Origin of the sequence: Amycolatopsis sp. WGS_07, assembly GCF_045278895.1 — a bacterium.
Lineage (GTDB): Bacteria > Actinomycetota > Actinomycetes > Mycobacteriales > Pseudonocardiaceae > Amycolatopsis.
On sequence record NZ_CP136053.1, the window covers coordinates 9272973 to 9330643 of the forward strand.

51 protein-coding genes, 1 pseudogene and 1 riboswitch (2 of these 53 cut by a window edge) are annotated in these 57671 nt (G+C 71.2%); of the genes and pseudogenes, 9 read left to right on the forward strand and 43 right to left on the reverse strand.

Annotation, left to right across the window (positions count from 1 at the left end):
• Both RPX00_RS43595 and RPX00_RS43600 read left to right on the forward strand, forming a co-directional pair.
• A protein-coding gene (locus RPX00_RS43595) for an HAD family hydrolase (RefSeq protein ID WP_406634698.1) crosses the window boundary here: on the forward strand, positions 1 to 254 show its 3' portion. It extends 478 nt beyond the left edge of the window; the window shows 254 of its 732 coding nt (coding positions 479–732); its start codon lies beyond the left edge, outside the window; its stop codon occupies positions 252 to 254.
• Complete coding sequence (locus tag RPX00_RS43600; RefSeq protein WP_406634700.1) at positions 251 to 2602, forward strand: glycoside hydrolase family 65 protein; 2352 nt, start codon at positions 251 to 253, stop codon at positions 2600 to 2602. The genes RPX00_RS43595 and RPX00_RS43600 overlap by 4 nt, the downstream gene beginning before the upstream one ends.
• A 167-nt stretch (positions 2603 to 2769) precedes the next feature.
• On the opposite strand, the gene RPX00_RS43605 is transcribed toward RPX00_RS43600, so the two are convergent.
• The 5 genes from RPX00_RS43605 to RPX00_RS43625 all read right to left on the reverse strand — a co-directional run bounded on the left by RPX00_RS43605 (position 2770) and on the right by RPX00_RS43625 (position 9776).
• Entirely contained in the window at positions 2770 to 2973 is a 204-nt protein-coding gene (locus tag RPX00_RS43605; RefSeq protein ID WP_406634702.1) for a hypothetical protein, read from the reverse strand.
• A gap of 41 nt (positions 2974 to 3014) precedes the next feature.
• A complete protein-coding gene (locus tag RPX00_RS43610) occupies positions 3015 to 3977 on the reverse strand; it encodes a Ppx/GppA phosphatase family protein (RefSeq protein WP_406634704.1) in 963 nt (320 codons plus the stop codon).
• A 160-nt stretch (positions 3978 to 4137) separates the two neighbouring features.
• Positions 4138 to 5178, reverse strand: a complete 1041-nt coding sequence (locus RPX00_RS43615) for an LLM class F420-dependent oxidoreductase (protein WP_406634706.1) — start codon at positions 5176 to 5178, stop codon at positions 4138 to 4140.
• A gap of 84 nt (positions 5179 to 5262) precedes the next feature.
• Positions 5263 to 6465 carry a fumarylacetoacetase gene (fahA, locus tag RPX00_RS43620; RefSeq protein ID WP_406634708.1) on the reverse strand — a complete coding sequence of 401 codons (1203 nt, stop codon included), beginning with the start codon at positions 6463 to 6465 and terminating at the stop codon, positions 5263 to 5265.
• The gene (locus tag RPX00_RS43625; RefSeq protein ID WP_406634710.1) at positions 6462 to 9776 is read right to left on the reverse strand and encodes a DUF885 domain-containing protein; all 3315 of its coding nucleotides are present in this window, start codon (positions 9774 to 9776) and stop codon (positions 6462 to 6464) included. Before RPX00_RS43625 ends, fahA begins: the two co-directional genes overlap by 4 nt.
• 616 nt (positions 9777 to 10392) lie before the next feature.
• On the opposite strand from RPX00_RS43625, the gene RPX00_RS43630 reads away from it, so the two are divergent.
• Entirely contained in the window at positions 10393 to 11832 is a 1440-nt protein-coding gene (locus RPX00_RS43630; protein WP_406634712.1) for an AsnC family protein, read from the forward strand.
• Here the strand turns inward: RPX00_RS43630 and RPX00_RS43635 are convergent.
• The 9 genes from RPX00_RS43635 to RPX00_RS43675 form a co-directional block, all read right to left on the reverse strand.
• Positions 11829 to 12755 (reverse strand): RluA family pseudouridine synthase, encoded by a 927-nt coding sequence (locus tag RPX00_RS43635; protein WP_406634714.1) that lies wholly within the window; start codon positions 12753 to 12755, stop codon positions 11829 to 11831. The genes RPX00_RS43630 and RPX00_RS43635 overlap by 4 nt on opposite strands.
• On the reverse strand, positions 12752 to 13342 hold the full coding sequence (gene lspA, locus RPX00_RS43640; protein ID WP_406634716.1) for a signal peptidase II: 591 nt from the start codon (positions 13340 to 13342) through the stop codon (positions 12752 to 12754). The genes RPX00_RS43635 and lspA overlap by 4 nt, the downstream gene beginning before the upstream one ends.
• 176 nt (positions 13343 to 13518) lie before the next feature.
• A complete protein-coding gene (locus tag RPX00_RS43645; protein WP_406634718.1) occupies positions 13519 to 14838 on the reverse strand; it encodes an aminotransferase class V-fold PLP-dependent enzyme in 1320 nt (439 codons plus the stop codon).
• Positions 14839 to 14878: 40 nt separating this feature from the next.
• Positions 14879 to 14993, reverse strand: a riboswitch (SAM riboswitch).
• A gap of 96 nt (positions 14994 to 15089) precedes the next feature.
• Positions 15090 to 16568 carry a potassium/proton antiporter gene (locus tag RPX00_RS43650; RefSeq protein WP_406634720.1) on the reverse strand — a complete coding sequence of 493 codons (1479 nt, stop codon included), beginning with the start codon at positions 16566 to 16568 and terminating at the stop codon, positions 15090 to 15092.
• A gap of 99 nt (positions 16569 to 16667) precedes the next feature.
• Positions 16668 to 17363, reverse strand: a complete 696-nt coding sequence (locus tag RPX00_RS43655; RefSeq protein WP_406634722.1) for an ArsR/SmtB family transcription factor — start codon at positions 17361 to 17363, stop codon at positions 16668 to 16670.
• 41 nt (positions 17364 to 17404) lie between these two features.
• Positions 17405 to 19012, reverse strand: coding sequence for a penicillin-binding transpeptidase domain-containing protein (locus RPX00_RS43660; RefSeq protein WP_406634723.1), 1608 nt, complete (start codon positions 19010 to 19012; stop codon positions 17405 to 17407).
• Positions 19013 to 19211: 199 nt separating this feature from the next.
• Positions 19212 to 22373, reverse strand: coding sequence for an isoleucine--tRNA ligase (gene ileS, locus RPX00_RS43665; RefSeq protein WP_406634725.1), 3162 nt, complete (start codon positions 22371 to 22373; stop codon positions 19212 to 19214).
• 230 nt (positions 22374 to 22603) lie between these two features.
• Positions 22604 to 23740 (reverse strand): MFS transporter, encoded by a 1137-nt coding sequence (locus tag RPX00_RS43670; protein WP_406634727.1) that lies wholly within the window; start codon positions 23738 to 23740, stop codon positions 22604 to 22606.
• Positions 23734 to 23952, reverse strand: coding sequence for a hypothetical protein (locus RPX00_RS43675; RefSeq protein WP_406634729.1), 219 nt, complete (start codon positions 23950 to 23952; stop codon positions 23734 to 23736). Before RPX00_RS43675 ends, RPX00_RS43670 begins: the two co-directional genes overlap by 7 nt.
• A gap of 64 nt (positions 23953 to 24016) precedes the next feature.
• Between RPX00_RS43675 and RPX00_RS43680 the strand changes: the two genes are divergently transcribed.
• Positions 24017 to 24805, forward strand: a complete 789-nt coding sequence (locus RPX00_RS43680) for an ArsR/SmtB family transcription factor (RefSeq protein ID WP_406634731.1) — start codon at positions 24017 to 24019, stop codon at positions 24803 to 24805.
• Here the strand turns inward: RPX00_RS43680 and RPX00_RS43685 are convergent.
• From RPX00_RS43685 to RPX00_RS43735, 11 genes are all read right to left on the reverse strand, one after another.
• Positions 24750 to 25337: a hypothetical protein gene (locus RPX00_RS43685; RefSeq protein ID WP_406634733.1), complete on the reverse strand. Its 588-nt coding sequence runs from the start codon at positions 25335 to 25337 to the stop codon at positions 24750 to 24752. The two genes, RPX00_RS43680 and RPX00_RS43685, sit on opposite strands and share 56 nt — an antisense overlap.
• 151 nt (positions 25338 to 25488) lie before the next feature.
• A complete protein-coding gene (locus RPX00_RS43690; RefSeq protein ID WP_116205401.1) occupies positions 25489 to 26340 on the reverse strand; it encodes a DivIVA domain-containing protein in 852 nt (283 codons plus the stop codon).
• Positions 26341 to 26393: 53 nt separating this feature from the next.
• Complete coding sequence (locus RPX00_RS43695) at positions 26394 to 26666, reverse strand: YggT family protein (RefSeq protein ID WP_037367937.1); 273 nt, start codon at positions 26664 to 26666, stop codon at positions 26394 to 26396.
• 115 nt (positions 26667 to 26781) lie between these two features.
• Entirely contained in the window at positions 26782 to 27354 is a 573-nt protein-coding gene (locus tag RPX00_RS43700; protein WP_406634735.1) for a cell division protein SepF, read from the reverse strand.
• Positions 27355 to 27434: 80 nt separating this feature from the next.
• Positions 27435 to 28178: a YggS family pyridoxal phosphate-dependent enzyme gene (locus RPX00_RS43705; protein ID WP_406634737.1), complete on the reverse strand. Its 744-nt coding sequence runs from the start codon at positions 28176 to 28178 to the stop codon at positions 27435 to 27437.
• Positions 28175 to 28888 (reverse strand): peptidoglycan editing factor PgeF, encoded by a 714-nt coding sequence (pgeF, locus tag RPX00_RS43710; protein WP_406634739.1) that lies wholly within the window; start codon positions 28886 to 28888, stop codon positions 28175 to 28177. The genes RPX00_RS43705 and pgeF overlap by 4 nt, the downstream gene beginning before the upstream one ends.
• A 310-nt stretch (positions 28889 to 29198) precedes the next feature.
• Positions 29199 to 30515 carry a cell division protein FtsZ gene (ftsZ, locus tag RPX00_RS43715; protein ID WP_406634741.1) on the reverse strand — a complete coding sequence of 439 codons (1317 nt, stop codon included), beginning with the start codon at positions 30513 to 30515 and terminating at the stop codon, positions 29199 to 29201.
• 228 nt (positions 30516 to 30743) lie between these two features.
• A complete protein-coding gene (locus tag RPX00_RS43720; protein ID WP_406634743.1) occupies positions 30744 to 31505 on the reverse strand; it encodes an anti-sigma factor domain-containing protein in 762 nt (253 codons plus the stop codon).
• Positions 31502 to 32095 carry an ECF RNA polymerase sigma factor SigK gene (gene sigK / locus RPX00_RS43725; RefSeq protein ID WP_378299222.1) on the reverse strand — a complete coding sequence of 198 codons (594 nt, stop codon included), beginning with the start codon at positions 32093 to 32095 and terminating at the stop codon, positions 31502 to 31504. The genes RPX00_RS43720 and sigK overlap by 4 nt, the downstream gene beginning before the upstream one ends.
• The gene (locus tag RPX00_RS43730; RefSeq protein ID WP_406643289.1) at positions 32088 to 32813 is read right to left on the reverse strand and encodes a DUF1365 domain-containing protein; all 726 of its coding nucleotides are present in this window, start codon (positions 32811 to 32813) and stop codon (positions 32088 to 32090) included. The genes sigK and RPX00_RS43730 overlap by 8 nt, the downstream gene beginning before the upstream one ends.
• On the reverse strand, positions 32807 to 34078 hold the full coding sequence (locus tag RPX00_RS43735) for an NAD(P)/FAD-dependent oxidoreductase (RefSeq protein ID WP_406634745.1): 1272 nt from the start codon (positions 34076 to 34078) through the stop codon (positions 32807 to 32809). Before RPX00_RS43735 ends, RPX00_RS43730 begins: the two co-directional genes overlap by 7 nt.
• A gap of 72 nt (positions 34079 to 34150) precedes the next feature.
• Between RPX00_RS43735 and RPX00_RS43740 the strand changes: the two genes are divergently transcribed.
• Together RPX00_RS43740 and RPX00_RS43745 are read left to right on the forward strand one after the other, a co-directional pair.
• Positions 34151 to 35389, forward strand: a complete 1239-nt coding sequence (locus RPX00_RS43740) for a class I SAM-dependent methyltransferase (RefSeq protein WP_406634746.1) — start codon at positions 34151 to 34153, stop codon at positions 35387 to 35389.
• The gene (locus RPX00_RS43745) at positions 35386 to 36165 is read left to right on the forward strand and encodes a DUF1295 domain-containing protein (RefSeq protein ID WP_406634748.1); all 780 of its coding nucleotides are present in this window, start codon (positions 35386 to 35388) and stop codon (positions 36163 to 36165) included. Before RPX00_RS43740 ends, RPX00_RS43745 begins: the two co-directional genes overlap by 4 nt.
• On the opposite strand, the gene RPX00_RS43750 is transcribed toward RPX00_RS43745, so the two are convergent.
• Both RPX00_RS43750 and RPX00_RS43755 read right to left on the reverse strand, forming a co-directional pair.
• Complete coding sequence (locus tag RPX00_RS43750) at positions 36152 to 36595, reverse strand: DUF664 domain-containing protein (protein WP_406634749.1); 444 nt, start codon at positions 36593 to 36595, stop codon at positions 36152 to 36154. The genes RPX00_RS43745 and RPX00_RS43750 overlap by 14 nt on opposite strands.
• Entirely contained in the window at positions 36592 to 37101 is a 510-nt protein-coding gene (locus tag RPX00_RS43755) for a DinB family protein (RefSeq protein WP_406634752.1), read from the reverse strand. Before RPX00_RS43755 ends, RPX00_RS43750 begins: the two co-directional genes overlap by 4 nt.
• A gap of 113 nt (positions 37102 to 37214) precedes the next feature.
• Between RPX00_RS43755 and RPX00_RS43760 the strand changes: the two genes are divergently transcribed.
• Positions 37215 to 37649 carry an OsmC family peroxiredoxin gene (locus RPX00_RS43760; protein WP_406634753.1) on the forward strand — a complete coding sequence of 145 codons (435 nt, stop codon included), beginning with the start codon at positions 37215 to 37217 and terminating at the stop codon, positions 37647 to 37649.
• A 245-nt stretch (positions 37650 to 37894) separates the two neighbouring features.
• On the opposite strand, the gene RPX00_RS43765 is transcribed toward RPX00_RS43760, so the two are convergent.
• The 10 genes and pseudogenes from RPX00_RS43765 to RPX00_RS43810 all read right to left on the reverse strand — a co-directional run bounded on the left by RPX00_RS43765 (position 37895) and on the right by RPX00_RS43810 (position 51595).
• Positions 37895 to 38728, reverse strand: a complete 834-nt coding sequence (locus RPX00_RS43765; RefSeq protein ID WP_406634755.1) for an NAD(P)H-binding protein — start codon at positions 38726 to 38728, stop codon at positions 37895 to 37897.
• Between the two features lie 110 nt (positions 38729 to 38838).
• A complete protein-coding gene (locus tag RPX00_RS43770) occupies positions 38839 to 39702 on the reverse strand; it encodes a cell division protein FtsQ/DivIB (protein ID WP_406634757.1) in 864 nt (287 codons plus the stop codon).
• Entirely contained in the window at positions 39699 to 41117 is a 1419-nt protein-coding gene (gene murC, locus RPX00_RS43775) for a UDP-N-acetylmuramate--L-alanine ligase (protein WP_406634759.1), read from the reverse strand. Before murC ends, RPX00_RS43770 begins: the two co-directional genes overlap by 4 nt.
• On the reverse strand, positions 41110 to 42234 hold the full coding sequence (gene murG, locus RPX00_RS43780) for an undecaprenyldiphospho-muramoylpentapeptide beta-N-acetylglucosaminyltransferase (protein WP_406634761.1): 1125 nt from the start codon (positions 42232 to 42234) through the stop codon (positions 41110 to 41112). The genes murC and murG overlap by 8 nt, the downstream gene beginning before the upstream one ends.
• Positions 42231 to 43667, reverse strand: a complete 1437-nt coding sequence (gene ftsW, locus RPX00_RS43785; protein ID WP_406634763.1) for a putative lipid II flippase FtsW — start codon at positions 43665 to 43667, stop codon at positions 42231 to 42233. Before ftsW ends, murG begins: the two co-directional genes overlap by 4 nt.
• A pseudogene (gene murD / locus RPX00_RS43790) lies at positions 43654 to 45061 on the reverse strand (UDP-N-acetylmuramoyl-L-alanine--D-glutamate ligase). Before murD ends, ftsW begins: the two are co-directional and overlap by 14 nt.
• Positions 45062 to 45118: 57 nt before the next feature.
• Positions 45119 to 46201 (reverse strand): phospho-N-acetylmuramoyl-pentapeptide-transferase, encoded by a 1083-nt coding sequence (gene mraY, locus RPX00_RS43795; RefSeq protein ID WP_406634765.1) that lies wholly within the window; start codon positions 46199 to 46201, stop codon positions 45119 to 45121.
• Positions 46198 to 47703, reverse strand: a complete 1506-nt coding sequence (gene murF, locus RPX00_RS43800) for a UDP-N-acetylmuramoyl-tripeptide--D-alanyl-D-alanine ligase (protein WP_406634767.1) — start codon at positions 47701 to 47703, stop codon at positions 46198 to 46200. Before murF ends, mraY begins: the two co-directional genes overlap by 4 nt.
• On the reverse strand, positions 47700 to 49259 hold the full coding sequence (locus RPX00_RS43805; protein ID WP_406643291.1) for a UDP-N-acetylmuramoyl-L-alanyl-D-glutamate--2,6-diaminopimelate ligase: 1560 nt from the start codon (positions 49257 to 49259) through the stop codon (positions 47700 to 47702). The genes murF and RPX00_RS43805 overlap by 4 nt, the downstream gene beginning before the upstream one ends.
• 419 nt (positions 49260 to 49678) lie before the next feature.
• A complete protein-coding gene (locus RPX00_RS43810; protein ID WP_406634769.1) occupies positions 49679 to 51595 on the reverse strand; it encodes a peptidoglycan D,D-transpeptidase FtsI family protein in 1917 nt (638 codons plus the stop codon).
• A 50-nt stretch (positions 51596 to 51645) separates the two neighbouring features.
• Between RPX00_RS43810 and RPX00_RS43815 the strand changes: the two genes are divergently transcribed.
• On the forward strand, positions 51646 to 52353 hold the full coding sequence (locus RPX00_RS43815) for a hypothetical protein (protein WP_406634771.1): 708 nt from the start codon (positions 51646 to 51648) through the stop codon (positions 52351 to 52353).
• On the opposite strand, the gene rsmH is transcribed toward RPX00_RS43815, so the two are convergent.
• The 6 genes from rsmH to RPX00_RS43845 all read right to left on the reverse strand — a co-directional run bounded on the left by rsmH (position 52250) and on the right by RPX00_RS43845 (position 56602).
• A complete protein-coding gene (gene rsmH / locus RPX00_RS43820; protein WP_406634773.1) occupies positions 52250 to 53206 on the reverse strand; it encodes a 16S rRNA (cytosine(1402)-N(4))-methyltransferase RsmH in 957 nt (318 codons plus the stop codon). The genes RPX00_RS43815 and rsmH overlap by 104 nt on opposite strands.
• A 193-nt stretch (positions 53207 to 53399) precedes the next feature.
• On the reverse strand, positions 53400 to 53831 hold the full coding sequence (mraZ, locus tag RPX00_RS43825) for a division/cell wall cluster transcriptional repressor MraZ (RefSeq protein ID WP_009080393.1): 432 nt from the start codon (positions 53829 to 53831) through the stop codon (positions 53400 to 53402).
• Positions 53832 to 54399: 568 nt separating this feature from the next.
• Complete coding sequence (locus RPX00_RS43830) at positions 54400 to 55098, reverse strand: ESX secretion-associated protein EspG (protein WP_406634775.1); 699 nt, start codon at positions 55096 to 55098, stop codon at positions 54400 to 54402.
• Complete coding sequence (locus RPX00_RS43835; protein WP_406634777.1) at positions 55095 to 55676, reverse strand: PE-PGRS family protein; 582 nt, start codon at positions 55674 to 55676, stop codon at positions 55095 to 55097. The genes RPX00_RS43830 and RPX00_RS43835 overlap by 4 nt, the downstream gene beginning before the upstream one ends.
• A gap of 22 nt (positions 55677 to 55698) precedes the next feature.
• A complete protein-coding gene (locus RPX00_RS43840) occupies positions 55699 to 56244 on the reverse strand; it encodes a DUF3558 domain-containing protein (RefSeq protein WP_406634779.1) in 546 nt (181 codons plus the stop codon).
• Positions 56237 to 56602, reverse strand: a complete 366-nt coding sequence (locus tag RPX00_RS43845) for a hypothetical protein (protein WP_406634781.1) — start codon at positions 56600 to 56602, stop codon at positions 56237 to 56239. Before RPX00_RS43845 ends, RPX00_RS43840 begins: the two co-directional genes overlap by 8 nt.
• 263 nt (positions 56603 to 56865) lie before the next feature.
• Here RPX00_RS43845 and RPX00_RS43850 point away from each other — a divergent pair, with 263 nt between their 5' ends.
• Positions 56866 to 57671: the 5' portion of an AAA family ATPase gene (locus RPX00_RS43850; protein WP_378299266.1), read on the forward strand. The gene runs 259 nt beyond the window's last position; only the first 806 of its 1065 coding nucleotides appear in the window; it begins with the start codon at positions 56866 to 56868; its stop codon lies off the right edge, out of view.

Genomic DNA, 57671 nt, shown 5'->3' on the forward strand with positions numbered 1-57671 from the left:
GCCTCGTCATCCGCCGCGACCACCTCAAAGGCAAACCGGCTCCGGATTCCTTCCTCGCCGGGGCCAAGGCGATCGGGGTGGACCCGAAGCAGGCAGCGGTGTTCGAGGACGCACAATCCGGTGTCCAAGCAGGCAAAGCGGGCGGTTTCGGGTACGTCGTGGGCGTGAACCGGGAGGACCAGGCCGCCGCCCTGCGCGCGCACGGCGCCGACGTCGTGGTGGACGACCTCGCCGAACTGCTGGAGGACAAGTGACGGAATCCGGTTACGAATGCTCGCCGTGGGAGCTGCGCTGGCGCGGCCTCGACGTGGATGCGTTGCAGCGCACCGAATCCGCCTTCGCGGTGTCGAACGGGCACATCGGGCTGCGCGGCACCCTCGAGGAGGGCGAACCGCGCGGGCTGCCCGGCACCTACCTCAACGGGTTCTACGAGCAGCACGAACTTCCTTACGCCGAAGGCGGTTACGGCTACCCGGAGGAGGGCCAGACCGTCGTCAACGTGACCGACGGCAAGATCATCCGGCTGCTGGTCGAGGACGAGCCGCTCGACATGCGCTACGGCATCGCGACCGCGCACGACCGCGTGCTCGACTTCCGCCGGGGCACGCTGCGCCGCGTCACCGAATGGTCCTCCCCCACCGGACGGCGCGTGCGGGTGACCACCGAACGGCTGGTTTCCTTCACCCAGCGGGCGGTCGCCGCGATCCGCTACGAGGTCGAACCGCTCGACGAGGACCTGCAGCTCGTCGTCCAGTCCGACCTGCTGGCCAACGAACCGGTCGAGTCGGACACGCACGACCCGCGCGTCGCCGCCGCCCTCGACGCGCCGCTGGTCGGCGAGTTCTGCCACGCCGCGGGCTACCAGGCCGTGCTGGTGCACCAGACCCGGATGTCCGGGCTGCGGGTCGCCGCCGCGATGGACCACAAAATCGAGGTGGACGACGGCCTGCGCACCCGCATCCACGCCGAGGAAGACCTCGCCCGGCTCACCGCCGCGGTCGACGTGCCCAAGGGCGGACGGCTGCGGGTCACCAAATTCCTCGCCTACGGCTGGTCCGCGCAACGGTCCGCGCCGGCGCTGCGCGCGCAGGTCGAAGCCGCGCTCGCGGGCGCCCGGCAGACCGGCTGGAAGGGCCTGGCCGCCGAGCAACGCCAGTTCCTCGACGATTTCTGGGCCACCTCGGACATCGAAATCGACGGCGACCCGGAACTCCAGCAGGCCGTCCGGTTCGCGCTCTTCCACCTGCTGCAGGCCGGCGCCCGCGGCGAAACCCGTGCGATCGCCGGAAAAGGCCTCACCGGGCCGGGCTACGACGGACACGCGTTCTGGGACAGCGAAACCTTCGTACTGCCCGTGCTCACGTACACGATGCCGGACGCCGCCCGCGACGCGCTCGGCTGGCGACACTCCACAATAGACAAAGCGAAGGAACGCGCGACCCAGCTCGGCTTGCGCGGCGCGGCTTTCCCGTGGCGGTCCATCAACGGAGCCGAATGTTCCGCATACTGGCCGGCTGGTACCGCGGCATTCCACGTGAGCGCGGACATCGCCGACGCCGTCGTGCGGTACGTGAACGCCACTCAGGACACGCAGTTCGAACGCACCTGCGGCGCGGAACTGCTGCTGGAAACCGCGCGGCTGTGGGCGTCGCTCGGGCATTTCGACCACCACGGGCACTTCCGCATCGACGGCGTCACCGGGCCCGACGAGTACTCCGCGGTGGCGGACAACAACATCTACACGAACCTGATGGCGCGCAAGAACTTGCTCGCCGCGGCTGACGTGTGCAAGCGGCATCCGGACATCGCCGAACAGTTCGAAGTGGACACCGCCGAGATCGATTCCTGGCATGCCGCCGCGGACGCGATGGCGCTGCCGTACGACCAGGAACTCGGCGTGCACCCGCAGTCGGAAGGCTTCCTGCAGCACGACGAGTGGGATTTCGAAGCCACCGACGAGGATTTCTACCCGCTGCTGCTGAACTACCCGTACTTCGACCTGTACCGCAAGCAGGTCGTGAAGCAGGCCGACCTCGTGCTGGCGCTGCACCTCTGCGGCGATTCGTTCAGCCCCGAGGAGAAGGCCCGCAACTTCGCCTACTACGAAGCACGGACCGTCCGCGACTCCTCGCTGTCCGCGGGCACGCAAGCGGTCATCGCGGCGGAGGTCGGGCACCTGCAGCTGGCCTACGACTATCTCGCCGAGGCCGCGCTGACCGACCTGCACGACGTGCACAACAACGTCCGCAACGGCCTGCACATGGCCTCGCTGGCCGGTGCCTGGCAGGCCACTGTGGCCGGTTTTGGCGGGCTCCGCGACTACGGCGGCCAGCTGTCGTTCGCCCCGCGCCTGCCGGACGAACTCGGCGGCCTCACCTTCCGCCTCGCCTTCCGCGAGACGCGGTTCCAGGTGTCGATCCGCCACGGCGCGGCGACGTATCAGGTGCTCAACGGGCCGCCGCTGGACCTGATCCACCACGGCGAGCGGTTCACCGTGACCGAGGAGCCGGTGGAGCTGCCGATCCCGAAGCTCGACCCGGGCCCGGCGCCGACCCAGCCGCTCGGCCGGGCTCCGGTGCGGCGGGACGCTTCGAAGAGGTGAGCCTCGTGGGTGCTGGCGCCGGTTCTAACCGGCATCGGCACTCACGACGTGCCCACCGCGCCGCCCCGCCACAGCCCGCGTATCTCGCACCGGTGCGCGTACCTGCGCTGGCATGCGTCGGGGCCGGTCTCGTGAGTGCTGCTGCCGGTTCTAACCGGCATCGCCGCTCACGAGGGCGTTTCGTCCGTGCCCGGCACCGGGGGCACCTCGTCCGTCCGCGGCGGGCTCAGGTCGGGGCCTGGCGCGTTCGCCACCTCGCCGGGCAGCTCGTCCGGTTCGGGCAGCTCGCGTTTCGGGCGCGCGGGGAACGGCGATTCCTCGTCGTCGTCCTCGGACCGGTCGCGGGGAAGGAACTCGCTGCGCGGGGTCATGACTCCGGGATACCCGGTTTACCGCCCCCGCACCAGGGAGTTCACGCGGCCGGACGCGATCGTTGCTTGCCGGTGGCGTCCGTGAGCTGGTCCAGCAGGGTCAGCAGCAGCCCGTCGCGGGTCGACCACGGGCAGATCGTCAGCTTGCCGCCGGCGACCGTCAGCAGCGCTTCCGCGACCACCGCGCCGCCGAGCGCCTGCTGGGCCCGTTGCCGCGAAATCCCCGGCAGCTGCGCCCGTCGCGCGAACGGCATCGCCGACAACCGCGGAATCCACGCGCGCACGTCGTCCAGGTGCAGTTCGCGGGCCTTGCCCGGCCGGTCGCCCGCCAGCCGCGCCAGCTGCCGCAGCACCTTCGAGCAGCCGACCACGCGGTGTTCGGCCAGTTCGGCCTGCACGTCGCCCAGCGCGGCGGAGACTTCCTCCAGCACGTGGTCACGCAGCGCACGCACTTGCTTGCTGCGCACCGGCGGTTCCGCGGGCAGCCAGTCGCGCGTGACCGACCGGGCGCCCAGCGGAAGCGACCGCGCGAACGTAGCCTGCTCGCCCGCTCCGGCGGACAGCTCGACCGTGCCGCCGCCGATGTCGAGCGCCAGCAGCGGACCGCCGGACGCGCCGTACCAGCGGCGCGCGCCGACGTAGGTCAGTTCCGCCTCCCGGCGGCCGGAAAGGAAGCGCAGTTCGACGCCGGTTTCCCTGGCGATTTCACGCACCGCTTCCCGGGAATTGACCGCGTCTCGAATCGACGACGTGGCCAGCGGAAACACGTCCTTGACGCCGTGTTCCCGAGCGAATTCCATCCCGCAGGAAACGGCCTTCGCGATGGCCGCGATCCCGCGTTCGCTGAGCCGTCCGTCGCCGTCGAGTTCGCGGTCGAGCCGCAGCCGGGTCTGGTGCGTCAATGCCGGGTCGAGCGGAGATCCGCCGGGTTCGAGCACGACGAGCCGGGCACTGAACGAACCCACGTCCAGCACCGCGGCGGCGGATCCTTCGATTCTGCGCACAGCCCGGCATACCTCGCTTTCGCCCCGCCCCGGATTCCCCGTTGGACCCGTTCCTACTCCCGACTTCGCGCCCCGCGCGGGGAGTTTGACGGCATTTCGACGGCGGCATCGACCCGAAGTGCGATTTCTTCACACTCCAGTGGCCCGCATCATACCGGACCTACCCGAGCAGCTCCTTCAGCTTGGCCACGGCGGCCACTCGCGCCTCGCGTCCGGGCTGCAGCGGGTTGACCGCCAGGGTCGTCGCCCCGGCCTCCTCGAACGCCGCCAGGCGCTCCTTTACGTACCCGGCCGGACCGACCAGCGAGGTGGCCCGCAGCAGCTCCAGCGGGACCGCCGCGGCGGCTTCTTCCTTCTTGCCGTCGAGGTACAGGTCCTGGATCTGCTTCGCTTCCGCCTCGTAGCCGTAGTTGCACGCGAGCGTGTTGTAGAAGTTCTTGCCGCGCGCGCCCATCCCGCCGATGTACAGCGCGAACACCGGGCGCACCCAGTCCAGCAGGTGGTCGACGTCGTCGCCGATGGCCAGCGGCGGCGCGGCGAACACGTCCAGTTCGCCCAGCTCCGGGTCGCGTTTGGCCTTGCCCTCGGCCAGCGAGGCTCCCCAGACGTCGGCGGCCTTCTCCGGGTGGAAGAAGATCGGCTGCCAGCCCTCGGCGACCTCGGCGGCGAGCGCGACGTTCTTCGGCCCGAGCGCGGCGAGCACGACCGGGATCCGCTCGCGCACCGGGTGGTTGATCAGCTTGAGCGGCTTGCCGAGCCCGGTGCCCTGGTCGGCCGGCAGCGGGATCGTGTAGTGCTTGCCGTCGTGCACCACCCGCTCGCGCTTCCACACCTGGCGGCAGATCTCGATGATCTCGCGCGTGCGGCCGATCGGCGCGTCGTACTTCACGCCGTGGAACCCCTCGATGACCTGCGGCCCGGACGCGCCGAGGCCGAGGGTGAAGCGGCCGTCGGACACGAAGTCCAGCCCGGCCGCGGTCATCGCGGTGAGGCTCGGGGTGCGGGTGTAGATCTGGAAGATGCCCGACATCAGGCCGACGCGCTCGGTCTTCGCGGCGAGGTAGCCGAGCTGGCTCACCGCGTCGAAGCTGTAGGCCTCGGGGACGAACACGATGTCGAGCCCGACCCGTTCCAGCTCCACGATGTCCGCGACGCTTTCGGCGAACCCGCCCGAGTAGCTGACGCCGGTGCCGATCCTCATCGATCCCTCATTCCCGTGCCGGTCGACTGTGACTAAGCGTTTGCTCATTATGCGGCCGCCCGGGTGCCGACGCTACGGCGTGGGTCACACCACAGCGGGCGCCACCGTCCCGCGCACCTCGCCGAACCCGAGCCGGGCACCGCCGGGACCAGGCGCGGAGGCGCTGATGACGACCTCGTCGCCATCCTCCAGGAACGCCCTGGTCCCGTCGAGCCCGAGCGCGAGCGGCTCGCGCCCGCCCCAGCTCAGCTCCAGCAGCGAACCGCGCTGGTCCTTCGCCGGGCCGGTGACCGTGCCGGACGCGTACAGGTCGCCGGTGCGCAGGCTCGCGCCGTTGACCGTGAGGTGCGCGAGCTGCTGCGCGCCCGTCCAGTACTGGGTGGCGAACGGCGGGCTGGACACGAGGTGCCCGTTGATCCGGATCTCCAGCGTCAGGTCAAGGCCCCACAGCTCGGCTGCGCGCAGGTACTCGAACGGCTCCGGGTCCTGCGCGGGCTGCGGCACCCGGGCGTGGTCCAGCGCGGCGAGCGGGACCAGCCACGGCGACATCGACGTGGCGAACGACTTGCCGAGGAACGGCCCGAGCGGCTGCGATTCCCAGCCCTGCAGGTCACGGGCCGACCAGTCGTTGACCAGGCAGACGCCGAAGACGTGCCGGGGGAACTCGTCGATCGGCACCGGTGCGCCCAGCTCCGACCCCACGCCGACGACGAAGCCGACCTCCGTCTCGAAGTCGAGCCGTTTGGCCGCGCCGAACGACGGTTCCGCGGCGCGGCGCGGTTTCCGCTGCCCCGCCGGACGAACCACCGGAGTGCCGGACACGACGACCGTGCCCGCCCGGCCGTGGTAGCCGATCGGCAGGTGTTTCCAGTTCGCCGGCACCAGATCGTCCCCGCCGGTGAAGATCCGGCTGGCGTTGATCGCGTGCTGCTCGCTGGAGTAGAAGTCGACGTAATCGGCGACCTCCACCGGCAGATGGCTCGTGATGTCCTTGCGGGGAACCAGATGCGGCCGGATCCGGTCGGCGTGGCGCGGTTCGGTGAGCCATTCGCGGACCCGCGCCCGCACGTCGGCCCAGGTGTCCGGGCCGGCGGCGAGCAGCGGGTTCAGCACGCCCGCGGCGAGCAGGCGGCCGAAGGACTCCCCCTCGGCCGCCGCGCTCAGGTCGAGCACCTGCTCCCCGACCGCGACACCTGCCCGGCGGGTCCGCTCGCCGTGCGAGAAGACGCCGTAGGGCAGGTTGTCGAGGCCGAAGAGAGTGTCGTCCGGAAGGTCGAGCCAGGTCACGCGGACGCCTCCGCGATCCACGCGCCGACCACGGTGTCCAACGTGGACAGTGGAAGGATTCCGTTGCCCAGCACGACGTCGTGGAACGCGCGGATGTCGAACCGGTCGCCGAGCGCCTGCTCCGCCTCGGCCCGGACGCGCTGGATCTCCAGGCGTCCCACCATGTAGCTGAGCGCCTGGCCCGGGTTCGCGACGTACCGGTCGATCTCCGCCTCGATCTCCATCTTCGCCATCGGCGTGTGCTCCAGCAGGTAGTCGACTGCCTGCTGCCGTGACCAGCCCAGCGCGTGCAGGCCGGTGTCGACCACGAGCCGTCCGGCCCGCATGGAGTCCTGGGCGAGCATGCCGAAGCGGGCGACGTCGTCGGAGTACAGGCCCATCTCGTCGGCGAGCCGCTCCGAGTACAGGCCCCAGCCCTCGATGTAGGCGTTGAACGGCGCGATCCGGCGCAGCATCGGCAGATCGGCGAGTTCCTGGGCGAACGTGAGCTGGAAGTGGTGCCCCGGAACGGCCTCGTGGAACGCGATCCCCTCGCTGGTGAAGCGCGGCCGCGAACTCGCCTCGTAGGTGTTGGCGTAGTACGTGCCGGGCCGGGACCCGTCGAACGCGGTCGGCAGGTAGTAGGCGATGGTGCCGCTCGCCGCGTCCGCCTCCGGGACCGGCTCGACCGCGCACTTCGCGTCCGGCACCCGGGAGAACCATTGCGGGGCAACGGTTTCGGCCCGGGCAATGGCCGTGCGGGCCCCTTCCAGCAGCTCCTCGCCGTCGCGCCAGCGCAGCTCCGGATCGGTGCGGAGCCGGTCGAAGATCTCCGCCAGTTCGCCGGTGCCGAACACCTTGAGGCCCAGCTCGCGGTACTCCTCGGCCAGTTGCTCGCCCAGCCGGAGCCCGGTGTCGTGCAGCTCCTGGGCGGTGCGGTCGGTGGTGGTGTGCGCGCGGATCAGGCCCTGGTACTTGTCCAGCCCGCCCGGCAGGTGGCTGATGCCCGGCTGGCTGTCCGTCTTCGACACCGGCAGCACGTCCTCGGCGAGGAAGTCTCGGTAGCGCCGGTACGCGGGCCGCACGACCTCGGCGAGCAGCCGGTCGCACTCCGCCGCGAAGCCCTCGACCTCAACCGCCGGCGTGACGCGGAACGGATCGCCCTCCTCGTTCGCCAGATACCGCTCGACGTACTCGATCCCGATGCGCACCAGGAAGTCCGGCGGCGCGAACCCGTCCGAGACGGTCGTCCGCTGCATCTCGATCACCGCGTCGAGGTAGCCGCCGACGGCCCCCAGCCGGCTGAGGTAGTCGCGTGCTTTGCCCGCGTCGTCCGGGACGAGCGCGGGGAGGATGGTCATCAGGTTCAGCGCGGGCGAGCTGAACCCGTCGCTCACCGCGAACCCGGACAGCCGCGAGTCGATCGTGTCGACCACGCCGCGAGCGTGCGTGCGCACCACCTCGCGGGTGACGACCTCGGACGCGGTCAGCCCGGCCGGGTCGATCGCCTCGGCGCGCTCGGCGATCGCGGTGTAGGAGGCCCGGTGCCGCTCGGCGGCGGCGAGACTCGGGTCGGCGAGCTGGGAGTGGTCGCCCGGGAGGCCGAGGACGGTGCGCTCCAGCGGTTCCCGTTCGAAGTCCAGCTCGACCAGCTCGTCCGCCAGCCCGGCGACGGTGTCGCCGTGCCCGGCCACCCACTCGGTGACCACGGCCTCCAGCACCGACAGCGGCAGCGAACCGCCGGACAGCACGACGTCGTGGAACGCCTTGATGTCGAACCGGCTGCCGAGCCGCTGTTCGGCCTGCTTGCGCAGCCGCTCGATTTCCAGCCGCCCCACCATGTACGCGAGCGCCTGGCCTGGGAAGCCGAGGTACCGGTCGACCTCGGCCTCGATCTCGACCTGCGCCATCGGCGTGTGCTCCAGCAGGTAGTCGACCGCCTGCTGCCTGCTCCAGCCCAGCGCGTGCAGCCCGGTGTCGACCACGAGCCGCCCGGCCCGCATCGACTCCAGGGTCAGCATGCCGAGCAGCGACACGTCGTCGGAGTACAGGCCCATCTCGTCGGCGAGCCGCTCGGTGTAGAGGCCCCAGCCCTCCGCGTACGCGGTGAAGTTGCCGATGCGGCGCAGCAGCGGCAGTTCGGTGAGGTCGAGCGCGGTGCTGAGCTGGAAGTGGTGGCCGGGGATCGCCTCGTGGAACGCGGTGGCCTCGGCGGTGTGCCGGAACCGCTCCGTGGCCTGGTAGGTGTTCGCGAAGTAGACGCCCGGCCGGGAGCCGTCCGCGGCGGGCAGCATGTAGTACGCCGGGGGCGCGCCGGGCGCGGAGTCCTCCGGCACCGCCTCGACGGTCCACGGGTGCTGCGGGATGTGGCCGAACCAGTTCGGCGCCTCGGCCGCGGCGCGGGAGATCGCCGTGCGGGCGGTGTCGAGGAGGTCGTCGGCGCTCGTCCAGCGGAGCTTCGGATCGGTGCGCAGCCGCTCGAAGATCTCCGGCAGCTCCCGCGTGCCGAACACGCGCTCGCCGAGGGCCTGGTACTGCTCGACCTGGCCGGCGATCACCGCGAGGCCGGTGTCGTGCAGCTCCTGCGGAGTGCGGTTGCTGGTGGTGTGGGTGCGGGCGAGGCGGGCGTAGATCTCGTCGCCGCCGGGGAGCCAGGAGACGCCTGCCTTGTCGTCCGGGCGGCCGTGCGGGAGGACTTCGGCTTCCAGGAAGTCGCGGTACTCGCGGAAGCCGGGGCGGACGACCTCGCTGAGGACTTGTTCGCGGCGGGCGGCGAACTCGTCGTCCGGGGCGGGCTGGCGCAGCAGCGGGTCGCTCTCCGGCTCGGCCAGGTAGCGGTCGATGTGCGCGATGGCGGCCTTGACCAGGCGTTCGATCGGCAGCAGCCCAGCGGCGATGCCGTCCCGGTGCCGCTGCGCGACGGCGCGGAGGTACTCGGGGATCTCGGTGAGCCGGGTGAGGTGCGCCTCCGCGGTTTCGCCGGTGACGGTGATCATCGGCAGCGCGGACAGCAGCCCGGCGGCGGGCCCGACGAACAGGTCGGTGACGGTGAAGTCGACGGCCCGGCTGTCGATCCGGTCGAGATGCCCGTCGAGGGAGCTGAGCAGGACGTCGCGCGTGACGCGATCAGCCGCGTCGAGCCCGGCCGGATCGACCGCCTCGGCCCGCTCCCGCAGCCCGGCGAGCCGCTCCCGGAACGCCGCCTCCGCCGCGGCCGACGGATCGCCGAGCCCCGGCGCGTCCGGCCGGATGCCGAGAATGGCGGCGTCGAGCGGCTCGTGGTCGAACGACACCTCGACGAACTCGTCGGCGAGATCGGAAACGACGGACATCGGCGTGGACCCCCAGGGTTAGGCGGAGAAGGTGATGGTTCCGACCCTAATCGAGAACGGGGTGCACACGCCCGGATCCGGCGCGGCCGGTCCCTCGGCGGGCGGATCGGCGTGCCGTGGGGCGGAACTTGTGCGCGAATGGCTTCGGTGCGTGGTCGGGGGATGGCGGCTGGGTGGGGCGGATTGGGCTGTCCGATGTGGTGGTTCGCGGGCGGGCTTTGGTTTCGCCGTCCCGCTGGGCGACGGGTTGGTGGTGACGCGCGGGCGGGTCTCGGCTGAGCCGGGCCCGTTGCCGCCGCCCGCTGCGGCGGCGCGCGCGTGCTGGGTGCGGCAGTGCGGCCGAGGCGACACGCGTGGCCCAACCCAAGCCGGTCCGGGACCGCTCCCACCGCCCACTGCGGCGGCATATGCCTGCCGGATGCGGCGGCGCGGCCGAACCAGTCCCGCATCCGCCCTCCGCCGCGACCTGCGCGTGCCAGGCGCGGCGGCGCGGTCGTCCGGCACGGACGGCCGAACCAGGCTCGGTTCCGCCGTCGGTCGCGGTGGTGCGGGGCACGCCGGACGCGGTGGTGCGGCCGGGTCCGGCGGGCGAGGCGGTAGCGTTGCCGGAGTGGCCGTGACCGATCCCGCCGACATCCGCCTGCTCGCCGCGCTCGCCGAGCTGGGCAAGGCGGCTGTGCACGAGCTGGCGGCGAAGGTCGGGATGGATCCGCGGGAGGTCGCGTACCGGCTCGTCGCGCTGTCCGGCAGCGGGCTGCCCTTGCTGGTCGGCGTCGAAAGCGACCCCAACGGGCTCCGGGCGGCGATTTCCGGGGCTCCCGCGTCGTGGCAGCGTCCGCAGGCTCCGGGGTATCCGGGCGGGCCCGGCTCGGTGCCGTTCCCGGCCGCCGGGCCGAGGCCGGGCGGGATGCCGTCGGGGCCTACCGGAGCGCCAGGGGCAATGCCCGCGGGCCCGGCGTCGTCCGGAGTTCCGGCGCCCGGCGGGATGGGCGGAGCGCCCGGGATGCCGGGTGCGCCAATGCCAGGTTCGATGCCGTCCGGTCCAGCTGGAACACCAGGGCCAATGCCGTCCGGTCCAGCTGGAACACCAGGGCCAATGCCGTCCGGTCCCGCCGGAGCCCCAGGTTCGATGGCGGGCGGTCCCGCCGGAGCACCAGGTCCGGTGCCGTCCGGCCCGGCCGCGATGCCGGGCAACCCGGCCGCGGCTCCGAACGGCGCTCCCGGCGCCTCCGGCCCGCATTCGCCCGCGCAGTCCGGGATCCCCGGCCCCGACCCGGCGAGCCTGCCAGGACATTCCGGCCCGCATCCGCCGCCGGGGCACTCCGGCCCGCACCCGCCGCTTCCCGGCACCTCAGGCCCGCACCCGCCGCTTCCGGGGATCTCCGGCGCGTACCCGCCCGCCCAGACCGGGATCCCCGCCGGGCCGGGCGTGTCCGGCGCGTACTCCCCGGGACCGGCCCAGGGCCCGGGAGTGTCCGGCGCCTACTCCCCCGTCCAGACCGGAATGCCCGCCCCGAACGTCTACAATGGACAGTCCGGGCCGTATCCGGCTCCGGATCCCGCCGTCAGCACGTGGGGCGTCCCGCAGACCGCGTCGTGGGCTCGCGGCGACGAACCCCGGCCCGCGGCCGCGCCCGCGAAGAAGGGGCGGATCGGCGAGACGATGCAGTCGCAGGGGCTCGAGGGGGAACAGCTTTCCGTGCAGCTGCTGGAGGTCCAGGATCCCGCCGATTTCCTGTTCGGCGCGGCCGGCTACCGGCTCGAGGACGGCGAGCGCGCGGTCGTCGTGCACACCGAGATCACCAACCGCGGGCCGATTCCGTTCGCCTCGCTGCCGGACAACTATCTCGAACTCGTCACCGACAGCGGCGAGACCGTCGCGAAAGCCCCGGTTTCGCTCACGTCGCGGCCGCCGCACAAGATCGGCGTGCAGCCGGGCGAGACGCTCGGCGGGCACACCGTGTACGTCCTGCCCACCGCGACCCGGGTGGTCTCGGTGCGCTGGAGTCCCCGGCCCGAGCCGGACGAGCGCACGCTGACCTGGGCCGTCGACTAGTTCCCGTCCCGCAGGATCTCCAGCGCGCCGGCCAGGTCGTCGGGGTACTCGGCCTCGAACTCGACCCACCGGCCGTCCGCCGGATGCGCGAAACCGAGCGTGCGCGCGTGCAGCCATTGCCGGGTCAGGCCGAGTTTCCGGGCCAGCACCGGGTCCGCGCCGTAGGTCAGGTCGCCCGCGCACGGGTGCCGCAGCGCGGAGAAGTGCACGCGGATCTGGTGGGTGCGCCCGGTTTCCAGCTTCACGTGCGCCAGCGACGCCGCCCGGAACGCCTCGACCACCTCGTAGTGCGTGACGCTCGGCCGTCCGCCCGCGACGACCGCGAACTTGTAGTCGTGCCGCGGATGCCGGTCGATCGGCGCGTCGATGGTGCCGCGGGTCGGATCGGGGTGGCCCTGCACGACGGCGTGGTAGCCCTTGTCCACGGTCCGTTCCTTGAACGCCCGCTTCAGCACGGTGTACGCGTGCTCGCTCTTCGCCACCACCATCACGCCGGTGGTGCCCGCGTCGAGCCGGTGCACGACACCCTGCCGCTCGGCCGCGCCGGACGTCGAGATCCGCAGCCCGGCCGCGGCGAGCCCGCCGACGACCGTCGGGCCGGTCCAGCCGGGGCTCGGATGCACCGCGACGCCGACCGGCTTCGAAATCACCACGATGTCGTCGTCATCGTGCAGGATTTTCATGCCTTCGACGGGCTCCGCGACGATTTCCGTCGCCCGCTCCGGTTCCGGCAGCGTCACCTCGAGCAGTCCGCCCGCGGCGAGCCGGTCGGATTTGCCCGCGGGACGGCCGTCGAGCAGCACGTCGCCCGCCGCGGCCAGTTCCGCGACGACGGTGCGGGACAGTCCGAGCAGTTTGGCCAGCCCGGCGTCGACGCGCATTCCGTCGAGCCCGTCCGGGACGGGCAGCATGCGCGCGCTCACGCGGTTTCCTTCTTCTTGCCGCGGGTGGAGGTGCCGTCGTAGTCCTTGCCGAGCAGGGACAGCAGCACGATCAGCGCGCCGCCGACGCAGATCGCCGAGTCGGCGATGTTGAAGATCGCGAAGCCCTGCCCGTTGGGCGCGAACGCGGAAATGAAGTCGACGACGTGCCCGCGCAGCGGCCCCGGCTCCCGGAAGAACCGGTCGGTGAGGTTGCCCAGCGCCCCCGCGAGCACCAGCCCGAGCCCGATCGCCCACCCCACGGACCGCAGCCTGCGCGAGATCCACACGATGGCGATGACGACGCCGATCGCGACCAGCGCGAGCACCCAGGTCATGCCGGTCGCCATCGAGAACGCCGCACCCGGATTGCGGATGACCTGCAGGTAGATCAGCCCGCCGAGAATCGGCCTTGGCTCCTTGCCCTCAAGATTGGCGACCACGAGGTTCTTCGTGATCAGATCGATCGCCCACAGCAGCGCCGCGACCGCGAACACCACCCAAACCCGCCGCTTAGGCAACGCGCGCTCCCGCTCAGGCGGTTCAACCTCGGACTCAGACGGCGACGACTCGGTGCTCACATCCCCCATTGTCCACCCTGCCAACCCGACCACAGCTAACGGGACCACAACCGCGGGATCGCGTCGGCGTCTGACCGAGTGGTGTGCCCGGCCCTCCGGGCCCAGCACACCACTCGGTCAGACGCCGACTAAAGGCGATCCCGCGCGCGGCGGCGGAGCCGACGCCAAAAACACAGCTGGTGAGTTTACAAACAAAACCCAGGCAGCTCACGAGAGTCGTCAACAGGCCCCCACCGCCCATCAACCTTCGCATACTCCCACCGAGCCCCCCGGGCAACGATCTGCCGCAAAGCCAGCACCACCCGATCCACGTGCTCCTCAGTACTCCCCAGCCCAAGGCTCACCCGAACCGCCTGCTGCCCCTCCCCGCCAGCCTCGCCGATCAACCGCCGAGCAGCCACATGCGCGCAAAACGCCCCGTCCCGCACGCCAATCCCATACTCAGCCGACAACACCGCCGCCAGCCACCCGGGTTCAAACCCATCAACCACAAAACTCAACGTCCCGACCCGATCCACCGGCGCGTCAAAGAACCGCAGCTCGGCAAACCCAGGCAACCCCTCAAGCCCCTTGCGCAACCGCTCCAGCAACGCGGCCTCGTGCGCCCCCACGGCATCCCAAGAAGCCGCCAACTGCTCGCAAGCCACCCCAAGCGCATACACGCCAACGGTATTCGGCGACCCAGCCTCGTGCCGCTCCTCACCGGAGTTCCACACGACAGCTTCCTCAGTCACCAGCTTGGTCGCCCCGCCACCAGCCAAATACGGCTCAGCCGCCCGCAACCAGTCACTGCGCCCGATCAACGCCCCAGCCCCGAACGGCGCATACAGCTTGTGCCCGGACAGCGCGACGTAGTCGACATCCAGCTCCCGCACCGAAATCTGCCGATGCGGCGCGAGCTGAGCCGCGTCCAGCGCGACCCGGGCCCCGTGCTTCCGGGCCACCGCGGCGATCTCGGCCACCGGCAGCAGCTCACCAGTCACATTGGACGCCCCAGCCACAACCACCAACCGCGGCCCCTGCGGACACTCCGCCAGCGCTTCGTCCACAACGGACACCGCCGCAAGCCGAGTCCGCGGCAACCGCACCCGCCGCACATTCGGCCCCCGCCACGGCAGCAGCGCCGCGTGGTGCTCACTGTCGAAGACCACCACGGAAGTCTTGCGCGGCAACGCTTTCGCCAGCAGGTTGAACGCGTCAGTGGTGTTGCGAGTGAAGATCACCGAGTCGCCGCTGCGGGCGTCCACGAACCGGCGCAGCACATCCCGAGTGCGCTCGTACAACCGTGTAGAGACCTGAGAAGCGAAGCCAGCACCCCGGTGCACGCTGGCATACCAGGGAAGAAACTCGTCGACCGCCGAACGCACCGCGTCCAGACAGGGCGCGCTGGCCGCGTGGTCGAGGTTGGCGTAGCCGATGTCGCCGCCCGTCACGAGCGGCACCCGCAGCGTCGCACCGGCGACGGTGGGAACAGTGGTGGTGGGCCGGTCGAGTGCGAGAGTCATGACGGTGCCTCCTCGGCGTTCCGGGGGACCCCCGGCGAGGGGCCCGCGCTTGCCCGTCGCGCTGCGCGACCGGCCTGGTCCTCACCCGGGGCACCCCACCGCGGTAGGAGGGTTGCCGGCCAGCAAGCCGGGGCTTCGCGCTGGCACTCATGACCTGATACGGACGATAGCGGAAACCGAGCAGCCGAAACCAGCCCCGTCCCGTGATCTGAGACGACGGTCACCCGGCCGGTCCACAAAGGACAGAGGGCTCAGTTGCCCGATTCCCCGCGCCACCGGGCGAGGCGGCCTGCCCGGTCGACCGCGCGGATCCGCCGTTCGGTCGCGTCCCGGTCGGCCGCGGTGGTGACCACCAGAAGCTGGTCTTCGACCTGCAACCGGCTGGTTTTCTGCGGGGTGAAGCTCGTTCCGCCGCGGACCACCAGACTGACTGACGCGCCGGCGGGCAGCCGCAGCTCCGACAGGTACACGCCGTGCAGCTTCGACCCCTTCTGGATCCGCACCTGCAGCAATTCCGCGCCGAGTTCGTCGAGTGGCGCGGAATCGACCTCGATCTCGTGCGCCTGCGCCGCCTTCGCCAGCCCGAGCACCCGCGCCAGCGGGCTGAGCGTCGCGCCCTGCAGCACGGTGAGCACGATGACGAGCACGAAAACCGCGTCCACGAGCCGCTGCGCGCCGGGTACTCCCTCCGACAGCGGGATCATCGCGAGCACGATCGGCACCGCGCCGCGCAGGCCCGCCCAGGACAGGAACGCTTGCTCCCGCCAGGGCAACCGGAACGGCAGCAGCGACAGGACCACCGACAGCGGCCGGGCGAGCAGCAGCACCACCGCGCCCGCGACGAGGCCGGGGATGAGCGTTTCGAGCAGCCGGGTCGGCGACGCGAACAGGCCGAGCAACACGAACAACCCGATCTGCGCGAGCCAGCCGAGTCCCTCGGCGAACGACAGGGTGTCCGACCGGTGCGGCAGTTTGGAATTCCCCAGCACCAGGCCGGCGACGTAGGTGGCGAGCAGCCCGGACGCGTGCGCCAGCTGTCCCGAGGAGTACGCCAGCACGCACACCGCCACCGTGGCGAGCGGGTACAGGCCGGTCGCCGGAAGCGCGGCCCGGCGCAGCGCCTGCGCGCCCAGCCAGCCGAACGCGAGGCCGAGCACCAGGCCGGTGAGCAGTTCGTAGACCACCAGCAGCGGCAGCGACCAGTCGACCGCTTCGCCGGACGCGAGCACGACGACCGCGATGTAGGCGGGCGCGTCGTTGATGCCGGATTCCAGCTCCAGCGCGCCGACGAGCCGTTTGCCGACCCCGGCCGTGCGCAGCACGGAGAACACCGCGGCGGCGTCGGTGGACGCGAGCACCGCGCCCCACAGCAGGGCGAGGCGCCAGTCGAGGCCGAGCAGCCAGTGCAAAGCCGCGCCGGTGACCGCGATGCTGATCACCACGGCCACTGTGGACAGCAGGATTCCGGGCCCCAGCGAGGGTTTCACCGCGGACCAGCGCGTGGTGAGCCCGCCTTCGGTGAGGATCAGGACGAGCGCGGCGAGCCCGAGCGACTGGGTGAGCGCGGGATTGTCGAAGCGGATGCCGAAACCGGCTTCGCCGAGCACGACGCCGATTCCGAGATACAGCAGCAGCGACGGGAAGCCGAGGCGGATGGACACCCGCACCGCGACGACCGAGACGACCAGAACCAGCGCGCCGACGCCCAGGAGCACGGGAAGTTCGTCCACTCCTCCGCCTCCCTCCCGGTCGCCCCAGGCGTCCAGAATAGTGAGGCAGTGTCCGGTTCCCGAGCGCGCACCACCGGAGCGGGGGACCTCGCGGGTGTGTTACGACGCCTCGGCGGCACTCACCGTCGCGAGATCGACACCCAACGCGGCGAACGGACCCGCCGCGCCCGGCAAAACCCGCACCGCGCGCTGCTGGTCCCGCGTCAGCCATCCCGCTTCGACCGCCCGCTCCAGCACCGCCGCCGGGACCGCGCCGGCCAGGTGCTCCCGCCGCTCCGTCCAATCGAGACAGTCGCGCAGCAGCGGGCGGCGCGGCCGATCCGGCACCGCCACGCCGAGATCGGCCAGCACCTCGCGGCCGGAATCGGTGAGCGCGAGCCCGTCCGACACGTCGATCAGTCCCCGATCGACCATCCCGTCCCGCAAAGCGACCCCGAGCGTCCCGGCCAGATGGTCGTAGCAGCTGCGCGCGAACGACAATCGCTGTACTCGCAACGAAGTCCGCAGCCCGGACGGCCGTTTCAGTTCGGCATGCTGCGCCAAATGCTCGATCAGCTCCGCCACGCGCGGATTCGCGAGCCGGACGTAGGCGTGCCGTCCCTGTTTCACGCGCGCTACGAACCCAGCCTCCTGCAGCCGCGTCACGTGCTCGCTGGCGGTCGACACCGCGATCCGGGCCGCGGCGGCCAGCTCGCCCACCGTCCAGGCGCGGCCGTCGAGCAGCGCGAGGCACATGGTCGCGCGGCTCGGATCGGCGAGCACGGCGGCGACCTCGGCCAAGGCGACGGTTTCCATGCCACCACGGTAGAGCGGGGAAGCTTCGGCCGCGGCCGAACCTACAGCGCGCCGAGGAACTTCGCGCCCAGCGAGACGGCCGGTTTGGAGTCGTTGGCCCCTTCCAGGAAGACCGCGAACGCCAGGTCGCCGCGATAGCCGACGAACCAGCCGTGGGCTTCCGCGCCGTCGCCGAACTGGGCGGTGCCGGTCTTGCCGAACACCGTGCCGGAGTGCGCCAGGCCGGTCGCGGTGCCGCCGGTGACGACTTCGCGCATCATCCCCCGCAGCGCCGACAGCACCGAGGACGGCGGCGGGTTGTAGCCGGTGTTGACCTTGGTGCCGTCGTCCCACAGCCTCGGCACGACCGCTCGCCCGGAAGCCGCGGTCGCCGCCATGACCGCCGCGCCCATGGGGCTGACCTGCACCTTTCCCTGGCCGATACCGTCCTCGACCTGTTCGTCCGCGTTCGCCGCCGGATCGACGCGGCCCAGTTCGGTCGAGACGCCCTCGATGCCGAAGTCGGCGTTGAGGCCGAACTGGGTGGCCGCCTTCGCGAGCCCGTCAGCGGGGAGTTGCGACGCGAGCCGGGCGAAGGTGGTGTTGCAGGACTTCGCGAAGGCTTTGTGGACGGTGGTGGTGCCCAGATCGAAGCCTTCGTTGGAGAGGGTTCGGGTGCCGATTCGGTCGGTAAGCGGGCACGGGACTGAAGAATCAGGAGTGACCAAACCGGCCTCTAGCGCGGCGGTGGCGGTGACGATTTTGAACGTCGAGCCCGGCGCGTACTGACCGCTGAAGGCCGAGGCCGCGTTGGTGACGCTGCCGTTCTGCGCCACCGCGAGCAAATCCCCAGTGGACGGTTGAAGCGCCACCAGAACTGCTTTGCCGTGATACCCATCTACTGCGGCTTGGGCGGCGTTCTGGGTGGCGAGGCTGAGTCCGGTGGCTGCCGGTTTGCGGTCGCCTTCCGGGTTGCCGAACAGCGTTTCCAGGTTCTTCCCCGAACTGTCGACGCGCTCGACCGCGAAGGCCTGGGACGCTTGGCCGTGCCCGGTGAGCGCCGAGCGCAGCAGCGGGAATGCCTTGTCGTCGGCGAGTTTCAGGCCGCCGTTGCCGGAAACGACGAGAGGTTTGCCGTCGCGGTCCACTACTGCCGGGATGTCCGAGGAGGCGATTGTCAGCCGTTGTCCGGCTTCGAGCTTGGGGTGCAGCGCCGACGACGCCCAGTGGACCCGCCAGGTGCCTTGCGCTTGGACGAGATCGAGTTTCCCGGAGTAAGTCCAGGTGTGACCGGGGCCGAGGCTCCAGGTCATGGTGTACGCGGCGGTGGCCTTGTCGCCCTGCGGCGCGCCGACGGTGTCGAGCTTGGCGGTCAGCTGCGTGGGCCGAAGCGTCGCCAAGGCGTCCTGCAGCACGACGGAGGCCCCCGGTACCGCGTCGGTGGCTTTGGCGGCGGCGTCGGCGTCCTTCCCGGCAAGGGCGAGCAGGTACGCACGGGCCGCCGACGCCGGGTCGTTCGGTCCCGCGGCTGTGGACGCCGGCTCCGAATCCGACGAAGCCGCGGTCGATCCTCCGCCGGTGAGCAGCACGACCGCGGCCGTCACGATCGCGACCACCACCAGCGCGCCGCCGATCAACACGCCCTTCTTCGCGGCAGGACTCACTGTCATATCCCCCTCGCCCACGCGGTCCGCCCGCGCCCCTGGCTCAGCTTGCCCATCGCGGAACGGAACCGGGTGTTACGGCGGCGAGAAAGCGGCTGTCCCGACGCTGATCCGTGATCAACGCCGGGACGTATAGGCCGTTATACAGAAGACTGCCCGCGCGTCTTGCTCCGGGCACCAGCGCCCGGAGCAAGACCACGGCCAATCACGCCTTGGCGACCGCCACGCGCACCTTCACGCCCTCGCCGACCGTGCCGTCGAAGCCCTCGGCCGCCTCGCCGTAGGACACCGACGTCGCCAACGTCTCAGACGCCACGAATTCCTCGTGCTTGCGCACCGCGGCCGTCACCTCGTCGGCGGCGTCCACGGTCAGCGAGATCCGGTCGCCGACGTCGAGACCGGCCTCGCGGCGGGCCTGCTGTACCACGCGGACCAGGTCTCGGGCCAGTCCCTCGGCCGCCAGGTCCTCGGTGACCTCGGTGTCCAGCACGACCAGACCGGCCCCGCCGGGCAGTTCGGCCGCCGCACCGCCGCCGGCGGCCACCAGACGCCGGTCGTACTCGCCTTCGACGAGTTCAACGCCCGCCGCCACGACCGCGCCGGACGCGTTCGTCGTCCAGTCGCCCGCCTTGACCGCCTTGATCACCTGCTGCACGGCCTTGCCCAGCCGCGGACCGGCGGCTCGCGCGTTCACCGCGACCTCGAACGTGCCGTGCGCGGCGACGTCGGCGGTCAGCTCCACCGACTTCACGTTCACCTCGTCCCGCAGGATCTCGGTGAACCCGCGCAGCGGTTCGACGTCCTCGGCCGCGACCACGAGCTTCGCCAGCGGCAGCCGCACCCGCAGCTTGTTCGCCTTGCGCAGCGCCAGCGCCGACGACGCCACCTGCCGCACCTTGTCCATCGCGGTCACCAGCGCCGCGTCGGCGGGCAGGTCGAGCGCGTTCGGCCAGTCGGCGAGGTGCACCGAACGGCCGCCGGTCAGCCCGCGCCACACCGTTTCCGTGGTGAGCGGCAGCAGCGGCGCGACGACCCGGCAGGTCACCTCCAGCACCGTGTGCAGCGTGTCGATCGCGTCCTGCTCGCCCGCCCAGAACCGGTCCCGCGACCGGCGGACGTACCAGTTCGTGAGCACCTCGAGGAAGTCCCGCACGGTCTGGCACGCGCCCGCGATGTCGTAGCCGTCCATCGCGGACTCGACGTCGGTGACCAGTTCGTGGGTCTTCGCCAGCACGTACCGGTCGAGCAGGTGCGTCGAATCCGTGCGCCACTGCCCCTGCTTGCCGTCGGCATTCGCATACAGCGCAAGGAAGTAGTACGAGTTCCACAGCGGCAGCACGGCCTGGCGCACCGCGTCGCGGATCCCCCGGTCGGTCACGACGAGGTTGCCGCCGCGCAGGATCGGGCTCGCCATGAGGTACCACCGCATGGCGTCGGACCCGTCGCGGTCGAAGACCTCGTTGACGTCCGGGTAGTTCCGCAGCGACTTCGACATCTTCTGGCCGTCGGAGCCGAGCACGATGCCGTGCGACACGCAGGTGCGGAACGCCGGCCGGTCGAACAGCGCGGTCGCGAGCACGTGCAGCAGGTAGAACCAGCCGCGGGTCTGCCCGATGTACTCGACGATGAAGTCGCTCGGGTAGTGGTGCTCGAACCATTCGCGGTTCTCGAACGGGTAGTGCACCTGGGCGTACGGCATCGACCCCGAGTCGAACCACACGTCGAGCACGTCCGGCACGCGGCGCATGGTGGACTTGCCGGTCGGGTCGTCCGGGTTCGGCCGGGTCAGCTCGTCGATGTAGGGCCGGTGCAGGTTGTCCAGCCGCACGCCGAAGTCGGCCTCCAGCTCGTCCAGCGAGCCGTAGACGTCGATCCGCGGGTACTCCGGGTCGTCCGAGCGCCACACCGGGATCGGCGTGCCGAAGTAGCGGTTGCGGGAGATCGACCAGTCGATGGCGTTCTCCAGCCACTTGCCGAACTGGCCGTCCTTGACGTTCTCCGGGTACCAGGTGATCTGCTGGTTCAGCTCGACCATCCGGTCCTTGAACTGCGTCACCGCGACGAACCACGACGACACCGCGCGGTAGATCAGCGGGTTCCGGCAGCGCCAGCAGTGCGGGTACGAGTGGTCGTAGGTCTCGTGCCGCAGCAGCACCGGGCCCTGGCGCTCCGCGCCGCCGGTGCCGTTCTTGAGGTCCCGCACGATGTTCGGGTTCGCGTCGAACACCTGCTGCCCGGCGTAATCCGGCACGGTGGCGTCGAACTTGCCGTGCTCGTCGACCGGCGTGACCGGGGTGATCCCGGCCGCGTCGGTGACCACCTTGTCCTCGGCGCCGTAGGCGGGCGCGATGTGCACGACGCCGGTGCCGTCCTCGGTGGTGACGTAGTCCGCGGACAGCACGCGGTGCGCGTTCTCCGTGCCGACGAAGTACGGGAACGGTGGCGCGTAACGGGTTCCGAGCAGTTCCGCGCCGGTGTAGTGCGCGACGACCGTCGGCTCCTCGCCGAGTTCACGCGCGTACGCGGCGACGCGCGCCTCGGCGAGCAGGAACCGCTTGCCGTCGTTCTCCACCACGACGTACTGCACCTCGGGGTGCACGGCGGTCGCGAGGTTGGACGGCAGCGTCCACGGCGTCGTGGTCCAGATCAGCAGATAGGTGCCGTCGAGGTCGTTGTCGTTGCCCTCGATGCGGAAGCCGACCGTGACGGCCGGGTCCTGCCGGTTGCGGTAGACGTCCGCGTCCATGCCGAGTTCGTGGTTGGACAGCGGCGTCGCGTCGCGCCAGCAGTAGGGCAGGACGCGGTAGCCCTCGTAGACGAGTCCCTTGTCCCACAACCGTTTGAACGCCCAGAGCACCGACTCCATGTAGGTGACGTCGAGCGTTTTGTAGTCGTTGTCGAAGTCGACCCAGCGGGCCTGGCGCGTCACGTACTCGCGCCATTCGTCGGTGTAGCGCAGCACGGACTCGCGCGAAGCCTCGTTGAACTTCGCGATGCCCATCTCTTCGATCTCGGTCGTCTCGGTGATCCCGAGCTGCCGCATCGCTTCGAGTTCGGCGGGAAGGCCGTGGGTGTCCCAGCCGAACCGCCGTTCGACGCGGCGGCCCTTCATCGTCTGGTACCGCGGGACGATGTCCTTCACGTACCCGGTGAGCAGGTGCCCGTAGTGCGGCAGGCCGTTGGCGAAGGGCGGGCCGTCGTAGAAGACGTACTCGTTGTCGCCGTTGGTGCCGGCGGGACGGGCGTCGATCGTCGCCTGGAAGGTCCGGTCGCTCTCCCAGTACGCGAGGACGCTCTCCTCCAGCGCGGGAAACGACGGCTGGGACGGGACCGTGGTCTCTCCGCCCGGCGAAGCCTGGGGGTACATCCGGGTGCGCTCCTTGCGTTCGTCGCTCGTACGGGCGACCGGCGGCCGCCCACACGGGGACGAGACGCTCGCGCGTCACGCGGTACCACCCCGCTTGCCCGGCGCACTGCTCCCGGGCCACTCGTTGCACGGCTGTCACGGGCCGCACCCGTCCGGTTCTACTGCGGGCGGCGAACGCCCGGTTCTTCCGGAGGCTCCCCGGTGATGGCCGGATCGACGCCTTGCTGTCTTCAGATTAACTCGTCGCCGCAACCGGCTTTCCGCCTGCCCCGGCTGTGCACCGTCGCCGCCGCGAGCGCCGCGGCCGCGAGCCACAGCGCGGCCGAGGCGAACCCGAGCAGGTGGAGACCGTGCAGGAACGTCGCACGCGCCGCCGGTTCTCCCGCCACCGCACCGAAAACCGCCACGCCGAGCGCTCCGCCCGCCTGCCGTGCCGCGTTGTTGATCCCGCCCGCGATGCCCGCGCGTTCCCCCGGCGCGTCGGCCACCGCCGCAGTGACCACGGCGGCGGTCAGCAGTCCCATGCCGACGCTGAGCACGAGCAGGGTCGGCAGCAGCGTGCCGTAACCGCTGCCGGAGCCGATCCGCAGGAGGTTCAGCATCGCCGCCGCGCCGAGCACGAGCCCGGCCAGGATCTGCGGGCGCGGGCCGAATTTCGCGGTGAGCCGTCCGGAGACCGGCCCGAGCAGCACCATCGGGACGAACATCGGCACCACCGCGACGGCCGCGGCGACCGGGTCCGCGCCGAGGACGTCCTGCAGGTAGAGCGTGAACACCAGCACCGAACCGAGGCCGACGAAGTTCATCGCCGCGGACACCAGATTCGCGCCCGCCGTCTGCCGGGACCGCAGCAGCGGCAACGGCAGCATCGGTTCGGCGGAGCGCCGTTCCACGACCACGAACGCCACGGCCGCCGCCACCGCGAGCAGCCCGACCCACGGTGTCTTCGCGATCACCGCGTACACGCCGGAGCCGAGGGCCAGGGCCGCGGTCGCCGCGCCGGGAACGTCCACCCGGCCCGGTTTCCGGACGTCCGGCGGCACCAGCCGACGAGTCGCCAGGGCAGCCGCGGCCACGATCGGAACGTTCAGCCAGAACACCGGCCGCCATCCGGCGGTCTGCACGAGAACCCCGCCCAGCAACGGCCCGGCGGGCAGGGCGAGCGCCGAAATACCGGCCCAGATCCCCAGCGCACGGGCACGTTCCGCGTGCCCGGGGAACGTCCCGGTGAGCACCGCCATCGTGCCTGGCAGCAACAACGCCGCCCCGACGCCCTGCACCGCGCGAGCCGCGACGAGCCAGCCCGCCGACTGCGCCAGCCCGCACGCCGCCGAAGCAGCCCCGAAGACCGCCAGCCCGGTCAGCACCACCCCGCGATGCCCGAGAACGTCGCCGAGCGCACCCCGGTCAGCAGCAACGCGGCGAGCACGACCGAGTACCCGACCACCACCCACTGCAGCTGCGGAACGTCCGCGTGCAGCTCGCTGCCGAGGGTCGGAAGGGCGACGTTGACGACGGTGACGTCGAGCTGCACCAGGAACATCCCGGCGCACATGGTGAACAAGATCGCGGTACGCATGGGTCCAGCAGACCCCGGGAACGCTTCCGTCGCGGTGGAAGTGTGCCGGGGGCATCCTGAACGCATGGAAGGAGACGCCGACATCGCGCGCACCGCGGCGCTGTTCGCCGATCCGGCGCGGGTCCGGGTGCTGATGGCGCTGGCCGACGGCCGGTCGCTGGCCGCGTCCGTGCTGGCCGGAGAAGCGGGCCTGACCGCGCAGGGCGTGAGCGCGCACCTGTCGAAACTGCTGGCCGCGGGCCTGGTGACGGCGGAAAAGTCCGGCAGGCACCGGTTTTACCGCATCGCCGGTGCGGCCCCGGAGCTGCTGGAAGCGCTCGCCCGGCACTCCCCCGCGCGCCCGGTGCGCTCACTGCGCGAAGGCACCCGCGCGGAAGCCTTGCGCACGGCGAGATTGTGCTACGACCACGTCGCCGGACGGCTCGGCGTAACTGTCACCGCCGCGTTGCTCGACCGCGGCGCACTGGCCACTGTGGACGGTGACCCGACCACTCAGCGGCGGCCCGGAGACCGGATTTCCTCGCAGCTGCAAGAACATCCGTACGTACTGGGTCCCGCCGCCACCGAAGTGTTCGACGCGTTAGGCGTGGATGTCGCGACGGCCGCCAAGAGTCGCCGTCCGCTGCTGCGGTTTTGTCTGGATTGGACCGAACAGCGCCACCACCTCGCGGGAGCGCTCGGCGCGGCAGTGACCCGGCGCTTCCTGGACGCGGAGTGGCTCCGCCCGCGCGCGAAAGCGCATCGAGCGGTGCAGCTCACCGAGACTGGCGCGAGGGTGCTGGAAGAGGTGCTGGGCGTCAGCGATGCGCCGCGGCCAGCACCGCGTCCGGACCGCACCGCGCACACGGCGTGAAGCCGAGCTGCCGCGCCTCGCCGACGCCGATCGGGATCGTGTCGCGGCCGGACAGCCAGCCGCAGTCCACCAGGTGGTAGCGCGGGTACTCGTCGACGACCACGACCTCGTCCTCGAGTTCCTTGACCACCTCGAGGTCCTCCGGCGCGGTCTCCTCCACGCCGGGCGGGGTGTCGCGGACCGCCTTCGCCTCGGACTTGGGTTCGCTTTCCGGGCCCGGCTTCCCGGTTTCCGGTTCGGGCACGTCCGCCGGATCGCCCAGCTCGCCCGTCGCCGGAAGCAGCGCGGTCTGCTCGGCGTCCTCCTCGGCCGGAGCGTCCTCGTCCTTCTCCTCCGCCGGTTCGGCATCCGCATCAGCTTCGGCGTCCGCGTCCGACTGCTTGCGGCGACGCAGCCAGTCGACGAGCAGAAGCAGCCCGGCGAGCACGGACAGGCCGATGGAAACCCAGGCCCACAGCGAGGTGCCCGTGACGAGGGCCGTGACGAGCAGCCCGAGAGCCGCCAGCACCAGAAGGAGGACGATGTAGAGCACGCTGAATTACAACACGGGCCGCCCGGTTTCCGGGCGCGACCCGCCCACGCGGCGTACCGCGCCGGTTCCCCACCGTGGCGGGCCCGGATCCGGGCACGCCGAAACCCCGCCGGGTCGGAAGGTCATCCGGCGGGGTGCGTACGGCGGTGGGTCAGCCTGCCTCGGCGCGCGGGCCGAACGAGTAGCCCTGACCGCTGGTGCCGGTCGAGGACTGGCTCGAACCCGACGACGCGGACGCCGGGGCCGCGGAACCGCGGTCGTCCAGTTCGCGCAGCTGGGATTCGAGGAATCCGCGCAGCCGGGTGCGGTATTCGCGCTCGATCGTGCGGAGTTCTTCGATCTTCTTGCCCAGAGCGCCCTTTTCGGCGTTCAGGTTGTTCATCGTCTCGGTGTACTTGCGCTGCGACTCGCGTTCCATCGTGGTCGCCTTGTCGCGCGCCTGGCGCTCCAGCGTCTCGGCGCGCGTGCGCGCGTCGTTCAGCATGGTCTCGGCGCGGGTGCGCGCCTCGTTCACCATCGAGTCGGACTTCGCCCTGGCGTCGGACAGCAGCTGCTCGGACTTGGTCCGCGCCTCCGCCAGCATGCCGTCGGACTCGGTCTTGGCCTCGGCGGTGAGCCGGTCGGCCATCTCCTGGGCCAGGCCGAGCACCTTGGCGGCCTGCACGTTCGGCTCGCCGCTGTCGGGGACCATCGAGTGCGCCTGGGTCTGCTCCATCGCCGAAGCGGGCGGCGGAACCGGGGCGAGCCGCCGCGACGGCTCGGGGTCGCGGCCCGGCGGCGGGCCGGCGACCTTCGCGTTCTCCAGCTCGGAGCGGGTCGACTCCAGCTCGGCGTCGAGCTGCTCCACCTGCTGCCGCAGCTCGTTGTTGTCCTCGATCAACCGGGCAAGCTCGGTCTCCACCAGGTCGAGGAACGCGTCCACCTCGTCCTCGTTGTAGCCCCTCTTGCCGATGGGCGGCTTGCTGAACGCGACGTTATGCACGTCAGCGGGGGTCAACGACATCAGATCACCTCACGCACTCCATGGCCTGCAGGACACACCCGGGTTTTCCCCGATCACCTGGGTGTCAGTTGCATCGCGAAGAACACAACCAACAGCAGCACCATAATCGACAAGTCCAGTCCTACGCCGCCGATCCGGACCATCGGAATGATCCTGCGGAACAACCGCACCGGCGGGTCGGTCACTGTGTAGATGGTCTCGAGCGTCACCGCAACCCCTCCGGCGGGACGCCATTCCCGTGCGAAGGTCCGCACGAGCTCGACCACGATCCGGGCCGTGAGCAGCAGCCAGAAGGCAAACAGCACGTACCAGATCGCAAGCCACACAGCATTCACGGCGACCACTCTAGCGGGGGACGGCCGGATTGGGCGCGACTAGCCGCCCGAGGGGCGACATAGTCGACTAAATCACGTCTGGCTGCGCCCAGCGGTCCGGAGGCGATCACCCGCGCAGGAACAATCCGCCCTCGGCGATCCGCCTGCGGTCCTCGGCGGTCACGTCGACGTCCGGCGGTGAGAGAAGGAACACCTTGTTGGTGACCTTGTCCATCGACCCCCGCACGGCGAACGCCAGCCCCGCCGCGAAGTCCACGATCCGCTTGGCGTCCGCGTTGTCCATCTCGGTGAGGTTGATGATCACCGGGATGCCCTCGCGGTAGTGCTCGCCGATCGCCCGCGCCTCGATGTAGCTCGTGGGGTGCAGCGTCGTGATCCGGCTCAGCGGGTCCCGCGCCGGCGCGGCGACCGGTTCGGCGACCGGGCGGAGCCGGGCGACCGGCTCCGGCTGGCGGTCCACGGCGAGCGCGCCGTGGGTGGCCGGTTCGGCCGCCATCGAACGCGACCGCACGCGCGCGGCGGGCTCGTCGTAGCTGTCGTCGACGTCGCGGTAGCGGGCCCGGGACCGGGCTGGCGGCTGGTCGTAGCCGTCGTCGTACTCGTCGTAACCGTCGTCGTAGCCGTCTTCGTCCGCGGGCACCATCCCGAAGTAGGCCTTCAGCTTCTGCAGCGCGCTCATGCCTCTCCCTAGCCCTTGCCGCTCCCGCACCGTTGTGCCCCGCCCGGCCGGACACGAAACGTGACCACCGGGCGGACTCCCTACGGCGAGGCTAAACCGCGCCCGCCGAGCAACGCGGTTCCGACACGCACACACGTCGAGCCGTGCCGGATCGCCTGGTCCAGATCATGGCTCATTCCGGCGGACACGTCAGCCGCTTCCGGATACCGGGCGCGAACTCTTTCCGCGGCCTGGGCCAGCCGGGCAAAAGCAGTGCCCGGGTCCTCCCCTAACGGGGCCACGGCCATCACGCCTCGCAACCGCAGCTCCCCCGTGTGGGCGATGCGGTCGGCGAGCGCGTCGACCTCGTCCAGCGGGGTCCCGCCGCGCGCGACGTCGCCGTCGAGGCTCACCTGGACCAATACGTCGAGCGGTCCGGTCCGTTCGCCCGCTTCCTGAGCGGCGGCGACCGCGCGGGCGAGCGCGTCGGCGAGCCGCGCCGAGTCGACCGACTGCACCTCTTCCGCCCAGCGCACGACCGAACGCGCCTTGTTGCGCTGCAGCCGCCCGACCATGTGCCAGCGCGGCGCGGCGTCCGGGCGCAGTTCGGCGACCTCGGCCGCCTTCTGGCCGGCTTCCTGGTCGCGGTTCTCGGCGAGGTTCAGCAGCCCGAGGTCGGTCAGCAGCGCGGCGTCGGCCGCCGGGAAGGTCTTGGTGACGCCCAGCAACCGCACCTCGTCACGGGACCGCCCGGCGGCCGCGCAGGCGTTCGCGATGCGCTCCTCGACCGCGGCCAGGGACGCCGCCAGTTCCGCCCGCCGCTTCTCCGCCGGGTCCTCGGTCACGCCTTCTCCTCTTCCAGCCACGTGATGCCGGCGATCCGGCCGGTGGTGCCGTCCCGGCGGTAGCTGAACAGCGTCTTGTCCTCGGCCGTGCACCGCGGATCCGCGCCGACGCGCCCGACGCCGAGGTCGGCCAGCTGCTGCCAGAGCCCGGCGCGCAGGTCCAGACCAGCGGTGCCCTTGCGGGTCTTGCAGGCGCTGCCGGGCAGATGCTTCTCGACGTCGTCGGCCATCGCGGCCGGGACCTCGTAGCAATCGCCGCAGATGGCCGGTCCCAGCAACGCTTCGACCCGGCCCGGTTCCGCGCCGAGTTCGCGCATCGCCTCCAGCGCGGCGGGCAGCACGCCGACGCGCGCGCCGACCCGTCCCGCGTGCACCGCGGCGACGACGCCCGCTTCCGGATCCGCCATGAGCACCGGCACGCAGTCGGCGACCAGCACCACGAGCGCGACGCCCGGCCGGTCGGTCACCAGCGCGTCGGTGGCTTCGGCGGCCGCGGTCTCGGTGCCGTCCACGACGGTCGCGGTGCGGCCGTGCACCTGCTCCATCCAGGCCAGCCGGTCCTCGGCGAGGCCGAGTTCCGAGGCCAGCCGCTTGCGGTTGGCGTACACGTCGCCCGCGTCGTCGCCGACGTGGTCGCCGAGGTTGAAACTCTCGTACGGCGGCCGGGAAGCCCCGCCCGCCCTGGTCGTGACGACTCGTCGTACTCGCACTCCGCCATCCTGCCAAAAACCGCGCCGCCCGCCCCGCCGAACCTCGTGAGTGTTCATGCCGGTTCTCACCGGCGCCAGCACGCACGAGCGCCCTCGCCGACAGCCCAAGGTTCCGGCGCGCGACATCCAGCCCGCCCGCCGCGCCATGCCCGCCCGCAGCAGCACGCTTGCCCCGCTCAAGCGGGCATCGTGGCCGGGTCTCGTGAGCCGCGATGCCGGTTCTCACCGGCACAAGACCCTCACGACACCCGGCCACACGACAACGGCCGCCCCGAGCGAGTCGGGACGGCCGTCTGCCGAAGTTCCGTGTTTACCGCCGCATGAACGGCGGGACGTCCACGTCGTCGTCGGTCGGGTCGTCGTGCACCGTCGACGGACGGCTCGGCAGGCCGCCCGTCGCGGAACCCGAGCCGATCGGCGAGTACCCCCGCGAGCCGCCGCCCGGCTGCGGGAGGCCGCCCGGCGGGGTGCCGGTGCCCGGCTGCGGCAGGCCCGAGGCGGGCGTGCGCGGCGGGGCCACCGGGTAGCCGGAGCTGCCCGCGGGCGGCACCGGCGTGGCCCCGGTCTGCGGCGGGGACTGCTGCGCCTGGCCGCCGCCGACCTGGCCCGCCGAGGCGGACGCGGTGCCGTTGCCCTGTTTGCCGCCGAACGCGGGCGGGTCGAGCTTCTTGTGCGTGGGCGCGCCGGCGTCGAAGCCGGCCGCGATCACCGTGACGCGGACCTCGTCGCCGAGGGAGTCGTCGATGATCGTCCCGAAGATGATGTTCGCGTCCGGATGCGCCGATTCCTGCACGAGCGACGCGGCCTCGTTGATCTCGAACAGCCCGAGGTCCGATCCGCCCGCGATGGACAGCAGCGCGCCGTGCGCCCCGTCCATCGACGCTTCCAGCAGCGGCGAGTTGATCGCCTTCTCCGCCGCCTGGATCGCCCGTCCCTCGCCGCGCGCGGAGCCGATGCCCATCAGCGCGGAGCCCGCGCCGGACATGACGCTCTTGACGTCGGCGAAGTCCAGGTTGATCAGGCCCGGCGTGGTGATCAGGTCGGTGATGCCCTGGACACCGGACAGCAGCACCTCGTCGGCGGAGCGGAACGCGTCCATCAGGGACACGCCGATGTCGCCGAGCTGCAGCAGCCGGTCGTTCGGGATGACGATCAGCGTGTCGCACTCGTTGCGCAGCTGCTGGATGCCGTCCTCGGCCTGCTTGCCGCGGCGTTTGCCCTCGAAGGTGAACGGGCGGGTCACCACGCCGATCGTGAGCGCGCCGAGCTTGCGGGCGATCTGCGCGACGACCGGCGCGCCGCCGGTGCCGGTGCCGCCGCCCTCGCCCGCGGTCACGAACACCATGTCGGCGCCCTTGATGACCTCTTCGATCTCCTCGCGGTGGTCCTCGGCCGCCTTCTGCCCCACCTCGGGGGCGGCTCCGGCGCCGAGTCCGCGGGTAAGTTCCCGGCCGATGTCGAGCTTGACGTCGGCGTCGGACATGAGCAGTGCCTGCGCGTCGGTGTTCACCGCGATGAACTCGACACCCTTGAGGCCGACCTCGATCATCCGGTTCACGGCGTTCACGCCGCCGCCGCCGATGCCGACGACCTTGATCACCGCAAGGTAGTTGTGCGGGGGCGTCATCGGGTCCGCCTTCCTGATCGTGATGTGCACATGCCGCCCGCCGGGGCCGGAAACCCTCAACCTCAACCCGAGAGTGAGAGTTATGTCAACCACCGGCGTCAAGGCAGGACGGTAGGCGCCGCGCAAGCTCTAATCCAGTAGCCACGCCGTGAGCGGCAAAGGTGTTTTGCCACAACGCGAAGCCGCGCGCAAGGCCGGAACCCGCCGCCGGGCCCCGCGCGCGGTCTGCTATGCGGGCACCGGAGCGACCAGAACGACTTCGTCCGACGGCTTCCCCGACGGCGCCCCGCCCGCCTGCTCCACGCTCACCGCGAACTGCTGCGCACCGGCCAATCCGTCCGCCACCACCAGCGAACCCGACGGTCCGCCCGGCAGCAGCCCGGCAGGCCGCGGCGCGAGGTCCGGGCCCATCAGCCAGGCCTCGTACACCCGCCCGGCCGGGACCGGCGGCAGTCCCGACTGCAGGAACATCACGCGGTCCAGCTTCCGCGACACCATCACCGTCCCGCCGCCCCCGCGCGGCGACGTGACGTGCGAGGTGACGGTGTCCGGCGCGGCGAGCAGCTCGGCCACCGGCCGGTACCGGTCGCGCGCGGCGTCCAATTCGGACTGTGCGGCGGTGAGCTGGCCGCTGGTGTGCAGGGCGATCCCGCCGAACACGCCGGCCAGGGCGAGCCCGATGACAGCGGCCGCGACGGCGATCAGCATCGGCCAGCGGCGCGGGCCGCGCGCCCGCGGTTCCGCGGCATCGGTCCGCGGCGGCAGCTGGCGGGTCGTGCGCATGTCGGCGAGCACGCGGTCCTTGAGCCCGGACGGCGGCTGCTCGTCCATCGCCGCGCCGAGCCGGGCCGCGGTCTCGCGCAGTTCCCGCACTTCTTGCGCGCAGGCGTCGCACTGTTCGAGATGACGGCGGAACTGGGCCCGCTCGACCTCCGACAGCGCGTCGAGCGCGTACGCGCCGGCCAAGGTGTGCATGTCCGGACTGCTCACGCCGTCACCCCCAGGCAGTCGCGCAGCCGGATCAATCCGTCGCGCAGTCTGGTCTTGACGGTCCCTTGCGGGGTGTCCAGCACGTCGGCGACCTCGCGATAGGTGTAGCCCTGGTAGTAGGCCAGCAGCACGGATTCCCGCTGCAGTTCGGTCAGCGTCTTGAGGCAGCGCCGCACCTGCGAGCGTTCCAGCCGGGTCGCGACGGATTCGGCGACCTCGTCGAACGGCCGTCCGCGCGCGGCCTCGAAGGTCGCTTTCCGCTCGCGTTCGGTGCTCGCCCGAGCGGACCGGACGCGGTCGACCGCGCGGCGGTGCGCGAGCGTCATCGCCCAGTTCAGGACGCTCCCCTTCGCCGGCGAGTAGCGCGTCGCGGTCTTCCACAGCTCCACGAGCACCTCCTGCGCGACCTCCTCGGACTGCGCGGGGTCCCGCACGATGCGGCGGACGAGCCCGTAGACGGGACCGGCGAGTTGATCGTAGAGCCGTTCGAAGGCGCGTTCGTCCCCCTTGGCGACCAGCGCCATCAGGTCCTCGGCGCTCGTCGAGGGCACCGCTGAGAGCCGGTCGGCCGGGCGTGCGCTCTCATCCATGGAGGGCTCCTGCCGTGTTCTGTCCGGTCCGGGCGGCCAGCGGGGCCTTGCGCCGCCACAGCGCGAGCCCGTGCCGGCGGATCAAGGCGGCGACACGCTGGGGTTGCAGCGGCCGGCCCAGCAGGAACCGCGCGAGCGTGCGGACCCCGGCCGGACGGCGGACTCCTCGCAGCGTAGCGGTCAACACGGCGTCGCCGTCGCGATACAGGACGACGGTCAAGGCCAGCAGCGCGTCCGGGCGCGGCAGATGCATCCGGTACTCCCCCGCCGTCTCCTGGAACGGCGACACGTAGAACTCCTTGTTCGCCCGCAGGTCTTCGCCCGGCTGGAGCAGATAGGCGTGGCGGCCGCCGTAGGTGTTGTGCACCTCGGCGACCACGCAGGCGAGCGCGCCGTCCGGAGTGTGGCACCAGTACACGGTGATCGGGTTGAACACGTACCCCAGAACGCGCGCCGACGCGAGCATCGTCACCGACCCGCCGCGCAAGTCCACTCCGCGGTGCGCGAGCCAAGCGTCCAGTTTGGACCGGATGTCGCCGGGTTCGCTCCGGCTGAAGTGGTCGCGGCCGTCGAACCGCGCGAACGGCCGGAGCCACCACGGCAGGCGCGGCAGGTGGTCGAGATCGGTCAGCCACAGGTACATCCGGTGCGCGAAGGAGTACGGCGGGTCGGCTCGGCGCACGTGGGCGACGGTGGCGTCGTAAAGGGCGGTCACCAGGTCACCCCGAAACTGGCTGCGGCGCGAACGCCGGAGGAACAGCCGTCCTCGTGGAATCCCCAGCCTTGGTAAGCACCGGCGTACGCGATGACGCCGTCGTTCAACTCGGTCAGACGTCGTTGTGCGGCAACCGATTCCGGTGTGTAGATCGGGTGCTCGTAGGACATTTTCGCGACCACTGCGGCGGAATCGAGGCCAGCGCCCGGGTTGAGGGTGACGGCGTACGTCGTCGCTTCGTCGAGGCCCATCAAACGATTCAGGTCGTAAGTGACTTGGACAGCTTGCAGATCGGCCCCGCAATCAGGCGTCCGGTAATTCCAGGAGGACCTCGCAGCGGGCACCGTCGGCAGCACGGCGGGGTCGGTGTGCAGCCAGGCTTCGTTGCGCGAATAGCGGAAGGCACCGAGCAGTTTCTGTTCCGCCGCAGTGGGATCGGTCAACAGCCGCAACGCCTGATCGGCATGGGTGGCGACCACGACCCGGTCGACCCGGTGCGCGGTATCGGCGTCGTCGCGCACTTCGACGCCGCGCGCGGTCCGCCGCATCGCGCGGACGGGAGTGGACAAATGCACGGCGGTCAACTGTTTGGCCGCTCGCTCGACGTACTCCCGCGAACCGCCGACCACCGTCCGCCAGGTCGGTGAATTCCGCACCGTGAGCATGCCGTGATTGCGCAGGAATTCGAACAGATACCGCGCCGGATACTGCATGGTGTCGGTGCGATCGGCGGACCACACCGTCGAAACGAGCGGCAGCACGAAATGGTCCACGAAGTATCGCGAGTACCCGCCGATCGCCAGAAACGCGCCGAGCGGCACGTCACCGGCGTCAGCTCGGGCCAGCAAGCGTTCGGCGTGCCGGTGGAACCGCTTCACCTCGGCCAGCATGAGCAGATAGCGCGGGGACGCGGCATTGCTCCGTTGCGCGAACAATCCGCGCACGCCTTTCGCCCCGGCGTATTGCAGGCCGCAGCCGTCGCAGCGGATGCTCATCGACATCTCGGTCGCGCGGGTGCGGACGCCGAGTTCGCCGAACAGCCGCAGCAGCGTCGGGTAGGTGCGCTCGTTGTGGACGATGAACCCGGAGTCGACGCCGACCGTCCCGCCGTGCGCGCTCGGCACGTCGTGAGTGTGGGCATGCCCGCCGAGCCGGTCGTCGGACTCGAACAGCAGAACCTCGTGGCGGCGCTGCAGCAGGTACGCGGCGGTGAGGCCGGCGACCCCGCTGCCGATGACAGCGATGCGTTGTCCCGTGGTGTGGTGCACGGGAAGGATTCGGAGCCGCCACGCGGACGGATTGGCGCCAATCCGCGCGACTGGCGGCTCCGAAGCCCCGGTATGCCGAAATCCGCAGCTCATCGACTCGCCGACTTCGCCGAACGCATCCTCGGCGGCCCGCTGCCGGTGGCCGTCCGCACCTGGGACGGCGACCAGACCGGGCCCGCCGGGCCGACCGTGGTCCTGAAAAACCGCCGCGCGCTGCGCTGGCTGCTGTACTCCCCCGGCGAGCTGGGCCTGGCCCGCGCTTACGTCTCGGGCGACTTGGACGTCGAGGGCGATCTCACCGAGGGCTTCCGGCGGATCTGGGCGTACCGGCCGCAACTGTCCGCACAGGACTTCAGCGAGGCCATCCGGCTGGCCGCCCGGCTCGGAGTCCTCGGTCTGCCGCCGAAGCCGCCCGCGGAAGAAGCCCGGCTGCGCGGGAAGCTGCACACCCTCGGCCGGGACCGCTCGGCGATCTCGCACCACTACGACCTCTCGAACGCCTTCTACCAGCTGCTGATGGACGATTCGATGGCGTACTCGTCGGGCTACTGGTCCGAATCCGCCGATCTTGCTCGCGCCCAGCACGACAAGCTCGAACTGATCTGCCGGAAACTCGGCCTGCGCCCGGGCATGCGGCTGCTCGACGTCGGCTGCGGCTGGGGTTCGCTGCTCGTGCACGCGGCGAAACACCACGGCGTCGAGGCCGTCGGCGTCACGATCTCCGCCGAACAGGTCCAGCACGTCAAAACCCGCCTGGCCCAGCACGACCTGGACGGCCGGGTCGAGGTCCGCCGGCAGGATTACCGCGAACTCGCCGGAGAGTCCTTCGACGCCGTAGCCTCCGTCGAGATGGGCGAACACGTCGGCGAAGACAACTACCCGCTCTACGCCGCCACGCTGTTCCGCATGCTCAAACCCACCGGAAGACTGCTGCTGCAGCAAATGTCGCGCGGGGCGGTCGCACCCGGCGGCGGCGCGTTCATCGAGCGCTACATCGCCCCCGACATGACCATGCGCCCGCTGAGCCGCACCCTCGGCCACCTCGAAACCGCCGGCTTCGAAATCCGCGACGTGCACGCTTTGCGCGAGCACTACGTCCCGACCGTGCGAGCCTGGGCAGACACGCTGGAACGGCACTGGGACCAAGCCGTCGCCCTCATCGGCGAGGCAGGTGCCCGGGTATGGCGGCTGTACCTGGCGGGCGGCGCGCTCGCGTTCGAGGAGAACCGCATGGGCGTGGACCAGATTCTCGCCGTGCGGCCCGACGCGCACGGCCGCAGCGGCCTGCCGTGGACCCGGGAGTGGGCATGATCGCGCTGCTCGGCCTCACCGCCGGAGTCACCCTGGCCGCGGTGACGTGCGCGTTCGGCATCGCCCGCCTGCGCGGCCGCTACGACACCATCGACACGTTCTGGGGCCTGGGTTTCGCGCTCGTAGCCGTGGTCTCGGTCCCGTTCGGCACGGCCCCGCCCACCCTGCGCCTGACCGCGGCCGCACTCACCGTCGTCTGGGGCGTCCGCCTGGCCGTCCACCTGCACCTGCGTAACCGCAGCAAGCCGGAAGACCTGCGCTACCAGCAGATCGTCGAACGCGCCGGACCGAATCCCGGCGTCCGGATCTTCGTGCGGACCTACCTGATGCAAGCCGTCGTCCTGTGGTTCGTCTCGCTCCCCGTGCAATTCGCCATGTCCGGCACGGGTTTCGGCCTCACCGCCTGGCTGGGCGTGGCGGTCTGGCTGCTCGGCTTCGCCTTCGAGACCGTCGGCGACGAGCAGCTCCGCCGGTTCCGCGCGAACCCGGCGAACAAGGGCCAAGTCCTCGACACCGGCCTCTGGCGCTACACCCGCCACCCGAACTACTTCGGCGACGCCTGCGTCTGGTGGGGCCTGTACCTGCTGGCCTGCTCGACGTGGCCCGGCGCGGCGACGATCCTGTCCCCGATCGCGATGACCCTCACCCTGGCCCGCGGCACCGGCAAGCCGATGCTGGAGAAGGGCCTGCGCCACACCCGCCCCGGCTACGCCGACTACGTGGCCCGCACCAGCGGATTCGTCCCGCTGCCGCCCAAGAAGCTCAGTCGCCGATGAGTTCGCGCAGCAGTTCGAGATGCCGCGTGGTCTCCTTCACCAGGTACTCGACCACCGACCGCACCGTCAGCAGCCGATCGCCCTCGAACCCCACCGGATCGTCGAACGACCGGGCCTCGATCGCCTCGCGGCACAGCTCCGCGTTGTCCTGGTAATCGCTGAGCAACTCCTCGATCGGCAGGTCCAAGCCCACCAGAAGCGCGGCGTCCCGCCCCGCCTCGAGCCGTTCGGCCCACTCGTCGGGCAGCCCGGTGAACACGGCGTCGAACACGGTGTTCTCCACCAACGTGAGATGCCACAAAATCCCGGCGACCGTCACTCCTTCGCCGGGCCAGCGAGCCTGCTCCTCGGTGAGCCCGGAGCACTTCCACGCCACGGTCGCGCGCAGCAGTTCGAGATCGTCGATCAGCTGCGCGCGATCGAGGCTCATTCCCCGGTGAGACCGTCGGTCAGCTCGCGCAGCAAGTCAAGATGCCCGAGATGGCGCGCGGTCTCCTCGATCATGTGCGTGACCACCCAGCGCACATTGAGCGGTTTGTCCCCTTTGAACAGCACCGTGTCGTCGAACTCCCGGGCAGCCACCACCGCCCGGCACTTCCCGGCCTCGGCCTCGTACTCGGCGATCAGCTGCTCCATCGGCGTTTCCAGCGCGACCCGGAACTCCGCGTCCCGGTCGATCTCGAGCCGATCCGCCCACAGATCCGGCTGCCCGTCGAGCACGACGCGGAACCAGTAGTTCTCCACCAGCGTGAGATGGCACAGCAATCCGGCGATCGTGGTCAGCTCGCTGGGCACGTGCGCCCGGCGGGCCTGCTCGTCGGTGAGCCCGGAGCATTTCCACACGACGCTGGCGCGCAGGAAGTCGAGAAAGCCGGTGAGCTGGGTGCGCTCGTCCCCCGCCATCGGCGGGTCAGGACGTTCAGGAGCATCGGTCACGCCTCGTAGTTTGCCGCACCCGGCCACCGGTTTTCACGAGATAACTTGCACACAATGTAATTGCGCACTACCTTCAGGCGGGACCGCACATCCCCAGATCCGAGGAGACAGCGATGCCCAGCCGCGACGCGACCACCCACTGGACCGGCGGACTGCAGAAAGGCAAGGGCGAGGTCACCTTCGACTCGTCGAACCTCGGCACCTACGAGGTGTCCTTCCCGACCCGCGCGGGCGACCCCGACGGCCAGACCAGCCCCGAGGAACTCATCGCCGCCGCCCACTCGAGCTGCCTGGCGATGAACCTCTCCGGCGCACTGGAATCCCAGAACCTGGAAGCTGAATCCATCGACGTCTCCGCCGAAGTAACCCTGGGCCCCGCCCAAGGCGGCGGCTTCGAAATCAGTGGCATCGCCATCACCCTGCGCGCGAAACTGCCCGGCGTAACCGCAGAACAATTCGCCGAACTAGCCGAAACCGCAGAAAAAACCTGCCCGGTCTCCAAAGCCCTCTCCGGCACCACCATCACCCTAGACGCCGCACTGGCCTAACCCCAGCCGGTCCGTGAAGGACTCCTTGAAGGAACCAGATTCCCTCAAGGAGTCCTTCACAGCCCTAAAACCGCCACCGATGCACACAACCATCGAGGCACCCAGCCCCTCCCCCGCACCCCGATACGAAGCCTCCCTGCGGTTCTGGGGTGCTTGTCAAGGCATCTTTCCCGCCTTGACAAGCACCCCAGAACCGTCAGCACAATGGGGCTTCGGGGTGCCCCACGCCACCATTCCCCAAAAACTCAAGAAAACGCAGCAACATTCCCCTTAGCCCACTCGGCATAAGAAACCCCAGGCCGCCCCAGCAATTCCTCCACCACCCCCGTAGGCACCTCAGACCGCTCCGTCGTCTCCGAATACATCCCCAGCAACCACCCGGCAACCGACTCCGGAATCCCAGCCCCGACCCACTCCGCGGTCTGCTCCTCCGGACTCAACTCCACCAACGGCACCGGCTTCCCCAGCGCATCCCCGATAGCCGCGACCATCTCCGCGAGCGAAATCGCCTCCGGCCCGCTCAGCACGTACGTCTTCCCGACATGTCCGTCCGTGCTCAGCACATGCCCGGCCACCGCCGCGATATCCGACAAATCAATCGGCGTCTGCGCAGCCTCCGGATAAGCCGCCCGGACCTCCCCGCGCTCCCGGATCGACCACGCCCACCCGAGCGAATTCATCATGAAAGCCCCGGGCCGCAAGAAAGTCCACTCGAACCCAGCCGCCTCGACGGCTTTCTCCACCGCGGCGAACCCGTGCCCGCTGGACCCCGGATGCGTGTCCCCGACACTCGCGCCGGACAACGCGACCACCCGCCGGATCCCCGCCTCCGCGGCCAGCTCGCAAAACCGCGTAACAGTCCGCGCGTACGGGGCCAAGTACACCGCGTCGACCCCGTCCAGCGCGGCGGGCAACGTCGAAGGCTTCGCCAGCGACCCGACGACCACCTCGACCCCGTCCGGCAGCGCCGCCCGCTCCGGATCCACCGTCAGCGCCCGCACCGGAACCCCGCGCGCCACCAGCTCGTCGACCACCAGCCGTCCGACGTTGCCGGTCGCACCCGTCACCAGAACCGTCATGCCCCCACCTTCTCGTATGGCGTACGAACACAACGAGCGTACGGCATACGAGAAAGGCTCGCCACTACAACGTCGTGAGTGGCGATCCCGGTTCTAACCGGGATAAACACTCACGAGGTGATGGTCGGCAGCTCCGGCGCGGAAACGTCGTAGATCTTCCCCTGCTGAGTAAGCAGCGCGGCCAGCACCTTCGCCTTGCGATCGGTGTTCTCCGCGTTCCCCCACCGCACGGTCTTGCCCGTCGAGAGCGTGAACTCCACACTCGCCGGCGTCTTAGCGGTGACCGTCTTGGTCTGCTTCAGCAACTGCTCCGGCAGCACGCCGAGCACCGCGGTGACCGCGCGGGTCACCGGATCGTCCTCCGACACCTTCGGCAGCTTCAGCTCCGGCAGCCCGGCCGGCCGGGTCTTCACCGTCTTGAACACGACGCCGCCCCCGTCGACCAGGTGCACGCCGTCGCCGCCGGGGCCGCTGTCGAAGAACGCGATCGCGGTCCGCTCGGTCACCGCGATCTCCAGCGTCGTCGGCCACGACCGCGACACGTCGACCGTCGCGATGCCCGGCATCTGGGCCACCCGGTCGCGGATCCCGTCGACGTCCGCGCGCAGCATCGGCTGCCCGGGCGGCACCTGGGCGGTCGCGCGGATCTGGTCCGCCGACACCGTTTTCGCGCCCTGCACCTCGATCGTCTTCACCGACAGCAGCGAGCTGAAGAACAGCAGATACCCCAGCGCCGCCAAGGTGACCACGGTCAGCAGCGCCACCCAGCGGCGGCGGATCTCCTTGCCCCGAGTGGGCCGGGACTTGCGCGCGGCGGCCCGCTTCGAGCGGCCCGAACGCGCCGACGTGCGGGCACGGGTGCGCTGGCGTTCCTCCTCGGTCCGCCGCCCCCGTCGTTCCCGGGCCAGGGCAGCACGCTGCTCCTCGCCCGCGCGAGGCGCGGGCGAGCGACGGCGCTGCCGGGTCCCGGTCATGCCCCCGCGGCCCTCCGGTCCAGCTCGGCCAGGATCTCCGGGCCCAGCTGCGTCACGTCTCCCGCGCCCATGGTGACCGCGAGGTCGCCCGGCCGCACGAGGTCCGCGACCAGGCCGGCGGCCACGTCGAAAGCGGGCTGGTAGTGCACCGGCACGGTGACCCGGTCGGCGATCAGCGCGCCGGTCACGCCCGGCACCGGCTCCTCGCGCGCGCCGAACACGTCGAGCACCACGACCTCGTCGGCCAGCGACAACGCTTCGGCGAACTCGGCGGCGAAGGTCTGCGTACGCGAGAACAGGTGCGGCTGGAACACCACGACGACGCGTCCGCTGCCTGCCGCCGTACGCACCGCGCGCAACTGCGCGGCCACCTCGGTCGGGTGGTGCGCGTAGTCGTCGTACACCCGGACGTCGCCCGCGCGGCCCTTGAACTCGAACCGGCGGCGCACCCCGCCGAACGCGGCGAGCCCGGCGGCCATGCCGTCCAGCGGCGCGCCCAGTTCGAGCCCGGCGAGCAGCGCGGCGACCGCGTTGAGCGCCATGTGCTCGCCCGGCACCGCGACCCGCACTTCGTGCTCTTCGCCGTCCAGCGCGATCCGCACGACGCCGCCGTCCGGCGCGGGCGTGTAGTCGAGCACGCGCACGTCGCCTTCGCCCGAAGCGGCGCGACCGTAGCGACGCACCCGCACGCCAGCAGCGGCGGCTTCGTCGCCCAGGCGGGCCGCGCCCTCGTCATCGGCGCACACGATCAGCAGCCCGCCCGGCTCGATCTGCCCGACGAAATCGCTGAACACCTTCACGTACGCCTCGGCGGTGCCGTGGTGGTCGAGGTGGTCCGGCTCGACGTTCGTCACCACCGCCACCGACGGCGTGTAGGTGAGGAAGGAACCGTCGCTCTCGTCGGCCTCCGCGACGAACACGCCGCCCTCGCCGTGGTGCGCGTTGGCCCCGGATTCGTTGAGGTCGCCGCCGATCGCGAACGACGGGTCCATCCGGCAGTTCTGCAGCGCCACGGTGAGCATCGACGTGGTCGACGTCTTGCCGTGCGTTCCCGCGATGCACGCGACGCGGTGCCCGGCCATCAGCCCGGCCAGCGCCTGCGCGCGATGCAGCACCGGGATGCCGCGCTCGCGGGCCGCGGCGAGTTCCGGGTTGGTGTCCTTGATCGCGGTCGACACCACGACGGCCGACGGCGGTTCGGCCAGCTCGCCGAGGTTGTCCGCGGTCTGGCCGACGAACAGCGTCGCGCCCTGCGCGCGCAGCGAAAGCAGCGCGCGCGATTCCTTGGCGTCCGACCCGGACACGGCCGCGCCGCGGGCGAGCAGGATCCGCGCGATGCCGGACATCCCGGCCCCGCCGATCCCGATCAGGTGCGCCCGGCGCAGCGGCTCGGGCAGTTCGGGCGTGTCAGGCACCGGCGGCCTCCAAAACGATGCGGGCGAGGGTCTCGTCGGCCTCGCGATGGCCGAGCCCGACCGCGGCCGCGCTCATCCGCGCGACCCGGTCGGCGTCGGTCACCAGCGGGATCACCAGCTCGGCGACCTTCTGCGCGGTGAGGTCGGCGTCGGCGACCATCAGCGCCGCGCCGGCGTCGACCGCGGGCTGGGCGTTCACCGCCTGCTCGCCGTTGCCGTGCGGCAGCGGGACGAACACCGCGGGCAGCCCGACCGCGGACACCTCGGCCGCGGTCATCGCGCCGGACCGGCACACCACCGCGTCCGCCGCGGCGTAGGCCAGGTCCATCCGCTCCAGGTACGGCACCGGAACATACGCCGGACGGCCGGGAAACTCTTGCACCACAAGGGAATTCTTCGGGCCGTGCGCGTGCAGCACGCCGACGCCGGCCTCGGCGAAGTCCTTGGCCGCGCCGGACACCGCGGAGTTGATCGACGCCGCGCCCTGCGAACCGCCGAACACCAGCAGGGTCGGCGCGTCCGGGTCCAGATCGAAGAACTCGCGCGCCTCCGCCCGCAGCGCGGCCCGGTCCAGCGACGTGATCGAACGGCGCAGCGGAATGCCGACCACCTCGGCCTTCGGCAGCGGCGTGCCCGGCACCGCGACCGCGACCCGGGACGCGAACCGGGCGCCGACCTTGTTCGCCAGCCCGGCCGATTTGTTCGCCTCGTGCACCACGATCGGCGTGCGGCCGCGCGCGGCGAGGTACGCCGGCAGCGCGACGTAGCCGCCGAAGCCGACCACGACGTCCGCGTGCACCCGGTCCAGCACCTCGCGGGTGCGGCGGACCGAATCGCGCACCTTCAGCGGCAGCCGCAGCAGCTCCGGCGTCGGCTTGCGCGGCATCGGGACCGGCGGGATCAGCTCCAGCGGGTACCCGCGCGCGGGCACAAGCTTGTTCTCCAGTCCGCGTTCCGTGCCGAGGGCGATCACCTCGGCGTCCGGGCGCAGCCGCTTCACGGCGTCCGCCAGCGCGAGCGCGGGTTCGATGTGCCCGGCGGTGCCCCCGCCTGCGACCACGACGACCGGCGCCCGGCCCGCTGCCGACCGCTCGGTTCCCTTGACGGGCTTGCTCACCAATGACCTCTCCGGTTCGCGGTGCCCCGGGCACCGCGGTTCGCTGTAGTCCGCCGCGCCGACCGGCGGCGTTCCTGTGCCGGTGCGGGCCGAGCCGCACGCGGCGCCGGCCGGGCCGCCCTGGTCCCGTTGCCCGCGCCGCGCGTTCCCTTGCGGGGAGACGGCGGGCGGTACGGATCGGGTGCGGGCAGCCGCAGCAGGCGTCCGAATTTACCCGGCCCGTGCGAGCGCAGCGCGGCCACCGCCTCGGGTTCGTGCCGCGCGGCGTTCGCCAGCACGCCCATGATGAGCATGGTGATCACGAGCGACGTGCCGCCGTAGGAGATCAGCGGCAGCGTGACGCCGGTGACCGGCAGCAGCCCCACCACGTAGCCGATGTTGATGGCCGCCTGCGCGACGAGGAACACCGTCAGCGTGCCCGCGACGATCCGGATCCACGGGTCGATGTTGCGGGTGGCGATCCGCAGGCCCACCACCGCGACGCCGGCGAACAGCGCCAGCACCACCGCACAGCCCACGAAGCCCAGTTCCTCGCCGATCAGCGCGAAGATGAAGTCGTTCTGCACGTTCGGCAGGTAGCCCCAGTTCGACGCGCCCTGCCCGAGCCCCTTGCCGAACAGCCCGCCGTCGGCGAGCGCCAGCTTGGCCTGGTTCGCCTGGAACCCCTCGGCCGAGGTGTCCGCGTCCGGCGACAGGAACGACATCACCCGCGCGAGCCGGTAGGGCGCGATGATCGCCAGCACCAGCACGCCGCTCAGGCCGCCGGCCAGGATCACCCCGAACAGCCGTTTCGGCGCGCCGGCGAACCACAGCAGGCCGAGCAGCACCACCGCGAGGGTGATCGTGCCGCCGAGGTCGGGCTGCAGCATCACCAGCGCGAACATCAGCAGCGCCACCGGCACCACCGGGACCAGCAGATGCCGCCACTGGTGCAGCACGTTGTACTTGATCACCAGGATGTGCGCGCCCCAGAACGCCAGCGCCACCTTCGCCGCCTCGACCGGCTGGAAGGTGAACACGCCGAGCTTGAACCAGCCCTGCGAGCCGTTCACCGTCGAGCCGAGCGGCGTCAGCACCAGCATCAGCAGGCCGAGGCAGATGACGGTCAGCGTCGCCGACATCCGGCGGACCCGTTCGAGCCGGACCCGCAGGCCGACCCAGAACACGATCCCGCCGAGCGCGACGAACATCAGGTGCCGGAAGAACAGCGCGTACACGCCGCTGCCGGTCTTCGGGTTGTAGGAGGCCACCGACGACGCGGACAGCACCATCACCGCGCCGATCACGGTGAGGATCCCGGTCAGCGCGAGGACCAGGTGGAACGACGCCAGCGGCCGGGAAAGCCAGGCGGTCAGCGCGGTCCGGAGCGCGACGAACGGGCTTTCCTTGCGGACGCGCCGCGGCCGGGGCTTGTCTCCGTCAACGACTGTCATCCGCCGCCCCCGCCGCGCCGTCGGCCAGGACGCGCACCGCGGCTTCGAACGCGTCGCCGCGCGCTCCGTAGCCGCGGAACATGTCCAGCGAGGCGGCAGCGGGCGCCAGCAGCACCACGTCACCAGGACGAGCCAGGGCGCTGGCCGCATTCACCGCCGCAGTCATGGGCTCATCGTCACCCGGAAGGAGGCGGTTGACCGGGACATCCGGCGCGTGTCGCGCGAGAGCGGCCTCGATCACGGGCGAATCGACGCCCAGCAGCACCGCGGCGCGCAGCCGTCCGGCGACCGCGGCGACCAGTTCGTCCACCGACGCGCCCTTGAGCTGCCCGCCGGCGATCCAGACCACGCTTTCGTGCGCGAGCAGCAGAGCCCAGCGCGGCGTGCGGGTTGGTGGCTTTCGAGTCGTTGACGTACCGGACGCCGCCGGTCTCGGCGACCTCGACCGCGCGGTGCGGCGCGGGCTCGTACGCGCGCAGCCCCTTCCGCACCGCCGCGGGCGCCACGCCGTGCGCCCGGGCCAGTGCGGCCGCGGCGAGCGCGTTCGCGAGGTTGTGCGGACCGGCCGGGCGGACGTCGGCGATCTCCGCCAACTCCTCCGCGCTCGTCGCCGGGTCGGCCCCGAAAGCGCGGTCCACCAGCAGGTCTTCGACCAGGCCCAGTTCGCCGGCGCGCGGGGTGTCGAGCACGAAGCCGATCCGTCGCGCGTCCTCCGGAGCGTGTTCCTCGGCGATCCGCGTGGACCACGGATCGTCGACGTTGTGCACGACGGCGCGGGAACGGTGGTGCGCGCGGCCCTTCGCCGCGGCGTACTCCTCCATCGAGCCGTGCCAGTCGAGGTGGTCCTCGGCCAGGTTCAACACCACCGAGGCGTCCGGCGCGATCGTGGACGACCAGTGCAGCTGGAAGCTCGACAGCTCCACGGCCAGCACCTGATGCCCGCCGCGGACCGCGTCCAGCACCGGGTACCCGACGTTGCCGCAGGCCACCGCGTCCGCGCCGGCCGCGCGCAGGATCGACTCCAGCATCCCGACCGTGGTCGTCTTGCCGTTGGTGCCGGTGATCACCAGCCACGCCGGCGGATGCTCGCGCAGCTGCCCGATCCGCCAGGCCAGCTCGACGTCGCCGATCACCTCGACGCCCGCCTCGGCCGCCGCGACCAGCAGCGGCGACGTCGGCCGCCAGCCAGGGCTGGTCACCACGAGCACGGCGTCCGCCGGGGGTTCGGTCAGGCCCGGGACCAGTTCGGCGTCCAGGCCGTCCAGTTCGGCGAGCCGGTCGGCGTTGCCGTCGGTGACCGTGACCCGCGCGCCCAGCTCGCGCAGCACGGGAACCACCGACTTCCCGGTGACTCCCGCGCCCGCGACCAGAACGTGTTTGCCGTCAAGCTCCACCCGACCTTCTTCCCCTCCACCGCCCTCAACGGTGGCGCTTCGCGCCGCTGGTTTCACCTAGCCCCCGAAGTTGAGCTGCTCGCTGTAGAACAGCCCGAGCCCGAACATGCAGCAGATCGCCGAGAGCAGCCAGAACCGGATGATCACCGTGGTTTCCGCCCACCCGGCCAGCTCGAAGTGGTGGTGGAAGGGGGCCATCCGGAACAGCCGCCGCCGCGTCGTGCGGAAGACCGCGATCTGCGTGACCACCGAGATCATCTCGACCATGAACAGGCCGCCGATGACGATGGCGAGCAGTTCGGTGCGGGTGGTCATGGACAGCCCGGCGACCAGGCCGCCGAGGGCCAGCGACCCGGTGTCGCCCATGAAGATCTTCGCCGGTGCGGCGTTCCACCACAGGAACCCGACGCAGGCCCCGGTGGCCGCCGCCGCGACGACCGCGAGGTCGAGCGGGTCGCGCACGTCGTAGCAGGCCGGGAGCGGCTGCGTCGAGCAGGAAAGCCGGGCCTGCCAGAACGAGATGACCACGTACGTCGCGAGCACCATCGCCGCCGCGCCGCCGGCGAGGCCGTCGAGGCCGTCGGTGAAGTTCACCGCGTTCGACCAGCCGGAGATCACGATGTAGCAGAAGATCACGAACACGACCGACGGGAACGTGATGAGCGCGAGGTCGCGGACGTAGGACAGGCTCTGCGACGCCGGGGTGAGCCCGTGCGAATCGGCGAACTGCAGCGACAGCACCGCGAACAGGATCGTGATCACGAGCTGGCCGATCAGCTTCGCGGTCTTGTTCAGCCCGAGGTTGCGCTGCTTGCGGATCTTGATGAAGTCGTCGAGGAAGCCGACCAGGCCGAGCCCGACCGCGAGCATCAGCACGAGCAGGCCGGACGCCGAGGGCGCCGCCGAGCGCGAGTTGCCGATCCACGTGATCAGGTGCGCGACGAAATAGCCGACGACCATCGCGATGATGATCGCGACGCCGCCCATGGTCGGCGTGCCGCGCTTCGACTTGTGCCCCTGCGGGCCCTCCTCGCGGATCTCCTGGCCGAAGCCCTGCCGCGAGAAAACCCGGATGAGGTAGGGCGTGAGCAGGATCGAGACCAGCAGACCCGCCGCGGCCGCGATCATGATGTTGATCACGCGTGACCACCGTTCGAGCGTTCGGAAGACGAGGAAGAGGGGTTCCCGGAGCCGTCCAGCAGCGCCTCGGCCACCCGCCACAGACCGGCGGCCTTGGACGCCTTGACCAGCACCACGTCCCCAGGACGGAGCTGATCATGCAGCACGGCGACGGCGGCCTCGACATCGGGTACCAGCACCGACTCCTCGCCCCAGGAACCCTCCTGGAGCGCGCCCTGGTGCATGGCCGCCGCGTCCTGGCCGACCACGACGAGTTTCTCGATGTTGAGCCGCACGACCAGCCTGCCGATCGCGTCGTGCGCGGTCACCGAGTCCTCGCCCAGCTCGCCCATCACGCCGAGCACCGCCCACGCGCGCCTGCCGGAGCGGCTCATCGAGGCGAGCGCCTTCAGCCCGGCCCGGACCGATTCCGGGTTGGCGTTGTACGAGTCGTTGAGGATCGTGACGCCGTCCGCGCGGGTGGTGACGTCCATCCGGCGCTCTGAGCGCCGTTGCAGCGAAGACAGCCGCTGCGCGATCTCCTCGACGGTCGCGCCCAGCTCGCGCGCGATGGCGGCGGCTGAGAGCGCGTTGCCGACGTGATGCTCGCCGTGCAGCGGCAGCGTCACCGGGGCCTCGCCCTCGGGCGTGATCAGCCGGAAGGAAGCGCGGGCCTCGGCGTCGACCGTGATGTCCTCGGCCCGGATCTGCGCCCCGGCCGACTCCCCCACGCCGACGACGCGGGCCTTCGTGCGGCTCGCCATGGCCGCGACCAGCGGATCGTCGAGGTTCAGCACCGCCAGGCCGTCTTCCGGCAGCGCCTCGACCAGCTCGCCCTTGGCCTTCGCGATGCCCTCCCGGGAGCCGAACTCGCCGACGTGCGCGCTGCCGACGTTGAGCACCGCGCCGATCCGCGGCGGCGTGGTCTCGGCCGCCGCGGCGATGTGCCCGACCCCGCGCGCGGACATCTCCAGCACGAGGAACTTGGTCGAGGCGTCGGCGCGCAGCGCGGTCCACGGATGGCCCAGCTCGCTGTTGAACGACCCGGGCGGCGCGACCGTTGGGCCCATCGGCTCGATCAGCTGCGCGATGACGTCCTTGGTGGAGGTCTTGCCGGACGAGCCGGTGACGCCGATGACGGTCAGCCCGCCCGCCGCCAGCCGGTCGACGACGTGCCGGGCCAGCTTGGCCAGCGCGGCCAGCACGGCGGCGCCGGACCCGTCGGTGTCGCCGGTCAGCGCGACCGACCCGGCGTTGCCCTGCCCCGGCGGCAGCGGCGGCACGACGATCGCGGGCGCGTCGACCTCGCGCGCGGCGAGCACGCCGACCGCGCCGGCCTCGGCCGCCTTCGCGGCGAAATCGTGCCCGTCTACGCGTTCGCCGGGCAGGGCGACGAACAGCCCGCCCGGACCCAGCTGGCGGGTGTCGAACTCGACGCTGCCGGTCACGACAGCGGTTCCGTCGGTGCGGTGCAACCGGCCGCCGACGACGTCGGCGATCTCGGCAAGGCTCAGCTCGATCACGCGGTCACCTCGAGACGCTTGCGGATGGCGGCCTCCAGTTCGTCCCGGTCGGAGAACGGGTGCACCACACCCTGGGACTCCTGGCCGGTCTCGTGGCCCTTGCCTGCGATCAGGACGATGTCGCCCGGCCCGGCGAGCGACACCGCGTGCGCGATCGCCTCGCGCCGGTCGCCGATCTCCAGCACCTCGCCGCCCGCCGCGGGCCCGACGGCACGGGCCCCGGCCAGCATCGCGGCGCGGATCGCGGCCGGGTCCTCCGAACGCGGGTTGTCGTCGGTGACGATCAGGAGATCGCTGCGGCGCACCGCCGCCTCGCCCATCATCGGGCGCTTCGCGGTGTCGCGGTCGCCGCCGCAGCCGAGCACGGTGATGATCCGGCCGTCGGTGCGGGCGCGCAGTGCGTCGAGGCCCTGTGCCACCGCGGCCGGTTTGTGCGCGTAGTCGACCACCGCGGTGAACTCCTGGCCGAGGTACACCCGCTCCATCCGGCCGGGCACCTCCACCGCGGCGAGCCCGGCGACGATGTCGTCGGCGTCGATGCCCGCGCTGTCCAGGATCGCCGCCGCGAGCACCGCGTTGGCGACGTTGAACGTGCCCGGCAGCGGGATCTTCGCCGCGCGGCTGATCCCGTCCGGCCCGAGCAGCGTGAAGGTCTGCTCGCCGGCCGGGGTGGCCTCGATGTCGGCGGCCCGCCACAGCGCGTCGGCGCCGGCCTCGATCGACACGGTCACCGTCTGCGGCGTGAGCAGCGCCTGCCCCCACGCGCTGTCGACCACGACGACCTCGGTGGTCGAGCGGCCGTCGAACAGCAGGGACTTGGCGGCGAAGTACTCCTCCATGTCCTTGTGGAAGTCGAGGTGGTCCTGCGACAGGTTGGTGAACGCGCCCACCGCGAACCGGGTGCCGTTGACCCGGCCGAGCGACAGCGCGTGGCTGGACACCTCCATCGGCACGTGCGTGACGCCGCGTTCCAGCATCACCGCGAGCAGCGCCTGCAGGTCCGGGGCCTCCGGCGTGGTGAACCCGCTGGCGAGCCGCTCGCCGGCGATCCGGGTCTCCACCGTGCCGATCAGCCCGGTGGTGCGCCCGGCCGCCCGCAGGCCCGCGTCGACCAGATACGAGGTGGTGGTCTTGCCGGAGGTGCCGGTGACGCCGAGCACGGACAGGTGCAGCGACGGCTCGCCGTAGATCCACGCGGCGATCTCGCCGAGCGCGGCGCGCGGGTCCGGATGCACGAGGACCGGCACCGGCGCGTCGCGCAGCGCGGGCCGGTCGGCTCCGCTCGGGTCGGTCAGGACGGCCGCGGCGCCGGCGGCGAGCGCCTGGTCGCTGAAGTCGGCGCCGTGCGCGCGGGCTCCGGGGAGGCCGGCGAACAGGTCACCGGGAAGCACGTGCTGCGCACGCAGCGTGGTGCCGGTGACGGTGAGGTCGGCGGCCTCGGGACGGTCGGCGATCAGCCGGGCTCCCGCACGGGCGAGCAGAGTGGCCAGCGGGACCGGGTCGATCCGGGCCGGCCGGGGCGGCGCGGCGGCTGCCTTGGCCGGGCTGTCCGGCAGCGACGCGGCAGCGGGCCCGCTTCGGGGCTGGGACGAGGACACGGACACGCCGGAGAGGTTACCGAGGCCGGATCCGGGTGACCCAACGCGGTACGGCGAACGCGCGCCCCCGCGGCGCGTGTGGTAAGCGGAGCGGTCAAGATCGTTGCGGCGCAACCCTTTCCCTCGCGCGGCACCGGCCCGTGTGGACGATCGCCCGGCCCCGCCCCAATGTGGCATCGGGTGCGTCCCGCGCACCCAATGTGGCGTTGGTTGCGTTGAGCGCACCCAATGTGGCGTTCGGTGCGTCCCACGCACCCAATGCCACATTGGGGTCTTGCCAGCCCCAGCCTCGCGCGAGCCTCTCCGTCCCGCGGAAGTACGTGAAGGGCCCCTTGCGGGAATCTGATTCCCTCAAGGGGCCCTTCACGGACGTCTGGTCAGCCGAGGACGAGCGGAACCACCGGCGACGGCCCGTCGGACAGCGGAATCTGGTACCGCTGCGACAGGTACGACGCGATCGAGTGGAACAGCGGGCCCGCGGAATGCCCGGCGGGCGTGCTGTCCGGCGCGTCCAGCCGGATGCCGACGACGAAGCGCGGGTGGTCGGCGGGCAGGATGCCGGCGAAGGTGATGTTCGCCAGGCTCGAGCTGTACGCCTTGGTGCGCGGGTCGATCTGCTGGCCGGTGCCGGTCTTGCCGGAGATCTGGTAGCCCTCCAGCCCGGCCGACGGCGCGGTGCCCGCGTTCGGGCTCTTCGCGTTCTGCACCACCGCGCGCAGCATGTCCCGCACCGTTTTCGCGGTCTCCGGGCTCACCACGCGCTCGGTCTTCGGCGGCGCTTCCGGCGTGACGGTGCCGTCCGGGTTCTTCTTCCCCTTCACGATCCGCGGCTCGACGCGCACCCCGTCGTTCGCGATCGCCTGGTACATCCCGGCCATCTGCACCACGGTCATCGAAAGACCCTGCCCGATCGGCAGGTTGCCGAACGTGGACGCCGACCAGTCCTTGCGCGGCGGCACGTACCCGGAGCTTTCGCCGGGAAGGCCGATGCCGGTCTTCTGCCCGATGCCGAACTTCTTCAGCAGCTCCAGATACCGGTCCGGGCCGACCTGCTGGGCCAGTTCCAGCGTGCCGACGTTGGAGGATTTCGCGAAAACGCCGGTGGTGGTGAACGTCTGCGTGCCGTGCACCCACGCGTCGTGCACCGTCCGGTCGGCGACCTTGATCGAGCCCGGCACCTGCAGCGTCGAGGTGGGCGTGGCGATCTTGTCGTCGATCGCCGCGGTCGCGGTGACGACCTTGTTCACCGAACCGGGTTCGTACGGCGTGGTGATCGGCCGGTTGTTGAGCAGGTCGTCCTTGATCGTGGACGGGTCGTTCGGGTTGAACGTGCTCGCGTCGGCCAGCGCGTACACCTCGGAGGTCTTCGCGTCCATGATGACCGCCTGGCCGCCCTTGGCCCCGGCCTTCGCGACGTAGTCGCTGAGCTGGCGCTGCAGTTCGAACTGCAGGTCGGAATCTATGGTCAGCTGGAGATCGGACCCGGGGACGGCGGCGGTGAGCACGTGCTCGGTGCCCGGCAGGTACAGATTGTCGTTGCCGTTCTGGGTGTTCACGATCTCGCGGCCGGGCGTGCCGGCCAGGTCCGCGTCGCGCGATTTCTCCAGCCCGATCACGCCGTGCAGGTTGTGCTTCGACACGTCGGGGTCGTCCATCCGCCAGTTCGCCATGCCGACGATGTTCGACGCGAGCGTGTCGCCCGGGTACTCGCGCTTGGCGCGCTTTTCCACGCTGATCCACGCGTACTTCTTGACGATCTGGTCGGCCACCGACGGCTCGACGTTGTCGACGAGGTAGGTGAAGGACTGCTGTTTGTGCAGCAGCGCCAGCTGTTCGGCCTCGGTGGTGAGGTGCGGGAGCTTCTGCGCGATCAGCTTCGCCGCGCCGGTCACCTCGGTTTCGAAGGTGCGGCCCTTGTCCGGGTACTTCTTCGCGTACTCGTCCATCGTCTTGTGCAGCGCCCGGAGATTCACCGACAGCGTGCGGGTTTCCACGCTGAACGCCAGTTTCGCCCCGTTGCGGTCCACAATGGACCCGCGCTGCGCGGGGATGTCGATGGTGAGCGTGCGCTGCCGTTCGGCCGCCGCGGACAGCGCGGGCGCCTCGAACCACTGCACCTGCACCAGTTTCGCGCCCGCCACGACCATCAGCACCACGAGCATGATGCGTACCGCGGAAAACCGGCTGCGCTGCCCGCCGTTGCCCCGTTTCGCGACCGCGCGGCGGGTGCCCGCGGCGTAGGTCCGCCGCGCGCTGCCCGCCGCCCGGGAACGGCTGCTGCCGCCTGCCGCCATTACTGCCCTCCCCGGCGAGGCCCGGGGTGGTGCCCGGCAGGTCGCCTTCGATGCCGCCCTCCGCCGGCGGAGCGGCGGGCGTCGTCGGCGGCGCGGCCGCGTCCTCCTGCGGTGCCTCAGCCTTCTTCGGTTCGCCGACCACGGTCGTCTTGCCGTCCTTGCCGACGACGATGCGCGCCGGGTCGCCGCCGGGCACCATGCCCAGCTGCTTCGCGGCGGGCGCGAGCGACGCCGGGGACTGTGCCTTCGCGACTTCGCGCTCCAGCCGGTCCTTCGTCTCCATCAGCGAAGCGCTGTCCGTGCGCAGCTTTTCGAGCCGGTACGAGTCGGCGATCGCCTGCGTGGTGAACCACAGCGTCGCCGCGACCCCGACCGCGAGCAGCCCCATCATCACGAGCACGAACGACGCGCGCGACCGCGGCCAGCGCAGCTTCAGCCGCGTGCGCGTGGTCTTCGCTTCGACGGTTTCCGGTTCGGGAGCGGGCCTCTTCGGCGCGCGCTGGCGCAACAGGTCGGCCCGCTGCGCCCGCCGCGCGTACGCGCGTTCGGCTGCCGTAGTGCGCCGCCGCGCGGGCGCCTCCGTCTCGGTGGCGGCGTTCCGCGGTGCCCGCTCCGCAGCGGTCGACGACGAGCGGCGGGACTTCGTAGGTGCGGTCATCGCGGCTCTCCGATCCGTTGTGCTGCGCGCAGCCGCACCGAGGCGGCCCGCGGGTTGTGCTCGATCTCGCTCTCGCCGGCTTTCTCCGCTCCCCTGGTGAGGAGCTTCAATTCCGGCCCGTGCCCGGGAAGTTCGACCGGAAGCCCTTCCGGCGTCCGGGATTTCGCCAGTTCCGCCAGCGCCTGCTTCACCAGCCGGTCCTCCAGCGACTGGTAGGACTCGACGACGATCCGGCCGTCCATCGCCAGCGCGCCCAGCGCCGCGGGCATCGCCCGGCGCAGCACTTCCAGCTCGCCGTTGACCTCGATCCGCAGCGCCTGGAAGGTGCGCTTCGCCGGATGCCCGCCGGTGCGCCTGCTCGCCGCCGGAACCGCCGAGTAGAGCAGTTCCACCAGCCTGCCGCTGCGGGTGAACGGTTCCTTCTCCCGTTCCGCCACCACGGCGCGCACGATCCGCTGCGCGAAGCGTTCCTCGCCGTAGTCGCGCAGGATCCGGATCAGCTCGCCGGGCGCGTAGGTGTTGAGCACGTCGGCGGCGGTGAACCCGGTGGTCGGGTCCATCCGCATGTCCAGCGGCGCGTCCTGCGAGTAGGCGAATCCGCGTTCGGTGCGGTCGAGCTGCATCGACGAGACGCCGAGGTCGAACAGGATGCCGTCCACTTGGGACAGTCCGAGTCCGGCCACCGCCTCGGGAAGTCCGTCGTAGACAGTGTGCACGAGATCGACCCGGTCGCCGTGCCGCGCGAGCCGCTCCGCAGAGCGCTCAAGCGCGGCCGGATCGCGGTCGAGACCGATCAGCCGGAGCCGGGGGAAGGCGGCGAGCAGGGCGTCCGAGTGGCCGCCGAGGCCGACGGTCGCGTCGACCAGCACGGCGTCGCGATCGGCCAGCGCGGGGGCGAACAGCTCGACGATGCGGTCCAGCAGCACCGGAACGTGCTCGGCTGCGTCCGTCATGACTTCTCCCCCTTCCTGCCGCGTGTTTTCCGGGGAAGATGCGGCGGATGCCGTCAGGTCCCTGCCCGCCCGCTTGCTGACCTGGCACCGGGGAAGGTGCGCCAGGGTCAAAGAGCGGACAGAGGCCTCACGGCATCCGCGTCGAACGGCGTACCCGCGTCCCCCGACGACGCAGGTGCGCCCGGGGCGTCTCCTAGAAGACGCCCGGCAGTACTTCCTCCCGAGCCTGTGCGTAGCTGTCCTCGTGTTCGTCCAGGTAGCCCTGCCACGCCTGGGCATCCCAGATTTCGAGCCGGGTGATCGCCCCGATCACCACGCACTCCTTGTTCAGCCCCGCGTACCGGCGAAGCTCCGGCGCGATGGCTACGCGCCCTTGCCCGTCCGGACGCTGCTCGTCGGTCCCGGCGAACAGGTAGCGCTGGTAGGCCCGCACCGCCTCGTTCGTGAACGGGGCTTCGGCGACCTTCCTGGCCATCTGCTCGAACTCGGCACGGGGGAAGACGAAGAGACAGTGGTCCTGCCCCTTGGTGACCATCAGCCCGCCTGCCAAGGCCTCGCGGAACTTCGCGGGCAGCGTGAGCCGCCCTTTGTCGTCCAGCTTGGGGGTGTGGGTGCCGAGGAACACGGCCTCCACCTCCCCTGCCGGATCCGGGTGGCTCCCCGCTCGGTTCCGGCGTCGGGGGCTCCCTTCCGCCCCACTGGCCACCACCGTACCCCACTTTTCACCACAGTCAACGAGTCCCGCGGGCGTGCCACTCCGTCGAGTGGTGCGTTTGCGCAGGTCACGGAGGTGGGTCCAGGTGGGGGGCGGGTGGGGGGACCGTGGCGAAGATCCCCCGCGACGGGGTCTCTCGCAACCTCGGAAGGCCTGAAACGTCCGCGTTTCGGCAGCGTGGGGACCAGGAGTGGGGGTTGGTGGGGGAACCGGTGGGGCTTGGTGGGGACACGGGTGGAGCGGGGTGGGGAGCCGCGGTGGAGCCTGGTGGGGGGCGTTGTGGAGCTGGTCGGCCGAACCTGGTGGAGCGACGCGGGGAACGGGCCGCGACCTGCCGGGTGGGGCTCGGTGGGGAGCCTGGCACGACCGCCCGCCCCTCGTCGTGGGGCTGGGTGGGGAGCCGTCCGTGAGGGGAACCCTCACGGACTTGGAGCGAGGACGGGCGCGGCCCGCGACCGTCCACTTCAGACCCGCCGGGTCAGCGCGGCACCAGCTCCATGACCCGCTCCGCCAGCCGGGGACTGTCCACTGGGGACACCGTCACCCACTCCTGCCCGCCGCGCCCCGGCGAGCACACCGTCGAATAGGCCCCGGCGTCCGTGTCGAACCACGTCAGCCCGCCGGCCCGGGCCAGCTTGCCCGCCCGGTCGCGGACGTGGACGGTGAACTGGCCCGCCGCGTACACCGGCCGCGCCTGGATCGCGCGCAGTTCCTCGCCCTGCGCGCCGCCGGGCGGCTCCCCCGCCGCGGGCAGCCGGACGCCGTAGCCCGGGCCCGCCGAGAGTTCGGGCAGCACGTCGACGATCGCCGAGGCCAGTTCGCTCTCCCCGATGTCGCGCAGGCCGATCGTCCGCGCCGGCTGCACCGCAAGCACCGCGTTGCGGCCGCGGAGCGCGGCGACCGCGCGGAACGGTTCGTCGGCGGTCATGTCCGCGAGCGCCTCGCATTCCACGTACCGGTCCGCGTTCGCCAGCACGCGCAGGCTGTGTTCCAAAGCGGCGTCGAGGCGGCCGTCAAAGAGGCCGCGTTCGCCGAGGTTCCGGTAGACCTCCTCGCGGATCGCGGACCGGTCGGCGACGGTCTCCCCCACGCTGCGCACCGCCAGCGGCGCGGGCGGGGCGTCGAGGCCGAGGTCGGCCCAGACGATGTCGAACGCGGACGCCGAAAGGCTGATCAAGCCGGCCCCGTGCCGAGCGGCGGGACCGCGGGGAACTCGCCTTCGGGCAGAAGCCCGCGCAACGCCGCGTCCCGGGTGCGCAGGACGTCGATCGCCTTCTGCCGGGCGGCCTCGGCCTCGGCGCGGCGCTCGTCCATCGCGGACGACAGCCCGGCCAGCTGCAGCACGTTGCCGCTCGCCGCGGCGGAACGGATCATCGCCGCCGGGTCGAACTCGACGGGCGCGGGCATGTCCGCCCGGGCCCGCGCGGCGACTTCGGCCTGTCCCTGCACGGCTTCCCCGACCTTCGCCGACACCACCGAGGTCTCGGCCAGCCAGCCCGAAGCTTTGCCGAGCGCCTTCCGCATCGCGTCGCCGGCGTCGCCCTGCCAGGTTTCCTCGCTGCCCGCGGACAACGCGACCAGCCCGCCGATCGAGTCCTCGAGCCGTTGCGACAGACCGGCCCACCGCGTGCCCGATTCGCCGGCCGCGGCCGGGTCGTTGCCGTCGACCGCCTGCGCGGCGAGCGCCGCGTGGCTGAACGCTTCGTACCGGGCCGTCGGCTCGGGGACCGGGGACGCGGCCGGGGTGTCGGTCACGACTTTCCTCCTCGCACGGGGTTCACGGCAGCTTCGGCTCGAGCAGGCCGGCCACGTCCGACGCCCGCGAGCAGGCGAGCGCGGAGTCGGCGAAGTTCGCGTTGGTGACGTCGACCTGCACGCTCTGCCCGCCGCCGACGTCCAGCAGCACCGCGCAGGTGCCGCGACGGCCGGAGACTTGCAGCGCCTGGTGCGAGCCGACCTCTTTCTTGGTGCGCTTGCCGTCGGAGACGTCGAGGTTGGCCAGGCCGTTGGTTTCGTCGAGGGTGATGGTGAGGCCGAAGGTCGAGGGCACCGACCAGTCGCAGGCGCGCGCCTCGCCGATCGTCTTCGCCTTCCCCTGCACGGTGAGCCCAGCCGACGACCGGTCCTGCGGCGAGAGCAGCGTGCACGGGTCGAGCTTGGCTAGTGAGGGTGCGGACGAGGACGGCGGCGACGCGGGAGTGGGCGCTCCGTCCGCGGGCGCGGCGTGCGAGATGCCGGGCATCCGGCCGCACGAGGCCAGCGAGACCGCCGCCAGCCCGGCGATGCACAGGAGCGCGGCGCGCGCCGCGAAACGGTCAGCCACCGGTGCAGTCCACACCTTCGGCGGCTTCGCTGTCCTGGTCGCGGTATTTCTCCAAGGCACCGCCGATGCGTTTCTTCAGCCCGGCGATTTCCTTCCCGAACGCGGTGAGGCTGTCGACCGCCGAACCGTCGCGGCCGAGGCCGTATTTCGCCATGAACGCGCCGACCTCGCCGGCGTACCCGCCGCCCAGCGGCACCGACCGGCCGAGCACGGCGGCCTCGCGGACCATCTCGCCGACGACGTCCTGCAGTTCGCCGAGCTTCGCGTACGTCGCGGACGCCAGCTCGGGCGTGACCGCGAACCGGCCGCCGGACAGTCCCGGGACCCCGGCTTTCCGTTCCGCCTCGGCCTCGCTCATGCGCGGGTGCACCTCTTCCGACGTCGAACCGTGGTCGGGCGACTTCGTTTCGGAGCATACGACAGTGCATACGGTCAGCGGGATCACCTGAAAATGCCTCATAATCACCCGTAAGAAGGAGTGCCGAGGTGGCTGGGCGTCACCATGAAACGATCTCGGGGTTCCGCCGCCCAGTTCTCCCGGGTTTGACACACTGGGGAGAACGCTGGACAGGCGCGCATCCCCGCCGGTTCCCGTCCAGCTATGCACCGCCAGGAGGTCGAGTGACGTCGAGAATCCAGTCCGCCACCCCAGCCGGACCGCACGGCAACGGGTCCGGACAGCCGCCGTACCCGGCGGTCGAGTCCGCGGACGGGCTGGCGCAGGTCCCGGCGGCCGGGCTCGGCGAACTGCACGACACCGCCCGCCGGATCGCCGCGAACGTCGAACGCGTCCTCGTCGGCAAACCGGACGTCATCCGGATCGCGCTGGTGACCCTCCTGGCCGAGGGTCACCTGCTCGTCGAGGACGTGCCGGGCGTCGGCAAGACCTCGCTCGCGAAGGCGCTCGCGCGCTCGATCGACTGCACCGTCAGCCGCGTCCAGTTCACGCCCGACCTGCTGCCCAGCGACGTCACCGGCGTGTCCATCTACAACCGGCAGACCGGCGAGTTCGAGTTCCGGCCCGGCCCGGTGTTCGCGAACATCGTGGTGGGCGACGAGATCAACCGGGCCTCGCCGAAGACGCAGTCCGCGCTGCTGGAGTGCATGGAAGAGCACCAGGTCACGGTCGACACCAGCACCTACCGGCTGGGCGCGCCGTTCATGGTCATCGCGACGCAGAACCCGATCGAGATGGAGGGCACCTACGCGCTGCCCGAGGCCCAGCGCGACCGGTTCACCGCGCGGGTGTCCATCGGCTACCCCGACCAGCAGGCCGAACTGGCCATGGTCGACGAGCACTCCGGGCACAACCCGCTCGCGGACCTGACCCCGGTGTCCGACGGCGAGACGATGCTGCGGCTGATCGAGACCGTCCGCGGCGTGCACATCGCGCCGGAGGTCCGCCGGTACGCCGTCGACGTCGTGTC

Coding starts and splice junctions, on each gene's coding strand:
- RPX00_RS43660 (WP_406634723.1), bottom strand. CDS start 19,012: ATGACAGTGAGTCCTGCCGCGAAGAAGGGCGTGTTGATCGGCGGCGCG.
- ftsZ (WP_406634741.1), bottom strand. CDS start 30,515: ATGACGCCCCCGCACAACTACCTTGCGGTGATCAAGGTCGTCGGCATC.
- RPX00_RS43750 (WP_406634749.1), bottom strand. CDS start 36,595: ATGAGCCTCGATCGCGCGCAGCTGATCGACGATCTCGAACTGCTGCGC.
- RPX00_RS43675 (WP_406634729.1), bottom strand. CDS start 23,952: ATGCGTACCGCGATCTTGTTCACCATGTGCGCCGGGATGTTCCTGGTG.
- RPX00_RS43700 (WP_406634735.1), bottom strand. CDS start 27,354: ATGAGCGCGCTGCAGAAGCTGAAGGCCTACTTCGGGATGGTGCCCGCG.
- RPX00_RS43815 (WP_406634771.1), top strand. CDS start 51,646: ATGCCGCCCTCCGCCGGCGGAGCGGCGGGCGTCGTCGGCGGCGCGGCC.
- lspA (WP_406634716.1), bottom strand. CDS start 13,342: ATGGGGGATGTGAGCACCGAGTCGTCGCCGTCTGAGTCCGAGGTTGAA.
- ileS (WP_406634725.1), bottom strand. CDS start 22,373: ATGTACCCCCAGGCTTCGCCGGGCGGAGAGACCACGGTCCCGTCCCAG.
- rsmH (WP_406634773.1), bottom strand. CDS start 53,206: ATGACGGACGCAGCCGAGCACGTTCCGGTGCTGCTGGACCGCATCGTC.
- RPX00_RS43760 (WP_406634753.1), top strand. CDS start 37,215: ATGCCCAGCCGCGACGCGACCACCCACTGGACCGGCGGACTGCAGAAA.
- RPX00_RS43605 (WP_406634702.1), bottom strand. CDS start 2,973: ATGACCCCGCGCAGCGAGTTCCTTCCCCGCGACCGGTCCGAGGACGAC.
- sigK (WP_378299222.1), bottom strand. CDS start 32,095: ATGGATGAGAGCGCACGCCCGGCCGACCGGCTCTCAGCGGTGCCCTCG.
- RPX00_RS43770 (WP_406634757.1), bottom strand. CDS start 39,702: ATGACCGGGACCCGGCAGCGCCGTCGCTCGCCCGCGCCTCGCGCGGGC.
- RPX00_RS43655 (WP_406634722.1), bottom strand. CDS start 17,363: ATGGAAACCGTCGCCTTGGCCGAGGTCGCCGCCGTGCTCGCCGATCCG.
- ftsW (WP_406634763.1), bottom strand. CDS start 43,667: ATGACAGTCGTTGACGGAGACAAGCCCCGGCCGCGGCGCGTCCGCAAG.
- RPX00_RS43845 (WP_406634781.1), bottom strand. CDS start 56,602: ATGAGCGAGGCCGAGGCGGAACGGAAAGCCGGGGTCCCGGGACTGTCC.
- RPX00_RS43645 (WP_406634718.1), bottom strand. CDS start 14,838: ATGACTCTCGCACTCGACCGGCCCACCACCACTGTTCCCACCGTCGCC.
- RPX00_RS43615 (WP_406634706.1), bottom strand. CDS start 5,178: ATGAGGATCGGCACCGGCGTCAGCTACTCGGGCGGGTTCGCCGAAAGC.
- RPX00_RS43625 (WP_406634710.1), bottom strand. CDS start 9,776: ATGTCCGTCGTTTCCGATCTCGCCGACGAGTTCGTCGAGGTGTCGTTC.
- RPX00_RS43740 (WP_406634746.1), top strand. CDS start 34,151: ATGCCGAAATCCGCAGCTCATCGACTCGCCGACTTCGCCGAACGCATC.
- RPX00_RS43680 (WP_406634731.1), top strand. CDS start 24,017: ATGGAAGGAGACGCCGACATCGCGCGCACCGCGGCGCTGTTCGCCGAT.
- RPX00_RS43690 (WP_116205401.1), bottom strand. CDS start 26,340: ATGTCGTTGACCCCCGCTGACGTGCATAACGTCGCGTTCAGCAAGCCG.
- RPX00_RS43745 (WP_406634748.1), top strand. CDS start 35,386: ATGATCGCGCTGCTCGGCCTCACCGCCGGAGTCACCCTGGCCGCGGTG.
- RPX00_RS43765 (WP_406634755.1), bottom strand. CDS start 38,728: ATGACGGTTCTGGTGACGGGTGCGACCGGCAACGTCGGACGGCTGGTG.
- RPX00_RS43810 (WP_406634769.1), bottom strand. CDS start 51,595: ATGGCGGCAGGCGGCAGCAGCCGTTCCCGGGCGGCGGGCAGCGCGCGG.